We start from the raw sequence: 56,867 nt of genomic DNA on the forward strand, positions 1-56,867 counted from the left end.
ACAACGCGCGCGGGCGTACCCTGAGTACGATCCACGCGCCTTTGTCTTCAGGCAGGGGGGATCTTGGCGCGCCAGCGCCGGTTCCCCCCTGCGCGCCTCGATCCTGCCTACGCACGCGTTCTTCGCGGGAGCGGGCGAAGCCGCGATGCTCTTGGACGCGGCGCGCGACCAGCCCGGCGCTCGGGTGCAAGCGCATCGCGGCTTCGGCCGCTTCCACAGGGCGTGTGCTGCGCGCCCGGAGCGGGCGCGCGGACTCAGCCGGCCGGCAGGTATTCCTTGATGACGCGCGTGAGCTCGGCGTCGTCGATCGGCTTGGTCACGTAGGCCTTCGCGCCCTGGCGCATGCCCCAGACGCGGTCGGTGTCCTGGTCCTTGGTGGTGACGAGGATGATCGGGATGTGGCTCGTCTTCGGATCCTTGGAGATCGTGCGCGTGGCCTGGAAACCGTTGAGGTTCGGCATCACGACGTCCATCAGGATCAGGTCGGGCAGCTCGCGCTTGGCGACTTCGACGCCGGCGGCGCCATCTTCGGCGGTGATGACCTGATGACCGAGCTTCTCGACGGTACGCTTCATACCAACGAGCTGGGACGGCGAATCGTCGACGATCAGTACTCTGGACATGTTGCAGTTTCCCCTGTTGAAGGGTTCATTCTAGACGCCGGCGAGTCGCCGGCAAAGACCGCTCAGGCAATCCTCACGACCGTCCGGCCGAGGGACCCGCCGGCCAGCATCGTATCGAAAACCGGGGGCAGCTCCGAGAGGGCGACCTCGCGGTTGGCAATGACGTCAAGATGCGCCGGTTTCCAGTCGCTCGCAAGGTGCTCCCAGACCTGGTCGCGGATCGCGCGCGCGGTGCCGGCGGAGGCGACGCCGAGCAGGCTCAGGCCGCGGATGATGAACGGCATGACCGTGGTCGCGAGGTCGGCGGACGCGGCGAGCCCGCAGCTCGCGATGTTGCCGTAAGGGCGGATCACGCGGGTGAGGCCCGCCAGCATGTCGCCGCCGACGTTGTCGATCGCGCCGGCCCAACGCGCGGTCTCGAGCGGACGTTGGCCCCAGTAGAGACCTTCGCGGGCGATGCACTGCCTCGCGCCGAGGCCGATCAGCCAGTCGAACTGCTCGACCTTGCCGGTGATCGCATGTGCCTCGAAGCCGGCGCGGGTGAGGATGTCGATCGCGAGCGAACCGACGCCGCCGGTCGCGCCCGTGACGACAATCGGGCCCATCTCCGGCGTCTGGCCGTTGCGCACGAGCTGGAACAGCGACAACGCCGCGGTGAACCCTGCCGTGCCGAGCGCCATCGACTCACGCAGGGTCAGCCCCTGGGGCAACGGAATCGTCCATTTCGATTCGAGGCGCGCGTATTGGCCGTAACCACCATCGCGCGTCTCCGACAGCCCGCAGCCGGTGCAGAGCACCGCATCGCCTTCCTTGAATGCAGGATCCGTCGACGCGGCGACATAGCCCGCGACGTCGATGCCGCCATTGAGCGGGAAGCGCCGCAGGATCTTGCCCTTGCCGGTGCCGGCGAGCGCGTCCTTGTAGTTGACCGACGAGTACGCGACCTTGACCAGCAGCTCGCCGGGCGAAAGGTCGTTCGTGCGCATCGTCTCGATACCGGCGCGGTAGCCGCGCTCGTCGTCGCGGATGCGGAAGGCCTCGAAAGAAGAAATCGCGCTCATGGTCATCGCTCGCTGCTTTGCTCGTCATCCCGGCGAAGGCCGGGATCCAGCCTTCCACGCCGATCAGGCAAGGAGATCGGGATAGAAATCACGCCATCGCGGTTTGATGGTTTCGATCGTCCTGGTCTTCCGTGCGCCGCTTCCATTCCTTGAGGGCTTCTCGCGCAGGATCGCCGACTCGATCGTCTCGTGCTGCTCGAACCAGACGAGATCGTGCACACGATAACGCTCCGTGAAACCCTCGACGAAATCGCTCTTGCGTTCCCATACGCGCTTGATCAGATCGGTCGTCACTCCCACTTGGAGGGCGCCATTCCAAATGCTGGCCAGCATGTAGACACGCGGTTGCTTGATGACCTCTCGAAGGGCTGGATCCCGGCTTTCGCCGGGATGACGGCAAGGAGCGTCAGTTGCCCTTGTGGATCGCCCGCTTGTCGACCGACATCGCCGCCTCGTGCACCGCTTCGGACAAGGTCGGATGCGCGTGCACGATGCGCGCGAGGTCCTCGGCGGAGCCCTTGAACTCCATCGCGACGACGCATTCGGCGATGAGTTCCGACGCGTTCGCGCCGACGATGTGGCAGCCGAGGATGCGATCGGTTTCCGCGTGCGCGATGACCTTGACGAAGCCGGCCGGCTCGTTCATCGCGACCGCGCGCCCGACCGCGGCGAACGGGAAGCTGCCCGTCTTGTACGGGATGTTCTCGGCCTTGCACTGCGCTTCGGTCTTGCCCACCCAGGCGATTTCCGGCTCGGTGTAGATCACCCATGGGATCGTGTCGAGGTTGACGTGTCCGGCCTTGCCCGCAATGAGCTCGGCGACCGCGATGCCTTCCTCGAAGCCCTTGTGCGCGAGCATCGGGCCGCGCACGCAGTCGCCGACCGCCCACACGCCTTCGACGCCGGCCCAGCAGTGCTCGTCGACGACGACGCGACCGCGCTCGTCGAGCTTGACGCCGGTGCCGTCGCCGAGCAGGCCGTCGGTATAGGCGCGGCGCCCGACCGCGACGAGCAGCTTGTCGACGACGAGTTGCTTCTCGCCATCCTTGCCCGCGTACGAGAGATGGACTTCGTTGCCCTTGACCTCGGCCTTCGACAGCTTCGCGCCGAGTTCGATCTTGAGGCCCTGCTTGGCGAATTCGCGCGCGGCCGTCTTGGCGACGTCCGCATCGGCGGCCGCAAGGAAATCCGGCAGCGCTTCGATCACGGTGACGTCCGCGCCGAGGCGCTTCCACACGCTGCCGAGTTCGAGGCCGATCACGCCCGCGCCGATCACGCCGAGGCGCTTGGGCACCGCATCGAACGCGAGCGCGCCGGCGTTGTCGACGATCGCCTTGCCGTCGAACTTCGCGAACGGCAGTTCGATCGGAGTCGAGCCGGTCGCGATGATGACGTTGGTGCCCGCGATGACCTGCTTGCCACCGTCGGGCGCGGTGATCTCGACCTGGCGGTCCTTGAGCAGCTTGCCCTTGCCGAGGAACGAGGCGATCTTGTTCTGCTTGAACAGCATCGCGACGCCGCCGGTGAACTGCTTCACGATCTTGTCCTTGCGGCCGATCATCGTCTTGACGTCGATCGCCGCACCCTTGGTCGTGATGCCGTGCACATCGAAGTGCTGGGTCAGGTTCCAGAACTGCTTGGACGAATCGAGCAACGCCTTCGACGGAATGCAGCCGACGTTGAGGCAGGTGCCGCCGAGCGCGGCCTTGCCGTCGCCACCGGTCCAGGCATCGATGCAGGCGGTCTTGAGGCCGAGCTGCGCGGCGCGGATCGCGGCGTGATAGCCGGCGGGACCCCCGCCGATGACGATGACGTCGAAATTCTGGTCGCTCATGGGGTCGTTTCGCTCATTGAGATGGGTGATTGGTGATTCGTGATTCGAAGAAGCCGAAGGGGCTTGACCGGCGTCGCCTTGGCGAATCACCAATCACGAATCACCAATCACGTGCTGTCGGGCCTTACAGGCCCAACAGCATCTTGTGCGGATTCTCGAGCTGGTTCTTGATGTCGACGAGGAACAGCACCGCGTCCTTGCCGTCGATGATGCGGTGGTCGTAGCTGATCGCGACGTACATCATCGGCGCGGCGACGACCTGGCCGTTCTCGACGATCGCGCGTTCCTTGATCGTGTGCATGCCGAGGATCGCGCTCTGCGGCGGGTTGACGATCGGCGTGGAGAACAGCGAACCGAACGTGCCGCCGTTGGTGATCGTGAACGTGCCGCCCTGCAGGTCGTCGAGCGTGAGGCCGCCTTCGCGCGCCTTCTTCGCGTAGGTCGCGATCGCCTTCTCGATCTCGGCGAAGCCCATGTTCTGTGCGTCGCGCAGCACCGGCGTGACGAGGCCCTTGTCGGTCGACACCGCGACCGAGATGTCCTGGTAACCGTGGTAGATGATGTCGCTGCCGTCCACCGAACTGTTGATGATCGGATGGCGCTTGAGCGCTTCGCACGCGGCCTTGACGAAGAAGCTCATGAAGCCGAGCTTGATGCCGTTCGCCTTCTCGAACTGCTCGCCGAGTTCCTTGCGCATCGCGCTGACCTTGGCGAGGTTGATCTCGTTGAACGAGGTCAGCATCGCGATCGAATTCTTCGACTGCATCAGGCGCTCGGCGATCTTCGAGCGCATGCGCGTCATCGCCACGCGCTCTTCCGGACGCGCGCCGGGCATCGGCTTCAAGGCGGGCGCGGACGGGGCAGGCGTCGCCGCCGGCGAACCGGAACGCATGAAGTTGACGAGGTCTTCCTTCGTCACGCGGCCGTCGCGGCCGGTGCCGGCGACCTGCGACGGGTCGAGCTTGTTCTCGGTCGCGACGCGCTGGCCGGCCGGAGAGAGATCCGCCGACTTCGCCGGAGCGGACGCGGGAGCCGCGGCCGCCTTCGGCGCTTCCGCCTTCGCAGGTTCCGCGGCCTTCGCGGCCGGGGCCGCCGCAGCAGCGGCGGCGCCTTCCTCAAGGATCGCGAGCACCTGCTGGCTGGTCACCGTCGCGCCCGTGTCGAACTTGATCTCCTTCAGCACGCCGTCCGCCGGCGCCGGGACTTCGAGCACGACCTTGTCGGTCTCGAGGTCGACCAGGTTCTCGTCGCGCTTGACCGCGTCGCCGGGCTTCTTGTGCCAGGTCGCGATCGTCGCGTCGGAGACGGACTCGGGCAGGACGGGAACTTTGACTTCGGTGGCCATGATGGGGTTGTCCTTGGAAAATTTTCTCTCGAGCCCTTCCCGCCGGGAGAGGGGTTTACTCCGCGATGGTATCGGTGCCTGCGGGCGCGACGAGCGCCTGTTCCAGCAACGCAGCCTGCTCGGCGACGTGCGTGGACAAGTGCCCCGCGGCCGGTGCGGGCGAACGCGCGCGGCCTGCGTACAGCAGGTTCTGCTTGGGTCCGACGACCTTGTTGAGGTGATGCTGGATCTGGTACCACGCGCCCTGGTTCATCGGCTCCTCCTGGCACCAGACCACGTCCTGCGCGGCCGGGTATTTGGCGAGCTCCGCGGCGACTTCGGTGCGCGGGAACGGATAGAGCTGCTCGACGCGCACGATCGCGACGTCGTCGATCTTGCGCTTGGCCGCGTCCTCGACGAGGTCGTAGTAGACCTTGCCCGAGCACAGCACGACGCGGCGCACCTTCGCGCCCTTCTTCGCGGTCGTGTCGCCGATCGCGAGCTGGAAGCCGCCGTTGGCGAGTTCGTCGAGCGAGGACACCGCGAGCTTGTGGCGCAGCAGCGACTTCGGCGTCATCACGATCAGCGGCTTGCGGCAGTCGCGCAGCATTTGCCGGCGCAGCAGGTGGAACATCTGCGCGGGCGTGGTCGGCACGCACACCTGCATGTTGTCGAGTGCGCACAGCTGCAGGTAGCGCTCGAGGCGCGCGGACGAATGCTCAGGGCCCTGGCCCTCGTAGCCGTGCGGCAGCAGCAGCACGAGTGCGGACAGGCGGTCCCATTTCGCTTCGCCGGACGAGATGAACTGGTCGACGACGACCTGGGCGCCGTTGGCGAAGTCGCCGAACTGCGCTTCCCACAGCACGAGCGTGTTCGGCTGCGCGGTCGAGTAGCCGTACTCGTACGCCATCACCGCTTCCTCGCTGAGCAGCGAATCGATGATGGTGACGTCGGCGTCATCGCGCACGCGCGAGAGCGGCACGTACTCGCCACCGCTGCCCTGGTCGTGCAGTACCGCATGCCGATGGAAGAACGTGCCGCGCCCCGAATCCTGGCCGACCAGGCGCAGGTCGCAGCCGTCGGCGATCAGCGAGGCATAGGCGAGGTTCTCGGCGAAGCCCCAGTCCATCGGCTGCTCGCCCGCGGCCATCTTGAGGCGGTCGTCGTAGATCTTCGCGACGCGCGGCTGCAGGGTGAGTCCCTGCGGCAGGGTCAGGATCGTGCGGTTGAGCGCGGCGAGCGCGTCCTTGGCGACGCCGGTCTTGACCGCCTGCGAGAGCCTGGCGCCGACGTGCGGGCGCCAGTCGATCGCGAATTCGTCCTTGAACGCGGGATCGAGCTCGGCGATCGGCGTGCCGGCCTCGAGCTTGGCGCGGTACGCGTCGACGAGCTGCTGCGCATCACCCTCGGCGATCACGCCCTCGGCGATCAGTTTCTGCGCGTACAGCTCGCGAGCGGTCTTGCGCGCGCGGATGAGCTGGTACATGAGCGGCTGCGTCGCGGCAGGCTCGTCCGCCTCGTTGTGGCCATGGCGGCGATAGCAGACGAGGTCGATGACGACGTCGCGCTTGAACTTCTGGCGGTAGTCGAACGCGAGGCGCGCGACGAACAACACGGCTTCCGGGTCGTCGCCGTTGACGTGGAACACCGGCGCATTGACCATCTTCGCGACGTCGGTGCAGTACAGCGTCGAGCGTGCGTCGTGCGGGTTGGACGTCGTGAAGCCGACCTGGTTGTTGACCACGACGTGGATCGAGCCGCCGACCGCGAAGCCGCGCGCCTGCGACATGTTGAGCAGCTCCATGTTGACGCCCTGGCCCGCGAAGGCGGCGTCGCCGTGGATGAGCACCGGCACGACGTGCTCGCGCGCCGTGTCGCGGCGATGCGTCTGGCGCGCGCGGACCGAGCCGCACACGACCGGATTGACGATCTCGAGGTGCGAGGGATTGAACGCGAGCGCGAGATGCACGGTGCGGCCCGGCGTCTTCACGTCCGCGCTGAAGCCCATGTGGTACTTCACGTCGCCGGAATGGGCCGGGTCGTCCGGATGGTCGAACTTGCCGTCGAACTCGGCGAAGAGCTTCTGCGGCGACTTGCCGAGCACGTTGACGAGCACGTTGAGGCGGCCGCGATGGGCCATGCCGATGACCATGTCCTTCATGCCGTCGGCGCCGCCGCGGCGGATCAGCTCGTCGAGCAGCGGGATCAGGCTGTCGCCGCCTTCGAGCGAAAAGCGCTTCTGGCCGACGTACTTGGTGTGCAGGTAGCGCTCGAGGCCGTCGGCCTGGACGAGCTTTTCGAGCACGCGCTTCTTGTCGTCGGCACCGAGGCCGTAGTCGCCCGCCGCGCGTTCGAGCTGCTCGTGCACCCACTGGCGCTGCTCGACGTCGGAGATGTGCATGAACTCGGCGCCGATGCTGCCGGCGTAGGTCGCCTTGAGGCGCGCGACGAGGTCGCGCAGCGTGAGGCGCTGCGGGCCGGCGAGCGAGCCGGTACTGAATTCGCTGTCGAGATCGCCGGCGCCGAGGCCGTGGAAGCCCGGTTCCAGATCCGGGGCGGACGGGCGCGGCAGCAGGCCGATCGCCTCGAGGTCGGAGCCCGGGAACGCATGTTCCATGTCGAGCGGATCGCGCCGCGCGGCGCGATGGCCACGCGAACGATAGGCGGTGACGAGCTTGAGCACGCCCGCCTGCTTCTGCGACGGCGCGTCACCGGCGGCGACGGCGGCCAGCGGTGCGGCCGCGCGCGGGCCGAGCTTCTGCGCCGCTTCGATGCGAGCGATCGCGGCGGAGTGAGGCACGTCGCCGGCTTCGCGGCCCTTGAGCGACGCGAAATACGTCTGCCAGCCCGTGCCGACACTGGAAGGATCGGCCAGCCATGACTCGTAGAGGTCGTCGACGAATGCGGCATTGCCGCCGGAAATCGGCGAAGTCGCCTGGAATTGCTGGAGTAGGCTGGGCTGGGAAGGATTTGCGCTCACGCTGCCACCATGCAGACGAAAAAGCGCGCGGTTGCGCGCCTCGGGGTGTGCTCGCCGCGGCCGTTGCTCGGCCGGCCGGCACAACGTCGGAAGTATAGCCCGTTCAGGCGGGTTTGTTGCAGATGCACACGTGCCCAAGTGGGGCTTTGCGTTCAGATCGCAAGCACGCGCAAGTCCTCGCTCGGCACCGAGCGCTCCCAGATCTGGTCGAACAGCGCGACGAGCTGCGCGTGCCGTCCCGGTGCATAGGTCGAGCCTTCGCCTTCGAGCCGGTTGCCGAGCGGCCGGAACAGGTAACCGCGGCGGTCGTTCAGCAGGAAGGCGGCCGGATACTGCAGGTCCTGCTCCTCCACCGGCGTGCGGATTGCGATCGCGCTCGGCAGGCGCTGCGCCAGCGCGACCAGCCGATGGCCATCGGCGATCGCCTTGCGCGGATCCTGCACGAGGATGCGGATCTGCGCATGGCGTCCCGACAGCGCGACCCGCTTGATCGCATCGAGCGATGCGGCGACGTCGAACAGCGCGGCGTCGAGGTCGCGCGTGTAGATCGCGAGCTCGTACTTCGCGTCGGCGAGGAGTTCGCCGACCGCCGCGAGCGCCTGTTCGCGGTCCTCGACCACGAGCGTGCGTGCCGCCGGAACCGGCGGCAGCGGCGGTGGCTCGCGCGCCGCGTTCGGCGCGAGATCCAGTCGCATCGTCTGGTGCGGGATGCCGCACTCGACGAACGGCTCGCCCTCGCTGCGGAAGCCGAGCGCGGCGTAGAACGGGATCGCATGTGCCTGGCTGTGCAGTTCGACCGCGGGGTAGCCGAGCGCGCGCGCCTGTTCGAGCAGGACGCGCATGATCGCCTGGCCGACGCCGCGCCCGCGCCACCCGACGAGCACCGCGACGCGGCCGATCGCCTGCGTGGGCGCGAGGCGCCCGGTGCCGATCGCGCGACCATCCGCGTCGCGCGCGAGTACGTGGCGCGACTTCGGATCCAGCTCGTCGATCTCGTCCTCGCGCGGCACCGCCTGTTCGACTACGAACACCTGTTCGCGCACGCTGCGAAGGTCCTCGAAGTCGGCGTCCCAGGATGCGGGCTCCACGCGGAAGTCGTCGCGGATCGTCGGGGTGTTCATGGGCGGCCTCCACCGCGTCGCTCGCGCGCGAGTGCGAAATGGCCGGCGTCGACGAGGGTGCGCAGCAGCGCGCGGTCGCGCGCGTCGGTCACGTCGGCCAGTGACGGCGAGCGGTCGCCGCCGAGCGCGCGGGCGAGCGCGAGCGAACACGGGTAGGCCTCGCCGGCGACGAACAGGTGCGCGCGGCGGCCTTCGCGCATCCACGCGCAACGCGACCACGGGTTGCGCTGCACGCGCGCGCCCTCGGCGATCGCGCGCGCGAACGCCGCATCGCCGAGCCGCCGTGGCGGTGGCGCAGCGAGCTGCGCGGCACGATAGCGCGTGATGAACTTGCCGAACCACGTACGAAGCGACGACGCGCCAACGCTGCCCGAACAGCCGCCAGTCTCTCGATCGGGCCCTGGCGTCGCGTCCTTCGATGCGGAAATGCGCTTGCGCTCCGGCTCCGCCGCCGGGCCGGGAACGACGCCTTGGTCGATCCGCAACCATGGCATCGCCCGCGCCACGCGCGCGATCGCCGCATCGTCGATCTCGCCGTCGCCGTTCGCCGGCGCGAGATCGGCGTCGGCGTAGCGTGCTTCTTCGGGCAGGGTCTCGATCAGGTGGTCGACGAAGTCGCCGATGAGGTCGGCCTGCGAGGGCGCGCGCATGCCGATCGAGTAGGTCATGCAGGCGCCGAGCGCGACGCCGTGGTGCGGCATGCCGGGCGGCAGGTAGAGCATGTCGCCGGGTTCGAGCACCCACTCGTGGGTCGGCGCGAATTCGGCGAGCAGCTTGAGTTCGACGTCATCGCGGAACGCGCTCGGCGCGGCCGGGTCCGTGCTGATCTCCCAGCGGCGGCGGCCAAGCCCCTGCAGCAGGAACACGTCGTACTGGTCGACGTGCGCGCCTACCGAGCCGCCGTCCTCGGCGTAGCTGATCATCACGTCGTCGATGCGCCAGCGGGGCAGGAATGCGAAGGCGTCGAGCAGGGCCGCGACGTCGGCGTCCCACTTGTCGACGTCCTGCACGAGCAGGGTCCAGTGCGTCTTCGGCAGCATGGCGAAATCGGTTTCGGCGAACGGACCCGTGCGCAATTCCCAGCGGCTGCGGGCTGCCGCGTCGGCGCTGCCGGCCCGGGTCGCCCGTCTGTTTTCGGCCCTCGCCGGTGTCTCGACGACGATGCGCGAGAGCGCGAGCTCTTCGCAGGCGAGGCCCGCGAGATCATCAGGCGCGACCGGGCTGGTGAAACCGGGGAACGCGCCCCGCACGAGCAGCGGCCGCTTCTGCCAGTAGTCGCGCAGGAACGTCGCCGGCGACATGCCGAGCGGCTGGTTCGAGCGGGCCTGGACTTCGATCTTCATCGTGCCGCTCCGCCGTTGAGGGCGACCCGCGCGCGGCCGGCGCGCACACACCGGGGCATCGCGTCGGCGCGCGCGGACGAAGCGATGGAGCGCGCACCGAACATCGATCAGATCCCGCGTGCGAGCTCGGGCGCCAGCCCGACGTAGCCGGAGGGCACGAGCGCGAGCAGGCGCTGCTTCGCATCGGCAGGCAGGTCCAGTCGCGCGACGAAGTCGCGCAGCGCATCGCGCGTGATGCCCTGGCCGCGCGTGAGTGCCTTGAGCTGCTCGTACGGCTCGGGCAGGCCGTGGCGGCGCATCACGGTCTGCACCGCCTCGGCGAGGACTTCCCAGCTCGCGTCGAGGTCGGCGGCTAGCCGTTCCGGCGCCGCATTGAGCTTGCCGAGGCCGCGCTGCAGCGCGTCGAGGGCGATCAGCGTGTGACCGAACGCGGTGCCGAGCGCGCGCAACACGGTGGAGTCGGTGAGATCGCGCTGCCAGCGGCTGATTGGCAGCTTCGCGCTGAAATGCTCGAACAGCGCGTTCGCGAGGCCGAAGTTGCCTTCCGCGTTCTCGAAGTCGATCGGGTTGACTTTGTGCGGCATCGTCGACGAGCCGACTTCGCCGGCCTTGAGCTGCTGGCGGAAGTAGCCGAGCGAGATGTAGCCCCAGGCGTCCCGCGCGAAATCGATCAGTACCGTGTTCGCGCGGCGCACCGCGTCGCCGATCTCGGCCACGCAGTCGTGCGGTTCGATCTGCGTGGTGTGGGGATTGAACACGAGGCCGAGCGATTCGACGAAGCGGCGCGCGAACGCCGGCCAGTCGACTTCGGGGTAGGCGACCACGTGCGCGTTGTAGTTGCCGACCGCGCCGTTGATCTTGCCGGTCAGTTCCACCGCGGCGATCTGCCGGCGCTGACGCTCGAGGCGTGCGAGCACGTTGGCGATTTCCTTGCCGAGCGTGGTCGGCGACGCGGTCTGGCCGTGGGTGCGCGACAGCATCGGCAGCGCGGCGTGTTCGTGCGCGAGCGCGCGCAGCTTCGCGGCGGTCGCGTCGAACGCGGGCAGCAGCACGCCGTCGCGCGCATCGCGCAGCATCAGCGCATAGGCGAGGTTGTTGATGTCCTCGCTGGTGCAGGCGAAGTGGATGAACTCCTTCACCGCGGCGAGTTCGGCGTGGCCGGCGACCTTCTCCTTGATGAAGTATTCGACCGCCTTGACGTCGTGGTTGGTGGTGCGCTCGATCTCCTTGATGCGATCGCCGTCGGTTTCCGAGAACGCATCGCCGATCGCGAGCAGCGCCGCGCGCGCGGCGGTCGACAGCGCCGGCACTTCGCCGATCTTCGGCTCGTCGGCGAGCGCGAGCAGCCAGCGCAGCTCGACCAGCACGCGCCGGTGCATGAGGCCGAACTCGCTGAAGATCGGCCGCAGCGCGACGGTCTTGCCGGCATAGCGTCCGTCCAGCGGCGACAGGGCGGTCAGGGTCGGGCTCATTGCGTTTCCTTGCGGTCGTTCGTGTCGGCAAGCCGGGGCTTGACGAGGATGGTCTTGGCGCGGGCGCCCTGCATCGTGCGCACGGTGAGCTCGAAGCCGTCGAAGGCGAGCGTCTCGCCCTCGTGCGGCAGGCGTTCGAGGCGATGGATGATAAGGCCGCCGACCGAATTGACGTCGGCGGGGGCGTCGATGTCGCGTTCCAGCAGGCGCTCGAGCCGATAGATCGGCGTGCCGCCGGAAATCGTGAATTCGGTGCCTTTCGGCCGCGGCGCGAGGCTGCCGCCGCTGCGCGCGTGCTCGTCCTCGATGTCGCCGACGAGCACTTCGAGGATGTCCTCGAGGGTGAAGAAGCCGGCGACCCGGCCCGATTCCTCGACGCCGAGCGCGAGGTGCGTGTCGCCGGTGCGGAAGCGCTTGAGCACGTCGAGAACGGGCGCATGCAGCGGCAGCAGGATCGGTGGCCGCAGCAGGCCGACGAGGTCGGTGGCGTCGCCGTGCTCGGCCATCGCGCGCAAGAGGTCCTTCATGTGCAGCACGCCGCGCACGCGGTCGCCGTCGGCCTCGAACCAGGGATAGCGGCTGTAGCGGCTGCGGCGGAATTCGGCCAGTACCGCGTCGCGATCCATGCCGTCGCGGAAGGATGCGAGTTGGTCGCGCGTGCGCAGCACGTCGCCGACGACGAGCTCGGGCAGGTCCAGCGCGTTCTGCATCATCGAGTACTCCTCGCCGGCCCGGCTCGCATGCTTGGCGTGCACGATGAGGCGCAGTTCCTCGCGCGAGTAGTGGTGTTCGTCGTCGCCGTGGCCGGCGGCGCCGAGGCCGAACAGGGCGAGCATGCCGTTCGCGCTGGCGTTGAGCAGGCGGATCGCCGGGTACATGAGCCAGTAGAACGCGTACAGCGGCGCCGCGGTGAACAGCGAGTAGCGTTCCGGGCGACGGATCGCCATCGACTTCGGCGCGAGTTCGCCGAGCACGATGTGGAGGTAGGAGATCAGCGTGAACGCGATCACCAGGGCGACGACCTGAGTCGTCTCGGGGCCGATCCCGAGGCGCGCGAACAGCGGTTCGAGCAGGCGCGCGAACGCCGGCTCGCCGATCCAGCCGAGGCCGAGCGAGGCGAGCGTGATGCCGAGCTGGCAGGCGGACAGATAGGCGTCCAGATGGCCGTGCACGTCGGCGAGCAGGCGGCCGCGCCAGCCATGGCTGTCGGCGAGGGTCGCGGCCTGGGTCTGGCGCAGCTTGACGAGGGCGAACTCGGCGGCGACGAAGAAGCCGTTGAGCAGCACCAGCAGCAGCGCCGCGCCGACGTAGAGCAGGTTCTGCAGCATGTGCCGGTCGGGGGGAACGGCCCACGATTGTAGCATCCGGGCGCGCGGCGGCCGATCCGACCATCGTCGCCGTGACGGCCGTCCGGCGGGGGCGGCGGCGACCGGCTATAATCGGGAATTCCATTTCCGCAGCAGAATCCTCGATGAGCCAGTACCGGATCGAACGCGACAGCATGGGCGAATTGAAGGTGCCCGCCGATGCGCTGTATGGCGCGCAGACGCAGCGCGCCGTCGACAATTTCCCGATCTCGGGCCTGACCATGCCGCGCGAGTTCATCCGCGCGCTCGGCCTGATCAAGTCGGCCGCGGCGCAGGCTAATGCCGACCTCGGCCACCTCGGGAAGACCAGTGCGAAGGCGATCCGCAAGGCGGCCGCGCGCGTCGCGGCGGGCGAGTTCGACGCGCAGTTCCCGATCGACGTGTTCCAGACCGGCTCGGGCACCTCGTCGAACATGAATGCCAACGAGGTCATCGCGCACCTGTGCGCGGCCGCGGGTACCAAGGTCCACCCGAACGACGACGTCAACAACGGCCAGTCGTCCAACGACGTGATCCCGACCGCCATCCAGGTCAGCGCCGCGCTCACGGTCAGCGAGAAGCTGCTGCCCGCGCTCGCGCACCTCAAGAAGGCGATCGACCTGCGCGCGAAGGAACTGCGCAAGGTCGCCAAGACCGGCCGCACCCATCTCATGGATGCGATGCCGGTCACGTTCGGCCAGGAACTCGGTGGCTGGTCCGCGCAGATCCGCTCGGGCATCGAACGCCTGCAGGATGCGCTCAAACGCATCCGCAAGCTGCCGCAGGGCGGCACCGCCGTCGGTACCGGCATCAATGCCGACGCCGAGCTCGGTCCGCGCGTCGCGGCGGAACTGACCCGGCTCACCGGCGTGAAGTTCGAGTCGGCCGACAATTATTTCGAAGGCATCGGCTCGCAGGATGCCGCGGTCGAGCTGTCAGGGCAGATGAAGACGCTCGCCTGCACGCTCATGAAGATCTCCAACGACCTGCGCTGGATGAATTCCGGCCCGCTCGCCGGCCTCGGCGAAATCGAACTGCCGGCGTTGCAGCCGGGTTCGTCGATCATGCCGGGCAAGGTCAATCCGGTGATTCCGGAAGCGATGGCGATGGTCTGCGCGCAGGTGATCGGCAACGACACGACCATCACGATCGCCGGGCAGAGCGGCAACTTCCAGCTCAACGTGATGCTGCCGGTCGTCGCGCTCAACCTGCTGCAGTCGGTGGATCTGCTCGCCAACGCATCGCGCCTGCTCGCCGACAAGGCGATCGCGGGTTTCAAGGTGCGCGAGGACAAGATCAAGGAAGCGCTCGACAAGAACCCGATCCTGGTCACCGCCCTCAACGCGGTGATCGGTTACGACAAGGGCGCGGCGACGGCGAAGCAGGCCTACAAGGAGGGCCGGCCGATCCTGGACGTCGCGCTCGAAACCACCGGACTGCCGCGCAGGAAGCTCGAGGAGCTGCTCGACCCGGCCGCACTGGCCAAGGGCGGCATCCACGGCGGCTCCGCCGGCGGCTGAAAGGACAAGAAAGGTAAAGGTGGGGTGCGGCCGTGGCGAACGGCACATGCCGTTGCGACGAACCGCTCAGCAGACTGCGTCGTTTGACGGGAAGCACTGGCCGCGAAGGACTGCGTCGTGGCGATCGGCTGCAGGGGTGTACCGGCTTCGCCATGGCGTGGACGCGGACATCCGAGTCGAGCCAGGGCCCCTCCGGATTTCCCAAGACGAGTACCGATTGGAGTTTTTGACATGTTGAAAAGACTGATCCTCGCCTCGGCACTGGCGGCCGCCGGCAGCGCATATGCGCAGGAGAACACCGACATCAGCGGCGCGAACTTCCAGAGTGGCAAGGCGGACGGCACGCTCGCCGCGCTCGGCAAGCAGGCGGCCGCGTCCGGCAGCCGGCTGGTGATCACCGCGCCGGCCGAGTGGCATTCGAAGATCGCGGCCAAGGTCAAGGCCGGCGGCAATGCCGACGTCGTGATGCGCGAAGGCTTCTACGAGAACGTGCTCGTGCGCGTGGAGAGCAAGGCCGCTGCGGCCGCCGCCGCGGCGGCACCGAAGGTCGCCGACGCGAGCAAGGCCGACGCGGAGAAGGCCAAGGCCGAAGCGGCGAAGGCGAAGGCCGAAGCCGAGCGCGTGAAGGCCGAGGCCGAGAAGGCGAAGGCCGAAGCGGAGCTCGCCAAGAGCCGCGCCGAAGCCGAAAAGGCTCGCGCCGAGGCGGAAGCCGCGAAGGCGCGTGCCGATGCCGAGGCCGCCGCCGCCCGTGCGGCGACGCCGGCGCCGGCTGCTGCCGCTCCTGCGCCCGTCGCCGCCGCGGCGAAGCCCGCGTCGACGAACGACGCCGACGCGATCCGGGCGCGCTTCGAGAAGACGCTCAACGACGGTCGCACCGCGGACGGCAACCTCGGCGTTGCCGCCCTGCAGTCGGGCGACACGCTCTACGTCGACGGTCCGGTGCGGGCGGTCACGCGTCGCGAAGGCCGCCGCCTCGCGCTGTACTGGCTCGACGGTGACATCGACGTGCGCCGTTCCGAACTCAAGCCGCTCGCGGCCGATCGCTACCAGGTGCTCTCGTCGGTGCGCGGCGAAGGTGTGCTGCGCAAGGAATTCGCGACCGGCGCGACCTCGCTGACCGCGCGTGAACCGGCCGAAGGCGCGCCTGCGCGCACGTCGCTGGAGAAGAGCCTCAACGACGGCCATCCGATCAGCGAAACGATCGAGCCGGCCAAGCTCAAGAGCGGCGACGTGATCTACGTGAGTGGCGATGCCGCTGCCGTCGTGCGCCGCATGGGCCGAGACATCGTGCGATTCTGGCTGGTCGGCACGCTCGACCTGCAACAGGCGGGCCTGCAGGCCGACGGCACCAACAAGTACAAGGTGCTCAACGACACGCTGCGCTGATCGCATCGCGGATCGCCGGAAAAAAAGGGCCGCGAAAGCGGCCCTTCTTCGTTGCCGGCCGGGTCGGCGCGTCAGGCGTTCACCTCGATGCGCCGGCCGCGCACCCACACCGCTGCGGCGAGCAGGACGAGGCCGCCGGCGACGCCGATCCACAGGTTCGCCGAGGTGATCACGGCGAGCAAGCGTTCCGGTGCGAGCAGGCCGCCGCTGTCGACGCCGGGGTGGGGCATCCATTCGCGGATCCCTTCGGCGCCCTCGAGGCTCATCCAGCCGCCCGGTGCGACGCTGAGCAGGAGGCGTCCGAGGATCTTCGCGACGTCGAGCACGCCGCCGAAGTGCGGGCCGCCGAGCACGCCGATCCACCAGTTCGCGAACACGACGAGGATCGGCAGCATGACGGCCCACAGGAACGGCTTGCTGCGCGCCCAGGCGGACCAGAACATCAGCCAGCCGATCGCCGGCAGTGCCCACAACGCGTCGACGGGGATCGTGAGGAGCATGCGCCAGGCCGTGCGGATCGGATGCGACGCGGCGATCGCCGGCAGCACGTTGAGCCCGTGCAGCGACAGCCAGGTGCCGACGATGACGAGGAATGCGACGTAGGCGATCGTGGACACCGCCAGCGCGATCAGCGGCGCGACGAACATCGCCGTCAACGCCTTCGACGCGACCGTCGCGAGGTCGGACACCGGCAGCGACTTCCAGAACAGCACGCTGCGGTCGCGGCGATCGTCGTAGAGCGTGCCGAGCAGGTAGAAGAACAGCACGAAGAAGAGGGCAATGCACGGCAGCGCGCCGAACATGAACTGCACGACGTCGAGGCCGTAGCCCGCGTCCGTCCAGTCTTTCGCGTCGATGTTCTGGCGCAGCATGTCGAGCGAAAAACCGACCTGCACGTGCGCGCGGCTGCGGAAGATCTCCGCGGTGATGAGGCCGAGCACGGTGAGGAGCAGGGTGATGCCGGTGACCCACACCGGCGTCCACAGGAAGCCGCCGCGATGTTCCCAGTATTCGCGCTTGACCAGTAGGGGAAGGGTCTTCATGCGTAGGTTCCTTTCATCGTCGCGACGAACAGGTCGGCGACGCTTGGCTTGTGCAATTCACCGAGTCCGGCAAGGCGCGCGCGGTCGATGCCGTCGAACAGGAAGATCGACTTGCCGAATATCTGCCGTTCGTTGAGCGGCTTGAGCGCCCGCGCCGCATCGGCCTTGTCCGGGTTGACCATCACCTCGGCGTAGCGGTCGCCCACTTCGTCCATCGTCGCGGCGAGGACGACCTTGCCGTCGCGGATGAACATGAGGTCGGTCAGGATGTGCTCGATCTCCTCGACCTGGTGCGTCGTCACGATGATCGTCTTCTGCTCGTCGAAGTAATCCGACAGGAGACTCTCGTAGAACGCCTTGCGGTAGAGGATGTCGAGGCCGAGGGTCGGCTCGTCGAGCACGAGCAGTTTCGCGTCGATCGCCATCACGAGCGCGAGGTGCAGCTGCACGATCATGCCCTTGGACAGTTCGCGCACGCGCATGTCCTGGCCGATCTTCGTGCGCGATAGGAAGGCGAGGCACTTCTCGCGCGAGAAGCGCGGGTGCACGCCGCCGACGAACTCGATCGCCTCGCGCACGCGCAACCAGCGCGGCAGGACCGCGACGTCGGCGATGAAGCAGACCTGTTCCATCAGTTGCGTGCGCTGGGTGTGCGGGTCGAGGCCGAGCACCTTGAGCTCGCCCTCGTAGTCGGTCAGGCCGAGGATCGCCTTCAGCGCCGTGGTCTTGCCCGCGCCGTTCGGTCCGATCAGGCCGACGATGCGGCCTGCCTCGATCTCGAAGTCGACCGCATCGAGCGCCTTGGTCGCGCCGTAGCGCTTGCTCAACCGGCGGGCATGGATGATCGCGCTCATCGGCTCTCCTCCCTGCCCACCGCCGCCATCAGTTCCTTGAGGCTCAGGCCAAGACGGTCCAGGCGCGCCGACAAGGTGGGCCATTCCTCGCGCAGGAAGCGTTCGTGCTCGGATTTCAGCAGCGCGTCGCGCGCGCCGTCGGTCACGTACATGCCAAGTCCCCTCCGCTTTTCCACCAGATTCTCATCGACCAGTTCCTGGTAGGCCTTGGACACGGTGATCGGATTGATCTGGAAATCACCGGCGACCTGGCGTACCGAGGGCAACGGATCCCCCTGCTTGAGGACGCCGTCGAGGATCATCGCCACCACGCGGTCGCGCAGCTGGCGGTAGATCGGCGTCGAATCGTTCCACGCGATGCTCATCAGCGTCATTCCTCGGTGCCGTGGCGCAGGGGCTTGCCGAAGGAATAGTAGGGCATGCCGAATCCCGCCCCGGCCGAGCCGGCGGAGGCGAATGAAGTCACCGCGTGCACCGGCTGGAAGCCGGGACGCGCGGTGCGGTCGGGGCCGCCCGACGCGGCGTCGCCCGCGCGCACGGTGACCGTCGCGAGCGTGGGGATCTCCGGTTCCGCGCGCACGACGACGGTAGGCAGCATCACCGGCTCGTCGGCCGCTTGCGCGGCAGCCGTGGCGACCGGCTCGTCAGCCGCAAGACCCTTCGACAGGAAGGCCATCGACGCGCCCGTCAGGGACAGCGCGAAGGCCAGGGCCAGCAGATGGACGCCACGACGCGGCAACAGCGCGCGGGCCAGATCCATCGACAGGGGGGTGGGGTGGTTCCTCATGACAGCCTCCGTGAGGCGCTCGATGAACTAGTGTTGTAGTTAACTATAACACCAAAAAGCCCAAGGTCAAGCGCCCGGACCCATGACCGATGGGGGATAGGGTGCGTAGCAGGCTGTTGAAAAACAGCTTGCGGACGCGATCCAGGGATGGAATCGCTCGCGCGTCGACGACGCACGTCGTTGAATCGCGGAAGCGAGTCCGGACATGCGCCGGACGCGCTGAGTTGAAAAAAGCGCTGGATAGCGCCTTTTTCAACATCCTGGCAGGGGTCTTTCGTCGCTCGGAAGCGTTCGGGACTGGCTAGCCTGTTTCGGCGGCTTCAATCGCCGCATGGGCCTCGAGCCAGGCCTGCTCGAGCGCGTCGATCTCGAGCGCGAGCTGGCCCTGCCGGCGCACGCGCGTGGCGACCGCGGTGCCGTCCGCGGCGGCGTACAGCGCGGGGTCGGCGAGTTCGCGCTCCAGCCCGGATCGCTCGGCCTCGAGCGCGGCGAGTTCGCGCTCGATGCGCACGACTTCCTTCTTGAGCGGTGCGAGGCGTGCGCGCTGCCCGGCCCGGTCACGGCGCGCTTCGCGGCGGGAATCTCCTTCCGCGGCGACGGTCGGCGTGGCCGGCGTGCGCGAGGCGGCGAGTACCAGGCGCGCGTAGTCGTCGAGATCGCCGTCGAATGCCTGCATCCGGCCGCCCTGCACGAGCAGGTAGTCGTCGCAGACCGCGCGCAGCAGGGCGCGGTCGTGCGCGACCAGCACGACTGCGCCGGCGAACTCCTGCACCGCTTCGGCGAGCGCCTCGCGCGTGTCGATATCGAGGTGATTGGTCGGTTCGTCGAGCAGCAGCAGGTTCGGCCGCGCGAACACGATCAGCGCGAGCGCGAGGCGCGCCTTCTCGCCGCCGGAGAAGCCGCGCACGGTCGCCAGCGCGCGCTCGCCGGCGAAGCCGAACGTGCCGAGGAAGTCGCGCGCGGCCTGCTCGCCGAGCGCGGGATCCAGGCGCAGCAGATGCTGCACCGGCGTCGCATCGGCATCGAGCTGCTCGACCTGGTGCTGCGCGAAGTAGCCGATCGCGAGGCCCTTGTTCGCGCGCCGCTCGCCGGCGAGCGCAGGCAGGCTGCCCGCGATCGTCTTGATCAGCGTCGATTTGCCGGCGCCGTTGGCGCCGAGCAGCCCGATGCGGTCACCGGGGCGCAGCGAAAGGCGCACGCGCTCGACCACGCGGCGCTCGCCGTAGCCGACCGCGACTTCGTCGAGGCCGAGCAACGGGTCGGGCAACGCGTTGGGCGCGGCGAATTCGAACTCGATGCCCGACTCGACGCGCACCGCGGCGATCTCGGTCATGCGCTCGAGCGCCTTGACGCGGCTCTGCGCCTGTTTCGCCTTGGTCGCCTTCGCCTTGAAGCGGTCGACGAAGCGCTGCAGGCGCGCGCGTTCGCGCTGCTGCCGTTCGTGCGCGACCTGCTGCTGGGCGAGGCGCTCGGCGCGCTTGCGTTCGAATGCGCTGACGGTGCCGGCGAACAGTTCGGCGTTCGCGTCCGCGATGTGCAGCACATGGGTGACGACGCGATCGAGGAATTCGCGGTCGTGCGAAACCACGACGAGCGTGCCCTCGTAGCGGCGCAGCCAATCCTCGAGCCAGAGCACCGCATCGAGGTCGAGATGATTGGTCGGCTCGTCGAGCAGGAGCAGGTCCGAGCGACACATGAGCGCTTGCGCAAGGTTGAGGCGCATGCGCCAGCCGCCCGAGAACTCGGCCACCGCGCGCGATTCGTCGCCCGCTGCGAAGCCGAGGCCATGCAGCAGTTCTCCCGCGCGGGCGCGCGCCGCATAACCGCCGATCGCATGCAGCCGGTCGTGCAGCGCCGCCTGGCGAGCGGCGTCGTGCACAGCCTCCGCTTGCGCCAGTTCGCGTTCGAGCCGGCGGTATTCCGCGTCGCCGTCGAGTACGTGGTCGAGCGCCGAGTGGGCGTAGGCTTCGGCCTGCTGGCGCACATGGGCGAGCACCCAGTCGCGCGGGCGGGCGAAATCGCCCGCGTCCGCGGCCAGCTCGCCGGCGATCAGCGCGAGCAGGCTGCTCTTGCCGCTGCCGTTGCGGCCGGTGAGGCCGACGCGCCAGCCGGGATGAACGAGAAAGTTCGCGCCATTCAGCAAAAGCCGGGAACCCCGGCGCACGTGGACGTTGTCAAAGCGCAGCATCCGGAGAGTGTAGGGGCAGCCGTCGAGTCCCGCCCAGCGGGCCCGGCGGTGGTCCGGAGCGCGGACGGGGGCCGTTTGCCAACATCGGGTGCCGTGTTCACAATACGCGGCCCCGCATGATGGCCGGGTCCGGTCACGCCGTGACGCCCGTGGGCACTCACCGGCTAGACAATCGCAAACCTTCAGGAGCAGACATGACGCGTTTCGTGCAGAAGACCCTCGTTGCCGCCCTCGCGGCCAGTTTCGCGATCGGCGCGATCGCGCAGGACAAGGACGCGCCCAAGGCGGATGCGAAGCCCGCTCCGACCGTCAAGGTCGACAAGAACACCATCAGCACGATGGTCGGCATGGACGTCGGTCGCGGCCTCACGCAGATCAAGGACGACATCGACGTCAAGATCGTCGAGCAGGCGCTCGAAGCGACGCTCAAGGGCGAGAAGACCTCGCTGACGCAGGAAGAGGCGCTGCAGGTCCGCCAGGAGTTCATGAAGACCCTGCAGGCCAAGCGCGTCGCCGAACAGAAGGCCGCCGCGGACAAGAACAAGAAGGAAGGCGAGGCGTTCCTCGCGTCGAACAAGTCCAAGCCGGGCGTGAAGACGACCGCTTCGGGCCTGCAGTACATGGTCGAGAAGGAAGGCACCGGCGCCAAGCCGAAGGCGACCGACAAGGTCAAGGTGAACTACCTCGGCACGAAGATCGACGGCACGAAGTTCGACAGCTCCTACGACCGCGGCCAGCCGGCGACCTTCCCGCTCAACGGCGTGATCAAGGGCTGGAGCGAAGGCCTGCAGCTGATGCCGGTCGGTTCGAAGTACAAGCTGTTCGTGCCGGCCGAACTCGCCTACGGCGAGAACGGCCCGGGCCAGATCGGCCCGAACGCGACGCTGATCTTCGAAGTCGAACTGCTCGACATCGAAAAGGCCGGCGAGAAGGCCGAGAAGGCCGGCGACGCGAAGCCGGGTGCCGCGATGAAGGCGGCTCCGAAGGCCGACAAGGCCGCGACCAAGCCGGCCGACAAGAAGTAAGTCGCCGCAACCGGACGAAAGGCGCGCCGCGAACCGGCGCGCCTTTCGCGTTTGTTGCGCGGCGACCGCGTTGCCGGGCGAACGGCGCGCCCTGATAAAATCCCCCGCCCGGCGCCGCGGGAATCGGCTTCGAAGTGGGCTTGTCCGCTTGGCGAAGCCGGGTGGCCCGGCAGGTCCCTTCCGACTCCGCTCCCCGCGTGCCACCAAGATAGGAAGGCCGCATGCGCGTCACGATCTTCGGAACCGGCTACGTAGGCCTCGTCACCGGCACCTGCCTGGCGGAAGTCGGCAACGACGTCGTCTGCGTCGACGTCGACGCCAACAAGATCGCGCGCCTCCAGCGCGGCGAGGTACCGATCTACGAGCCCGGCCTCGAGCCGCTCGTGCGCGCCAACCATGCGAGCGGGCACCTGCGCTTCAGCACGGACGCGGCGAGCGCGATCGCGCATGCGCAGATCATCTTCATCGCGGTCGGCACGCCGCCGGACGAGGACGGCAGCGCCGATCTCAGCCACGTCATCACCGTCGCCCGCACGATCGGCGCGAACCTCTCGCGCCACGCGGTCGTCGTCAACAAGTCGACCGTGCCGGTCGGCACCGCCGACGCGGTGCGCGCGGCGATCGCCGCGGAACTCTCCGCGCGCGGCGTGGCGGTCGAATTCGACGTCGTTTCCAACCCGGAATTCCTCAAGGAAGGCGACGCGGTGCAGGACTGCCTGCGGCCCGACCGCATCGTCATCGGCGCCGACAGCGCGCGCGCGGTCGAACCCCTGAAGGCGCTGTATGCGCCGTTCAACCGCAACCACGAGCGCTTCGTCCTCATGGACGTGCGCTCGGCCGAGCTGACCAAGTACGCCGCCAACGCGATGCTCGCGACCAAGATCAGTTTCATGAACGAGATCGCGAACATCGCCGAGCAGGTCGGCGCCGACGTCGAGCAGGTGCGCAAGGGCATCGGCTCCGACCCGCGCATCGGCTACCACTTCATCTATCCGGGCGCCGGTTACGGCGGCTCGTGCTTCCCGAAGGACGTCAAGGCGCTCGAGCACACCGCGCGGGCGCATGCGTACGAGCCGCGCCTGCTCAGTGCGGTCGAAGCCGTGAATGCGGCGCAGAAGCGCAAGCTCTTCTCGCTCGTCGAGCGCCATTTCGGCGGCGCGCTGCGCGGCCGCACGATCGCGTTGTGGGGCCTCGCGTTCAAGCCGAACACCGACGACATGCGCGAGGCGCCGAGCCGCACGCTGCTCGAGCAGCTGTGGGCGGCCGGTGCGAGCGTGCGCGCATACGACCCGGAGGCGTCGGACGAAACCCGGCGCATCTACGGCGAGCGCGCCGACCTCGTGTTGTGCGACCAGCAGTACGCCGCACTCGAAGGCGCCGACGCGCTGGTGATCGTGACCGAATGGAAGGCGTTCCGCAGCCCGGATTTCGAGCGCATCCGCACTTCGCTCAAGGACGCGGTCGTGTTCGACGGCCGCAACATCTTCGAACCGAAGGCGGTCGAGGGCGCGGGTCTCGCCTACTACGGCATCGGCCGCGGCCGCAGCATCATCGCGCCCTGAGCACGGCCGCGGCGCTTGCGCCTCGGCTTTTGCGCTACCATCGCCCGCTTGTGGAATTCACATTCAAGGTCAATGGAAAAGAAACGAGCGCTGGTCACCGGCATCACGGGGCAGGACGGGGCGTACCTCGCCGAACTGCTGCTCGCCAAGGGTTACGAAGTGCACGGGCTCAAGCGCCGCGCTTCGTCGTTCAACAGCGAGCGCATCGACCACCTGCATCATGAACTGGACGACACGCGTCCCGGCGTGCACCTGCACTACGGCGACCTCACCGATTCGCTGAGCCTGCTGCGCGTGATCCAGCAGGTGAAGCCGGACGAGATCTACAACCTCGCCGCGCAGAGCCACGTCGCGGTGTCGTTCGAGGAGCCGGAGTACACAGCGAACGCGGACGGCATCGGCACGCTGCGCGTGCTCGAGGCGATGCGCAGCCTCGGCCTCGGCGACCGCTGCCGCTTCTACCAGGCGTCCACCTCGGAGCTCTACGGCCTCGTGCGGGAAACCCCGCAGCGCGAATCGACGCCGTTCCATCCGCGCTCGCCGTATGGCGTGGCGAAGCTGTACGCGTACTGGATCACCGTCAACTACCGCGAGGCGTACGGCATCTACGGTTGCAACGGCATCCTGTTCAACCACGAATCGCCGATCCGCGGCGAGACGTTCGTCACGCGCAAGATCACGCGCGGCCTCGCGCGCGTCGCCTGCGGCCTGCAGCACTGCCTCTACCTCGGCAACCTCGAAGCGAAGCGCGACTGGGGCCATGCGCGCGACTACGTCGAGGCGCAGTGGCTGATCCTGCAGCAGGACCAGCCGGCCGACTACGTGATCGCGACCGGCCTGCAGCATTCGGTACGCGAGTTCGTCGTGCTCGCCGCGCGCGAGATGGGGCTCGAGCTCGAGTTCCGCGGCAGCGGCGCGGACGAACACGCGATCGTCGCCAAGGTCTCGAATGCGAAGCTCAAGCTGAAGGCCGGCGACGTCGTCGTGCGCATCCACCCGCAGTACTACCGCCCGGCCGAGGTCGAGACGCTGCTCGGCGACCCGACGTTCGCGCGTGAGCGCCTCGGCTGGACGCCGAAGACGAGTTTCGCCGAGCTCGTGCGCGAGATGGCCGCGGCCGACCTCGCCCTCGCCGAGCGCGAGGCGAATGGCGCGAACGGCGCGCGCCACGGCCGCCACCTGATCGAGAAACTGCCCGGATAAGCCATGGCCGACTCGCTCGAGGAACGCCTGACGGAGCTCGAAGTGCGCCTGTCGTTCGTCGACGACACGATCGTCGCGCTGAGCGACACGGTTGCGGCACACGATCGCCAGCTGCACGCGCTGCGCAACGCGCTCGACGCGCTGCGCATCGACCTGCAGGCGGTGCGTGGCACGTTGGGACAGGCGGCGCAGGATGAGCCCCCACCGCCGCATTACTAGTGCGACCATCCATGATCGCTGCTTGTCGGTAGGACTCGCGTGCTTGGATGCGCTGGCGTGGATGGATTCCAGAAGCGGCCATCCATGGCCGCACTTTCAAGGAAGCTTGTGCGATCGATCCTTGATCGCTGCTTGTCGGTAGGACTCGGGTGCTTGGATGCGCTGGCGTGGATGGATTCCAGAAGCGACCATCCATGGCCGCACTTTCAAGGAAGCTTGTGCGATCGTCCTTGATCGCTGCTTGTCGGTAGACTCGGGTGCTTGGATGCGCTGGCGTGGATGGATTCCAGAAGCGGCCATCCATGGCTGCACTTTCAAGGAAGCTTGTGCGATCGTCCTTGATCGCTGCTTGTCGGTAGGACTCGGGTGCTTGGATGCGCTGGCTTGGATGGATTCCAGAAGCGGCTATCCATGGCCGCACTTTCAATGAAGATGCACGATGCGCCTGATGACCATGCTCCGTTCCTGTTTCGAGTGTCCGAGTCATGTCCGATTCTTTGCGTGACCAGTTGTTGAAGGCCGGCTTTGCCCCGCCGAAAGTGGAGATCCGTCCGAAGCCGCAGCAGCGGCCAGGGCAGGGCAGGCCGCAGGGGCAGCCGAACGTGCGGCCGCAGGGAAAGCCGTCCGGAAAACCGGGGCGTGGCCATGCGGGCAAGCCGTCGTCGCCGCCGCGCGAGCGGGGCGAGATCGACCTCGCCAAGGCCTACGCGCTGCGCGACCGCACCGAACGCGAACAGCGCGAGCGCGAGCAGCGCGAGGCGGAGCAGCGTGCGCGCGAGAAGCGCGAGCGCAAGCAGAAGCTCACTGCGTTGCTGCAGGGGCAGGGCGTCGCATTCAACGACGCGAATGCGGAAATCCCGCGCCATTTCCCGCACGCGAACAAGATCCGCCGCATCTACGTCACCGCCGAGCAGTTGCCGCGCCTCAACGGCGGCGAACTCGCGGTCGTGCAGCTGGCTGGCCGGTACCTCCTCGTGAGCCGCGAAACGGGTCTCGCCGCGCAAGCGATCGACCCCGACGCGCTGGTGCTGCTGTGCGATCCGCACGCGTCCGCGCAGGAAGACGACATTCCCGCCGACCTCGTCTGGTAGTCCTTCCGTTGCGACGCAGTGCGCGGAAATCCGCGCGCGTGCGCGCGAGGATGCGCCGTCGCCGAAGGGAGGGAGTCCGATGCGCCGATCGATCACGCTGGCCTGTTTGCTGACGGTGTTGCCGGCCCTGGCGCCGGCGGCGCCGCTACCGCGTTTCACGCAGCCGAACGCGATCTGGAACGTCGACGTCAGCCATGCGACGCTGCGCTCGAATTCGGCCCAGATGATGACGCACCTCGCGGCGTTCTCGCCGCACGGCTGGGGCGACGACCGCGACTTCGACTTCCACATCGATTTCTCGTTCTACGTGCTGCACGCGAACGCATTGACGCCGACGCGACCGATCGTCGCCTGGCCGTCGCAGGACGACTACTACAGCCCCGACTGCGACGCGCCCGGCCTGCCGTTCCCGGTGCCTGCGGGCGGCGGCATCGAAGGCACCGATCCGCCCGCGTACGCGTGCGACGCGGGCGGCGAGGACTGCCACCTGCTCGTCGTCAACGACGCGAGCAACATCCTCTACGAGGCCTACGCGACCGAGTCGGCCGACGCGACCGGCGTGCACGCGATCTGCGGCCTGCGCTGGGATCTCGCCAAGGTCTATCCGCGCCATGGCCGCGGCGAGCACTGCACGAGCGCCGACGGCGCAGGCTTCCCGATCGCGCCGCTGCTGTTCAACGCCGACGAGGTGTGGGCCGCGGCCCAGGCGCACGGCGACCTCGGTCATGCGATCCGCTTCATCCTCGGCAACAACCGCATGGCGAACGACAAGTACGTGCATCCGGCGTCGCACGGCACGTTCACCACGTCCGACAACGACCCGAACGCGGTGCCGTACGGCTCGCGCCTCAAGCTCAAGCAGTCGTTCAACATCGATGCGTTCAGCACCAACGAGTCGGTGCGCGTGCTGCTGCGCACGTTGCAGAAGTACGGCATGTTCCTCTCCGACGGCGGTGGCGTGCCGCTGACCGCGGAGTCGGACCGCTTCACGACGCACAAGTGGGACGATGCCGACGTCGCCATCGACTCGCACTCGCTGTACGGCCTGCGCCCGACCGACTTCGACGTGGTCGAAGCGGGGGACCCGATGACGGTCAGCTACGACTGCGAGCGCACGCCCGACGACTTCATCTACATCGACGGCTACGACTACTGAGGGTCTCGACAGCGGAGTGGGCTGCCGCATGCGTCGCGCGTTCCGGCGCGAGGCGCATGCGGAGCGGCGCGACCGAGAACTTCAGAAATCCATGAAGTAGCCGCCGTTCACCGGGATGTTCGCGCCGGTGATGAAGCCCGCGTCGTCCGCGGTGAGGAACTCGACCGTGCGCGCGATCTCGCGCGGTTCGCCGAGGCGGCCGACCGGGATGTTCGCGATGATCTGGTTGCGGATCTCTTCGGGCACCGCCTGCACCATCGCGGTGTTGCAGTAGCCGGGCGAAACGCTGTTGACGGTCACGCCCTTCTTCGCGACTTCGCGTGCGAGCGCCATCGTGAAGCCGTGCATGCCCGCTTTCGCGGCGGAGTAGTTGGTCTGGCCGAACTGGCCGGTCTGGCCATTCACCGACGAGATGTTGACGATGCGGCCGAAGCCCTGCGCGGTCATGCCGTCGACGACGGGGCGGCACATGTTGAACACGCCGTCGAGATTGACGCGCAGCACGTCGCCCCACTGCTCGGCGCTCATCTTGCGCAGCGACGTGTCGCGCGTGATGCCGGCCGCGTTGACGAGGATCGCGATCGGGCCGTACTGCGCGGCAATGCGCTCGGCGAATGCGGCACAGCCGGCATGGTCGGCGACGTTGAGCGGTTCGAAGGCGATCGCGCCGTCGAAGCCGGCCATTTCGGCGCGAAACGCCTCGACCCGTTCGCTGCGCGAGGAGAGATCGGCGGCGATGACCTGACGGCCCGCACGCGCGAGGTACTTGCAGATCTCGCTGCCGAGTCCACCAATGCCGCCCGTGACGACGGCAACGCGTTTGCTCATGGAAAAACCCCTGGATCGTGCAATGCGGCATCGGCTGCCGCGCGAAAATGCTGCGATGCGTCGCCCTGCCGCGTGCCGGCAAGGCGGTGTCAGGTCAGGACTTGCCTTCCTTCTTCTTGTTCGCGTCCTGAGCGCCGCGCACGCTGTTCGCTGCGGCGGTGAGGAAGCCCTGTTGCAGGGACTTCCACATGTCCATGTTGCGCTCGGTCAGGTCGTTGAGCATCGACCACGGTCCCTGGCCGAGCATGTTGTTGAGTTGGCTGCGGAACTGCTGCTGCTGGTCGAGGAACACCTGCAGGCTGCGTTCGAGGTAGCCGCCCATGAAACCCTGCAGCGAATCGCCGTAGAAGCGGATGATCTGCGACAGCAGCTTGGTCGTGAACATCGGCTGGCCGCGTTCCTCGTACTCCGCGATGATCTGCAGCAGCACCGAGCGGGTCAGGTTCTCGCCGGTCTTGGCGTCGCGGACCTCGAACTCCTCGTCGTCGAGCACGAGCTGGCGGATCTCCTCGAGCGTGATGTAGCTCGAGATCTCCGTGTCGTACAGGCGACGGTTCGGATATTTCTTGATGATGCGGGGCGTGGTCATCGGCCAACGCTAGCAGAATGTGATGCGGCGCACCAGTTGGGGATGTTGCGCAGCAAAGGCGCGGCCCTGCGTGTCCGGCCACGGCGCGCGGCGTGGGGCGGGACTTGGAACCGCGGGGCGCTGGTGGGCCTCGGCGCACCCCGCCGGCGCTGCGGCGGCGCCGAACCGTGGCTCGTTGCGCACGCGCAGTCGATGCATGCCGTCATCGTCGTCCCGGCGAACGCCGGGACGCAGCGCCTTCGGCTCCAATGTCGTCCCGGAAAGCGGGAATCCAGGTTGTCCGACGCCTCGACAGCAAGAGCACAATGGATTGCCGCTTTCGCGGGAATGACGGCGTATTTGCCGGGGTGCGCTTGCAGCGCCGACCTGGACACCGCACCCAGCGACGGGCCAAGTTGCCCTGGCCCGAGCGCGTGGCCGGGCGGACTACCAGCCCATGTACTGGCCGCCATTGATCGCGAGATTCGCTCCCGTGATCCAGCGTGCCTGGTCGTTGGCGAAGAAGCCGACCGCATAGGCGATCTCGTCGGGCTCGCCGAGGCGCCCGATCGGGATCTGCGCCACGATCTTCGCGCGCACGTCCTCGGGCACGGCCATCACCATGTCTGTGCCGACGTAGCCCGGCGATACGGTGTTCACGGTGATGCCGAACTTCGCGTTCTCCTGCGCGAGCGAGATCGTGAAGCCGTGCATGCCGGCCTTGGCGGCCGCGTAGTTGGCCTGGCCGTACTGGCCCTTCTGGCCGTTGATCGAACTGATCTGCACGATGCGGCCCCACTTGCGCTCGCGCATGCCGTCGATGACCGGCCGGGTCACGTTGAAGCACGAGCCGAGGTTGGTCGCGATGACCTCCTGCCACTGCAGCGCCGTCATCTTGTGGAACGTCGTGTCGCGCGTGATGCCGGCATTGTTGACGAGGATCTCGACCGGGCCGAGTTGCTTCTCGACCTCGCGCACCATCGCTTCGGCGGTCGCGGCGTCGGCGACGTCGCCCTTGGCGAGCGCGAACTCGAAGCCTTCCTTGCGCTGGGCGTCCTGCCACGCCTTCGCCTTCGCCTCGTCGCGGTAGTTCGTGGCGACCCTGTGGCCGAGCTGGGCAAGGTGTCTGCAGATGGCGGTACCGATACCGCCGGTGCCACCGGTGACGAGGGCGACGCGTGCCGTCATGACGTGTACTCCATTTCGAAGGGTCGAGCGGGAAGGCGCGCGCGGCGCCCGACACGATTGTGCCTGAGCCTCACGCGGTTGCATTGCGCGCCGCCGCAAACGCCGGCGGCACCGCCGCCGCGCGCGGGATGCGCGCGGCATCGAACTCGCACGCAGCCCGCGACAATAACATGTGCACATTGCGTTCCGTCGACGCGGACTGGCCGAGGAAGCGCAGCGCCGCGTGCAGCGCGGGCAGCGGCTCGCGTCCGTCGACGGCGAGCGCCGCCTCGTGCTTGCTGAGCTTGCGGCCGTCGGCGCCGAGCGCGAGCGGCAGGTGCGCGTACGCGGGCTGCGGCAGGCCGAGCAGGCGCTGCAGCAGGATCTGCCGCGGCGTCGAGTCGAGCAGGTCGGCGCCGCGCACGACCTCGCCGATGCCCTGCGCGGCATCGTCGACGACGACCGCGAGCTGGTAGGCGCACGCGCCGTCGGCACGCCAGATCACGAAGTCGCCGACATCCCGCGGAAGGTCCTGTTGCTGCGTGCCCTGCACGCGGTCGGTGAAGCCGATCCGCGCGGAACCCACGTGCAGCCGCCAGGCCGGTGGGCGGTCGCGCGCGGGTGCGACGCAGGCGGGCGGATGGATGCCGCCGAAGGGCTCGAGATCGCTGCGGCTGCACCAGCAGCGGTAGGCATGGCCCGCGCGCGCGAGTCGTGCGAGGGCGTCGGCGTACAGCGCGGTGCGCGCGCTCTGCCGCACGACCGCTTCGTCGCTGGCCAGACCGAACGCATCGAGCGTGGAGAGGATGTCCCCGGCGGCGCCCTCCATCTCGCGCTCGCGGTCGAGGTCCTCGACGCGGATGATCCACGACGCGCCCGCCGAACGCGCGAACAGCCAGCTGCCGAGCGCGGCGACGAGCGAGCCGAAATGCAGGCGCCCGGTCGGCGACGGCGCGAAGCGGCCGCGCGCGGAAGTCATGGCGAACCCGGCGCGCATTTCGTGGTCCAAGGCGCACTCCCCGCCGCGCCGCGAAACCGATAGGCTTCCAAACGCGGCGGGCGCCCCCATCTGGGAAGCTCGAGGGAGCTCGAGGTTCCCGCGGCGCCGGGGCGTGCCGCCCGCAAGGGCACCCGTGCGACGCGCGCCTCGCGGCGCCGGCGCGATATTCGTTCGTGGAAGACATCGAGGAAGGCCATGCTGCGCATCGTACTGTTTGTCCTGACCAACCTGGCGGTGATGGCGTTGCTGGCCATCGTCGTGAAGCTGACCGGGCTGGACGTCTACGCCTACCGCCGCGGCGGCCTCGACCTGCAGGGGCTGCTGATCATGGCCGCGGTGATGGGCATGGGCGGCTCCTTCATCTCGCTCGCGATGTCCAAGTGGATCGCGAAGATGTCGGTCGGCGCCAAGGTGATCGACCAGCCGCGCAACCCGACCGAGCAGTGGCTGGTCGACACGGTGCGCGCGCATGCGCAGAAGGCCGGCATCGGCATGCCCGAAGTCGCGATCTACGACGGCCCGGAGATGAATGCGTTCGCCACCGGCATGTCGAAGAACAGCTCGCTCGTCGCGGTGAGCACGGGGCTCCTGCAGAACATGGACCGCCAGCAGGTCGATGCCGTGCTCGGCCACGAGATCAGCCACGTCGCGAATGGCGACATGGTGACGATGGCGTTGCTGCAGGGCGTGCTCAACACCTTCGTGATCTTCCTCGCGCGCGTGATCGGCACGCTCGTCGATCGTGCGATCAGCGGCAACCGCGATGGCGGTGGCGGCGGTTTCGCCTACTTCGCGATCGTGATGGTGCTGCAGCTCGTGCTCGGCCTGCTCGCGTCGCTGATCGTGATGGCGTTTTCGCGCTGGCGCGAGTTCCGCGCCGACGCGGGCGGCGCGCGCCTCGCAGGGCGTGCGGCGATGATCTCCGCACTCGAGCGCCTCGACGCGAACCATGGCGAGAGCACGCTGCCGAAGGCGATCCAGGCGTTCGGCATCTCGGGTGAGGGCGGCATTGCGCGCCTGTTCATGAGCCATCCGCCGATCGCCGAGCGCGTCGCGGCGCTGCGCGCCGCTGCGTGATCGTCGCGACGCGTCGCGGCTGAAGCCGCTCCCCGTCGATTGCAATGACACGAAAAAGGCCCGGAGATCCGGGCCTTTTCATGTATTCCGGGTGGCGGTGAAAGCCGCGATGCGCGCCAGCCCTCCGCCTCACGCCGCGGCGTGGCTGAGGATCTTCTCCGGCTCCTGCAGGAAGTTGCCCTGCACGAAGTTGACGCCGCAGCTGAAGAGGATCGACATGCTCGCCGCGTCCTCGACGAACTCGGCCACCGTGAGCTTGCCTGCATGGTGCGCCTGGTCGCAGATCTCCTTGATCTTCTCCTGGTTTTCCTTGTGCTTGGGCAGCTCAGCCATGAAATTGCGGTCGATCTTCAGGTAATTGACCGGGATGTGCTTGAGCAACTGGAAGGAATTGAGCCCCGAGCCGAACTGCTCGAGCGCGAAGCCGCAGTGGATCTGCTCGAGCCCCTTGGCGAATGCGCGCGCGGGCTTGAGGCTCGTCACGACCTTGCTTTCGGGCATCTCGAACACGAGCGAGTCGCCGCGCTGTCGCGCCGTCTTGAGCTGCTGCGCGACCCACGGCAACAGGGTCTGGTCCTCGAGCGACTGCGGCGTGAGCTTCACGAAGAACGTGGTCTTGTGGCCGGAGCGTTCGCGCTCGGCGATCGCGCGGATCGCATTGGCGATGACCCAGCGGTCGATCGCCGGCATGCGGCCGTTGCGTTCGGCGATCGGCAGGAACTGCGCCGGCGGGATCTCGCCCTTCGGCCCGGCCATGCGCAGCAGGATTTCGTAGTAGTCGCCTTCGGCGCCGTGCAGGCTGATGATCGGCTGGTAGTACAGCACGAAGCCGTTGTGCGCGAGCGCGTGGTCGATCGCCTCGAGCCAGCGCCGCGTGCTCTCGACCGCGGCCTTATCCTGCTCGGACGGGTCGGTGACGTTGAGGCGGTTGCCGCCTTCGTTCTGCGACGAGCGCAACGCGGTCATCGCGCTGTTGAGCACGGTCGCCGCGTTCGCATTCTTCTCGCCGAGCAGGGCACCGCCGATGCTCACGGTCAGGCTGATCGACTGCTTGCCCACTTCGAAGATCTTCTCGCCGAAGGCGTTGCGCAGCTTCTCGCCGAGCTTGCGCGTCGCTTCGGCATCGTGCGCGGGAAGCAGCAGGCCGAAGGTGTGTTCGGACACGCGCCCGGCGACGAGGTCCTCACCGGCATGCCGGCGCAGCATCGTTGCCATGTCGCCCAGGAGCACGTCGGCATTGCCGAGGCCGACCGTGTCGAGGACCTGCTTGAAGTTGTCGGGCTCGAGCAGCAGCAGCGCCTGGTCGGCCTTGCCGTTCGCGGCTTTGGCGACCGCTTCCTCGAGCTGGGTCATGAGGTACTGGCGGTTGTACAGGTCGGTGACGAGGTCCTTCTGGCGCATCGCCTCCAGTTCCTGCGTCAGGTTCGGATCGACCGTCTGCAGGCGGAACGTGATCTGCTGGCAGGGCTCGCCTTCGTAACTGGCCTCGGTGAATTCCATCGTCGCGTCGAAGGTCGAACCGTCCGAGCGCTGCGCCTTGAGATTGAGGCGCTGCGGCGGCTTCTCGCCCTTGGACAGGCGCTTGAGCAGCGACTTGAAATCGTCGGCGTCCTGCGAGGCGATCATGTCGAGGATCGACATGCCTTCCACGTCCTCGAAATCGTCGAAGCCGAACATCTCGAGGTAGGCCTTGTTCGCGCGCACGTGCATGCCTTCGTGCACGAAGGCGATCGGATCGCGCGAGGAATCGAGCAGGGCCTCGCAGCGCCGCTCCGATTCGCGCAGCGACGCTTCGAGGCGGCGCACGTTGCGGCGCATCGTCAGCGCCTCGAACTCGCGCCGCACGATCATCTGTACGTGTTCGTGCGAGTCGCGCAGCATCATCGCGCGCGCGCCCTCGCGGAACGCCTTGACGATCGCCGCCTCGGTCACGCCGCGGCCACAGGCGATCAGCGTGATGTCGCGCCCGCCGCGCTCGGCCAGCTCGTGCACGCGCTGCAGCGGCAGGTCCTTGCAGCCGAGATCGGCAATGATGAGGTCCGGCGTCTGCTGTTCGAGCGCCGCCTCGAGTTCCGCCTCGCTGCTCGCCCGCGCCGGTCGCACGGCGATGCCGCCGTTGCGCAGGATGCTGATGGTCTGTTCGGCATCATCGACGGAATCGTCGACGAGCAGCAGCTTGATGATGTTGTCGGCTCGGGTCATCGGGGCGTGTATCGGGTGCGGCGGTGGTGGGGCCTGCCGGCTCCGCGCCAGGGGCACGCGTCGCGACGGAGTTCCGGAGGTGCGAGCCCACGGACGGCTGGGTGTTATTTACCGGATTCGGCTATTCATTTCCATGGGCCGTTCGCCTCCTTGCAACAGGCTTACAACGGGGTCTTGGACGGTTCTCCGGCGATTTCGCGCACGAGGCGCGGGACGAGGTAACCCGGCAGCCGCCGTCGCAGCGCGTCGACGAGCGCCAGCGCGTGCTCGTCGGCGACCTCGAAATGCGCAGCGCCGGCAACCCGGTCGAGCTGGTGCAGGTAGTAGGGCAGCACGCCGGCCGCGAATGCACGTTCGGACAGCCCGGCGAGGACGTCGGCGTCGTCGTTGACCCCGCGCAGCAGCACCGCCTGGTTGAGCAGGCTGGCACCGGCATCGCGCAGCCCGGCGCAGGCGGCGTCGACGGCCGCGTCGAATTCTGCCGGATGGTTGGCGTGCAACACGACGACCCGCTGCAGCGGCAGCGCCGCCAGCCAGTGCCGGAATTCGTCATCGACGCGCTCGGGCAGCACGATCGGCAGGCGCGTGTGGATGCGCAGCCGCCGCACGTGCGGGATCGACGCGAGCGCGTCGCCGAGTTCGGCCAGCTTCGCCGTCGACAGCGACAGCGGGTCGCCGCCCGACACGATCACCTCGCCGATCGAACGATCGCCCCGCAGGTGCCCGAGCGCCTCGCTCCAGCGGTTCGCCGCTGCGGTTTCTTGTGTATACGGAAAATGGCGACGGAAACAGTAGCGGCAGTGCACCGCGCACGAGCCGGTCGCGATCAGCAGCGCGCGCCCGCCGTATTTGTGCAGCACGCCGTTGCCGCTGCGTGCGGCCAGGTCGCCGACCGCGTCGCGCGTGAAACCCGGCACCTCGCCGAGTTCGGCGGCCAGCGGCAGCACCTGGCGCAGCAGCGGGTCGGCCGGGTCGCCATGGCGCATGCGCGCGACGAAACCGCGCGGCACGCGCAGCGCGAAGCCGGTATCGGCTGCGGGCAGCAGCTCGCCGGCCCGGTCGGCGAGGCCGAGCAGGGCGAGCAGTTCGCGCGGGTCGGTGACGGCCTCGCGCCAGAGCTGCTGCCAGCGCACGGGCTGCGCCGGCAGCCGGTTAGCAGGTATCATGGGCGGATACGTCCGATGCGTTCGCAGGAACCGGCCATTCTAACCGGTTTTGCCGAACGCCTTCCCCGACGATCGTGCCAGGTCCCGGCGGCCTCGCGTTCGGCGGTCCGGCGCCCCGACACCATCCAAGCAGGAGTTGACCCATGGCCAGCTATGGCATGAACGACGTCAAGAACGGCCAGAAGATCATCGTCGACGGCTATCCGTGCACGATCGTCGACACCGAATACGTGAAGCCGGGCAAGGGCCAGGCCTTCACGCGCGTCAAGTACCGCAACCTCAAGACCGGCCGCACGGTCGAAATGACGATGAAGTCGACCGACTCGGTCGAGGCCGCCGACGTGATGGACACGGACATGGAGTTCCTCTACGCCGACGGCGAGTTCTGGCACTTCATGCATCCGGATACGCACGAGCAGATCGCCGCCGACAAGAGCGCGGTTGCTGATGCGTCGAAGTGGCTCAAGGGCAACGAGGTCTGCATCGTCACGCTGTGGAATGGCGCGCCGCTGACGGTGACGCCGCCGGTGTTCGTCGAGCTCGAGATCACCGAAACCGACCCGGGCGTGCGCGGCGACACCTCGGGCGGTGGCGGCAAGCCGGCCACGCTCGAAACCGGCGCGGTCGTGCGCGTACCCCTGTTCGTCGGCCAGGGCGAGAAGATCAAGGTCGACACGCGCACCGGCGAGTACATGTCGCGCGTGAAGTGAAGCGAGGGCTGAGGGCCGGAAAGCAGGCTTGCTCATGCCCGATGTGCTTCTCAGCCCCAGGCCCTCAGCCGTCAGCCCCATGCAGTCCATCGACCTCCTCATCGAAGCCCGCTGGGTCGTGCCGGTCCAGCCCCACGGCGTCGTGCTCGAGCACCATGCGGTCGCAGTCGATGCGGGCCGGATCGTCGCACTGCTGCCGATCGCCGAGGCGCGCACGCGCCACGCGGCGCGCGAAGTCGTCGTGCTCGACGAACACGCGCTGATACCCGGCCTCGTCAACGCGCACACGCACAACCCGATGACGCTCATGCGCGGGCTCGCCGACGACCTGCCGCTGATGCGCTGGCTGCAAGAACACATCTGGCCGGCCGAAGCGAAGGCGATCGGCCCCGAATTCGTCCGCGACGGCATCGAGCTCGCGGTCGCCGAGATGCTGCGCGGCGGTACCACCTGCTGCAACGAGAACTACTTCTTCCCCGACGTGCAGGCGGCGACCTATCGCCGGCTCGGCTTCCGCGCGATGGTGGGCCTGCCGATCATCGAATTCCCGAGTGCATGGGCCGCGACGCGCGACGAGTACTTCGACCGCGGCCTCGCCGTGCACGACGAATTCCGCGGCGAGCCGCTGCTCGGCACGAGTTTCGCGCCGCACGCGCCGTACACCGTCTCGGACGAAAGCTTCGAGCGCATCCGGTTGCTGTCCGATCAGCTCGACGTGCCGGTGCACCTGCACCTTCACGAAACCGCGTACGAGGTCGACGAGGCCAAGCGCGAGCGTGGCGCGCGCCCGTTCGCGCGCATGCAGGCGCTCGGCATCGTCAACGACCACCTCATCGCCGTGCACATGACCCAGCTCACCGACGCCGAGATCGCCGAGTGCGCCGAATCCGGCGTCGCGGTCGTGCACTGCCCGGAATCGAACCTCAAGCTCGCCTCGGGCTTCTGCCCGGCCGAGAAGCTGCGCCGCGCCGGCGTGAAGCTCGCGATCGGTACCGACGGCTGCGCGAGCAACAACGACCTCGACATGTTCGGCGAGATGCGCTCCGCCGCGCTGCTCGCCAAGGCGGTCGCCGAAAACGCGAGCGCGCTCGATGCCGCCAGCGCGTTGCGCGCGGCGACGCTGGGCGGCGCGCTCGCGCTCGGCTGGGGCGAGCGCATCGGCAGCATCGAGGCCGGCAAGCAGGCCGACCTTGCCGCGGTGCGCCTCGACGACATCGAGACGCAGCCGCTCTACAACGTCGTCTCGCAGCTCGTCTATGCGACCGGGCGTCAGCAGGTCAGCGACGTCTGGATCGCCGGCGCGCGCAAGCTGCGCGAACGCGTGCTGCCCGACATCGACCTCGGCGAAGTGCGCGAGAAGGCGCGGCGCTGGCGCGAGCGGCTGGCGGGCTGAAATGGAGTTCGTCCGAGCATCGCGGCCTCGACCGGGCCAGTGCATGATGGCGCCCATGTTCGAATCGCGAATGCAACCATGACCTCGACCAACGTCGATCGCGGCGAAACCGCGAAATTCGATCGCCTCGCCTCGCGCTGGTGGGACCCCGACGGGGAATCGCGACCGCTGCACGACCTCAATCCCGTGCGCCTCGCCTATGTCGCCCAACGCGTCACGCTGCGCAACGCACGCGCGCTCGATGTCGGCTGCGGCGGCGGCCTGCTCAGCGAAGCGCTCGCACGCGCTGGCGCGGACGTGACCGCCATCGACCTCGCGCCCGCCGTGCTCGACGTCGCGCGCCTGCACCTGCACGAAAGCGGCGTCGAGGTCGACTACCGCGAGATCGCGGTCGAGGCGCTCGCGGCGGACATGCCGGGCGCGTTCCATGTCGTCACTTGCATGGAGATGCTCGAGCACGTGCCCGACCCGGCCAGCGTGATCCGCGCCTGCGCGACCCTGCTCGCGCCCGGCGGCAAGCTGTTCCTTTCCACGCTCAACCGCACCCCGCTCGCATTCGGCGCCGCGATCCTCGGCGCGGAATACCTGCTGCACCTGCTGCCGCGCGGAACCCACCAGTACGGGCAATTCCTCAAACCCAGCGAGATCGCCGCGGAGCTTCGCGCAAGCGGCCTCGTGCTCGAGGATCTTTCCGGGCTCGCCTACAACCCGATCACGCGGCGCGCGTGGCTCACCGCGAACGTCGCGGTGAACTATCTCGCCTGCGCGACCAAGACCGCGTGAGCGCCGTGGTACCCGGCGCGCTGTTCTTCGACCTCGACGGCACCCTCGTCGACTCCGCGCCCGACCTCGTCGCCGCGGTCGAAGCGTTGTGCGCCGAACTCGGCGCACCGCCGCCGGATGCGCAGGCGGTGCGCCGCGTCGTCTCCGCGGGCGGCCGCGCGATGCTGCGCCAGGGCCTGCCCGGCGCCGACGACGCGATGATCGACCAGTGGCTGCCGCGTTTCCTCGACATCTACTCGGTGGCGATGACCGTGCATACGCGCCTCTACGACGGCGTCGCCGACGTGCTCGACCGGCTCGAGGCGCGCGGCATCACCTGGGGCATCGTCACCAACAAGCCGGGCTGGCTCGCGCGGCCGATGCTCGAGCAGATGCAGTTCCATCGCGGTGCAGCCGCGCTCGTCACCGGCGACTGCCTGCCGGTGCGCAAACCCGACCCTGCGCCCGTGCTGTTCGCCTGCGAGCAGGCCGGCATCGATCCGGCCAGGGCGGTCATGATCGGCGACGACCTGCGCGACGTGCTCGCCGGACGCGCCGCGGGCGCGCGCACGGTCGCCGCCGCGTGGGGCTATCTCGACGGCGGCGACCCGCATGCCTGGGGTGCCGACCTCGTCGTCGATCGGCCCTCCGGCCTGCTGGACGCGCTCGGCATCGGCTGATGAACGACGCCCTCCACGAAGTACCGCTCGCGAGCTTCGAGGCGAAGTGGGCAGGCGCGCATCCGGAGTTCCGGCTCGCGCTCGGCTTCGTGCCGGCGCCGTTGCGAGCGGCGTATGCGGCGTTCGCCTGCATCGGCTACGAGATCGAGCACGCCGCGTTCGGCATTCGCGAGGCGCAACCGGCCGCGCTCAAGCTGCAATGGTGGGCCGAGGAATTCACGCGCATGCGCGAGGGCAGTGCACGCCATCCGCTCACGCACGCGCTCGCCACCCGGCCGGGCGGCATCGCGGTGCCGCTCGCGCAATGGCACGCGGTCGTCGTCGGCGCGTTCGCGCAGCGCGACCCCGAACCCGCGGCGGACGCGGCCGCGCTGCTCGACGGTTACGCGGCGCTGTACCACCCGCTCGCCGCGCTCGAGGCGGCCCTGTTCCCGCCACTCGATGCGGCGACGATCGCGCGCGTGCGCGCCAATTCGCGCGCGGTGCGCGAGGCGGCGACGCTCGCCGATGCGCTGCGCGACGGGCGCCTGCCACTGCCGCTCGACCTGCTCGCGCGGCACCGGCTCGCGCGCGGCGATCTCGCCCACCCATCGCCCGCCCAGGCCGCGGCGTTGCGCGACTGGCTCGAGGTCCTGCGCGGGCGATACGCGTCGCTCGATGCGACCAGCAGCGGGCCGCTCGCCGCGGCGGGCGCGAGTGCCGATCGCTGGCGCCTCCGGGCCGCGGCCAGGGCCGAGGATCCGCTCGCCGTGCTGCAGGCGGGCACGACGCGGCTGCCGCTGCGCGCGTCGTGGGCGGCTTGGCTGGCCGGGCGCCGCTTCGCGCGCGCGTAGGCCGCCCCCGGCCGGCGCGCCGCCGGCCTGCGGTAAACTGTTGAACCCGCGCTGCGCGGCCACCATGTGTGACCCGCACCGCCCGCAGGAAATCCCAGTGTCCTCACCGACGAGCCCGCAGCGCCTGTTGCCCGACATTGCCACCGAAGCGCAGGCCGGCCACGCCGGCGCGCTCGACGGCGTCGGCATGCAGCGCATCGAAATGCCGGTGCTGCTGCTCGGGGCGGACGGGCACGCGCAGCGCGTCAGCGCGCGCGTCGACGCGTTCGTGAACCTCGCGCGCGAGGACGCCCGCGGCATCCACATGTCGCGGCTGTACCTGCACCTCGATCGCCACCTTTCGGCGGAGCCGCTGACACCGGCGAGCCTGCGCCGCCTGTTGCGCGACTTCCTCGAATCGCATGCGGGCCTCGCCGATCGCGCCTGGGTGCGCGTGCGATACGACCATCTCGTGCGCCGCTCCGCGCTCGCGAGCGCGCACAGCGGCTGGCGCGCGTACCCGGTCGAACTCAGGGCGTCCCTGCACGCCGGCGAGTTCACGCTCGAGCTCGGCCTCGAGGTGCAGTATTCGAGCACGTGCCCGGCCTCGGCGGCACTCGCGCGCCAGCTCATCCAGGACCGCTTCGCCGCCGATTTCGACGGACACGGGCCATTGCAGCGCGATTCCGTGCTCGCCTGGCTCGGTCGCACGGAAGGCATCGTCGCGACGCCGCACAGCCAGCGCAGCGCCGCGACGTTGCGCCTGCGCCTCGCGCCCGGCTTCGAAACTCCAGTCGAGGATCTCATCGACAGCGTCGAGCACGCGCTGCAGACGCCGGTGCAGACCGCGGTGAAGCGCGAGGACGAACAGGCATTCGCACTCGCCAACGGCCAGAACCTCATGTTCTGCGAGGACGCCGCGCGGCGCATCCGTCGCGTGCTCGACGCCGACGAACGCATCGCCGACTTCTGGCTGCGCGCCGAACACTACGAAAGCCTCCACCCGCACGACGCCGTCGCGATCGCGACCAAGGGCGTCCCCGGCGGCTACGCCGCTTCGTAGACCGTCGGGTGGGAACGGCAGCAAAAGCCTGAAACACGAAGGACACGAAAGAAGAGAGCCGAAGGGCGATCGGGCCTTTCCCCGCAGCATGGCATTTGCGTCGGTCGGTGCGAAGGGTAACGGCGTGCGGGCCTTGACGAAGAAGCTGCTGCTTCTCTTCGTGTGCTTCGTGTTTCAGGTTTTGCTTGCTTCGCTTTCCACGCGTGCTCGCGACGCCCGTCAACCTGCGCTGCGCAGCGGCGGGGCGAGCGTGAGGTTGGGGAAGCGGCGGCGGATCGCGGCTTCGATGCCGGCGGCGTCGAGGCCGTCGCTGGCGAGCAGTTCTTCGCGGCTCGCGTGTTCGAGGAAACGATCGGAGAGGCCGAGGTGCAGCACGGGCAGGCTGATCGCGTGCGTCGAGAGCGCCTCGGCGACCGCGCTGCCGGCGCCGCCCATGATCGCGTTGTCCTCCACCGTGACGAACGCCGCATGCGACCCCGCGAGTTCGACCAGCATCGCCTCGTCGAGCGGCTTCACGAAACGCATGTTGACGAGCGTGGCGTCGAGCGCTTCGGCCACCCTCATGCACGGCGCGACCATCGCGCCGAATGCGAGCACGGCGATGCCGTGGCCGTGGCGGCGCAGGTCCGCCCTGCCGACCGGCAGCGGCAGCAGTTCCTTCGAGATCGCCGCGCCGGTGCCGCTGCCGCGCGGATAACGCACCGCAGCCGGACCCTGGTGCAGGAACCCGGTCGTGAGCATGCGCCGGCATTCGTCCTCGTCGGCGGGCGCCATCACGAGCATGTTCGGGATGCAGCGCAGGTACGAGAGGTCGAAGCTCCCCGCATGCGTCGCGCCGTCGGGGCCGACGAGGCCGGCGCGATCGATCGCGAACAGCACGTCCAGATCCTGCAGCGCGACGTCGTGGACGAGCTGGTCGTACGCGCGCTGCAGGAACGTCGAGTAGATCGCGACGACCGGCTTGGCGCCTTCGCAGGCCATGCCCGCGGCGAGCGTGACCGCATGCTGCTCGGCGATGCCGACGTCGAAGTAGCGCTGCGGGAATTCCTTCGAGAAGCGCACGAGGCCCGAACCTTCGCGCATCGCGGGCGTGATGCCGTACAGGCGCTCGTCGGCGGCGGCCATGTCGCACAACCAGTCGCCGAAGATCTCGGTATAGGTGGGTTTGGACGCGCCGCCCTTCTTGATGACGCCGGCCTCGGGATCGAACGGGCCGACCGCGTGGTACTCGATCTGCTCGCGCTCGGCCGGCGCGTAACCCTTGCCCTTGGTCGTGATCACGTGCAGCAGCTGCGGACCCTTGAGGTCCCTGAGCGTGCGCAGGGTCGATACGAGCTGCGGCAGGTCGTGGCCGTCGATCGGGCCGGTGTAGTGGAAGCCCAGTTCCTCGAACAGCGTCGAGGGAACGAACATGCCCTTGGCGTGTTCTTCCCAGCGCTTGGCGAAGCGCCACAGGAAGCCGCCGCGCCTCATCATCTGCTTGCCGCGCTCGCGGATGTTGTTGAGCGTGCGGCTCGCCATCAGGCGGGCGAGCATCTTGGTCAGCGCGCCGACGTTCTCGCTGATCGACATCTGGTTGTCGTTGAGGATCACCAGCAGGTCGGCCTCGACGTCACCACCGTGGTTCAGTGCCTCGAACGCCATGCCCGCGGTCATCGCGCCGTCGCCGATCACGGCGACGACCTTGCGCGGATCGCCCTTGCGTTGCGCGGCGATCGCCATGCCGAGAGCGGCCGAAATGGACGTCGACGAGTGGCCGACGCCGAACGTGTCGTATTCGCTCTCGTCGCGCTTGGGGAACGGCGCCACGCCGTCCTTCTTCTTCACCGTCGTGATGCGGTCGCGACGTCCGGTGAGGATCTTGTGCGGGTATCCCTGGTGGCCGACGTCCCAGACCAGCCGGTCGACCGGCGTGTCGTACAGCCAGTGCAGTGCCACGGTGAGCTCGATCACGCCGAGGTTCGCGCCGAAATGGCCGCCCGAGGCCGCCACCGACTCGATCAGGTAGGCACGCAGCTCGCGCGCGACGTCGCCGAGCTCGGATTCGGGGAAGGTGCGCAGGTCCGCCGGGGTTTCGATGCGGGCGAGGCGCGGATAGCGCTGCGGGTCGATCATGGGAACGCCAGTATGCAAGCGTGATATTGTCGGCCACCGGCGTTTTTCCGGCAACAACAGGGTCTGAATCGGCCTTGCGGCTGGCCGGCGCCGGCTGCCGGATTCGCCGTCAGGCCTTGCGTGCACGCATGCGCAGGTGGCGCGAGGCCTCGTTCGCCTCGCGCAGGCGCCGCGCATGCGCCGCCAGCAGGTCGCCGCGCGTGAGGATTCCGACCATCGCGTGCGGAGCCCCGGGCGCGACGACGATCAGCCGGCCGACGTTCTGGGCGACCATGTGGTCGGCGGCCTCGCGGAGCGAATGATCCTCGCGCACGAGGATCGGTTCGCGCCGCACCATGTCGCCGACGCGGTGCATGTCGGGCAGTTTCACGTCGAGCAGGTCGCGCCGGGTGAGCACGCCATGCACATGGCCTTCGCCGTCGAGGACCGGATAGCCCTGGTGCTGCGCCTCGGGCTTGCCGGAATTGAGCCAGCGGCGGATGTCGCCGAGACGGTCGCCGGTTTGCAGCGACACGACGTCGCGCGTGCACGCCTCGCCCGCCGTGACCTGTTCGAGGAAGTCCGCTGCGTACTCGCTCGGGACGCGCACGCCACGACGCGCGATCTTCTCGGTCATGATCGTATTGCGCATCAGCAATGCGGAAATCAGGTAGGCCGCGGTGCAGCCGCCGATCAGCGGCAGCAGGCCGACCGGCTGGCGCGTCGTCTCGAACGCGAACACGATCGAGGCGAGCAGCGCGCGCGACGCTCCGGCGAAGATCGCCGCCATGCCGACGAGGCCCGCGATGCGTGGATCGACGCCGAGCTGCGGCGCGAGTGCCGCGACGGCGATGCCGGCGAGCGCGCCGAGCGCACCGCCGATCGTGAACAGCGGCGCGAGCGTGCCGCCCGAGGTGCCGCTGCCGAGCGCGATCGACCACGACAGGAATTTCATCACGCACAGCGAGGCGAGGACCGCGATGCCGAGCCGGCCGGCGACGATGTCCTCGATGTTCGTGTAACCGACTCCGAGCGTGAGCGGTGCATGCCAGCCGATCAGCCCGACCGCGAGCCCGCCGATCGCCGGCCACCACATCCAGTGGATCGGCAGTCTCTCGAACAGGTCCTCGATGCCGTAGACGATGCGCGTGGTGCCGACGCTGACGAGGCCGATCAGCGCGCCGAGCGCGACGTAGAACGCGAGCGCGACGCCGCCGGGTTCGGGCAGCGGCGGCATCGGGAATACGGGCGCGGAGCCGACCAGCACGTGCCGCACGCCGGTCGCGACCACCGTCGCGAGCGCGACCGGGATCAGCGAGCGGGGCTTGAGTTCGAACAGCAGCAACTCGACCGCGAGGATGATCGCCGACAGCGGCGAACCGAACACCGCGGCCATGCCCGCCGCGGCGCCGGCCGCGAGCAGCGTCTTGCGCTCGATAGCGGTCACGCGCAGCAACTGGCCAAACAGTGAGCCGAGCGCGCCACCGGTGGCGATGATCGGCCCCTCGGCGCCGAACGGGCCGCCCGTGCCGATCGCCACCGCCGACGACAGCGGCTTGAGGAACGTGATGCGCGGCGGGATCTTCGATTCGTTGAGCAGCACCTGCTCCATCGCCTCGGGAATGCCGTGGCCTCGGATCGCGCGCGAACCCCAGCGCGCCATCACGCCGACGACGAGGCCGCCCACGGCCGGCACGACGATGACCCACGCGCCGAGATGGTGCGCGGCCGGCGAGCTGAAGGCGGTCGACCAGCGTCCGTAGAACGCGAGGTTGGTGACGACGCCGATCAGCGCGGTGAGGAGCTGCGCGATCAGTGCGGCGGCCGCGGCGATCACGCCAGCGACGAGGCTGACGACGACGACGCGGCGATCGACGAGGGTCGAGCGCCGCGGCATGCGCGCGGCGTCGAGGCTGTCGCCGAGCGACGGCGCGACCGGCAGCGCGTCGGTGCTCGCGAGCGCCTCGATGCGCGGCGGATGCGGGTTCGGTTCGGTCATGGCGGGCAGCGAGCGGGCGGGAAGCCCGCAATCATAGCGCCGCGTTCCGCTCAGCGTTCCGAGCGCGACAGCACCGTCAGCCCGATCAGCCGCGAAACGACGAGGGTGAGGTACATCACGCCGATGAAGATTTCCAGGCTCGCGAGTGCGCGCGCATGCGGCGTGAGCGGCACGACGTCGCCGATGCCGGTGCTCGACAGCAGCACGAAGCTGAGGAACAGGAGCTCGGTCCAGCTGCGCGGCGCCGCGGCATCGATCACTGCGCCGAAGCAGCCCGGCTGCAGCGCCTGGCAGGCCATGAATACATGTGCAAACGCCCACGCGAGCAGGGTGAAGGTGGCGCCGGCAGCGAACAGTTCGTCGCTGGTCGCGCGCCGGTCGGCGAGCATGTAGGCGACGAGGCAGGCGGCCGCATGGAAGTAGAACAGCGCTTCGAGCATGGCCGACCACGGCGCGAGCCAGGCCACGCCGCCGGCCGTCGCGACGAGGTTGGAGGCGACCGCCGGCACCGCGAGCGCGAGCGCGACGATGAAGCGCGCATGGCCCGCGGTGCGATGGACCATGCGCATCGCCAGCAGCAGCACGACCGCGCCGAACGCGCCGAACCATGCGGCGCCGGCCGGCGTGCCCTCGACGAACGGATAGGCGAGCAGCGCCAGGAGCTGCCCGAGCAGCAGGATCGCCGAAGGATGCTGGCCGATGCGCGCGAGCAGGCGCAGGCGCGCCCAGCGCGCGGCGGTGTCGGTCGGCACGGCTACTGTGGGCGGCGGTCGCGCGGCAGGTGGTTGACCAGGAATTCCATCTGGTCGGCGAGGATGTTGCGGTTCGACAGGATCAGGTGTTCGACCCAGCTCGGCCGGTACGGCACCGCGAGCAGTGGCATGCCGGCCTGCTGCGGCGTGCGGTTGCCTTTCTTCACGTTGCACGACCAACACGCGGTGACCACGTTGACCCAGGTGTCGCGGCCGCCCTTGGACACCGGCTGCACGTGGTCGCGCGTGAGTTCGCCGCGACTGAAGTGCTCGCCGCAGTAGAGGCAGAGCATGCGGTCGCGCGCGAACAGGGCGGCATTGGTCAGCGCGGGCGCGGGATCGATGGCGTGCGGGCGCACATGCCCGGTACTGGCGACGATCGGATGCAGGTCGAGCACGCTCTGCTCGCCGCTGCGCTGGTTGTAGCCGCCGTGGATCGTCAGGCACGGATCGCCGAGGGTCCAGGCGACCGCGCCGCGTACGTAGAGGCACACCGCATCCTGCCAGCTCATCCAGTCGAGGATGCGCCCGGTGGCGTCCAGGGACAGGACGCGGGTGCTGTGGATGTCGCCGGAAGTTCTGACTTCCGCAAGCATCGTGACCTCCGTTCTCGATACGAAACCGGTGGCGAGCCCCGCCGTGCCGGCCGGGACCGCCCGGAGCATAGAACAAAAGGGAGATGGCAGGAAATTGACGTCCGGTTTCAGCGGACCGGCTTGGCCATGCGCAGCACGTCGACGCCGAAGCCGTGGTGCTCGTACAGCGCGCGGGCGCGCGCATTGCCGGGGAACACGGCGAGAGTGAGGTGGCGGCAATGATGCGCGCGCGCCCAGGCTTCGGCGTGCGCGAGCAGGGTGGCGCCGATGCCTTGGCCATCGAAGCCCGGCGCGACGGCGAGATCGGAGATGTGGCAGTTCTGCGCCGCAGTGAAGTAGTCGGTCACCACCTGCAGGTGCAGGAATGCGACGCGCTCGCCGTCCTCGTTCTCGGCGACGAATACGTGCGAGCCGGGCGGCTGTTCGGCGAGATGGCGTTCGATGTCGCTGCGGATGCCTTGCGCGCATTCACCGCGCCGACGCCAGGGCGGCAGTTCGAATTCGACGAAACGGCCGACGAGGCCGAGGATGAACGCGTCGTCGTCCGCTGCCGCGAGGCGGATCGACAGATCGGTGCGGACGTCGCGGGTCGAGGCCATGGAGTGGTTCGGCGGACGATAGTCTGCGATCGATGGTACGACAACGCAGGTTGTGCGCTCCACGGGTCGGCAAGCCGTCTTCGCAGTCTTCGCATGCGCACACGGGAGCCGTTCGCGTCGGGCGCGATTCGCGCATCGAGGCGTCGAAACGCCCGCGTGCCCGTGAGCCTTCGACGCCGGCCCTGCGGGCCTGCGCCCCGGGGCGAACGGAAGGGAATTCGAACCCGGGACGAGCGAGCCCTCAGCCCTCACCCTTGACCCAAGCCCTCACCCGAACTGCCCGTCCTCCATTTCCAGCAGATTCGCAGCGCCGCTGCGCATCGCCGCCGCGTGCGCCTGCGTTCGCGGCAGGATGCGCGCGTAGAAGAAGCGTGCAGTCGCACGCTTGGCCGCCTTGAACTCGGCGGCATGCGTGGACGCATCGGCGGCGGCGACGCTGCGTGCCCACAGGTAGGCGAGCGCGATGTAGCCGGAATAGAAGAGATAGTCGTATGCAGCCGCGCCCATTTCCTCCGGATTCGCCGCCGCGCGCTTGCCGAGTTCGAGCGTGAGCTCGCCCCATTCCTTCGCCGCGGCGCCGAGGGGCGCGATGAACTCGGCGAGCGCGGCGTTGCCCGCATGCTTCGCGCAGAACGCGCCGATCTCGGCGAGGAAGTGCTTGAGCCCGGCGCCTTGCAACTGCATGACCTTGCGGCCGAGCAGGTCGATGGCCTGGATCTGCGTCGTGCCTTCGTACAGCGTCGTGATGCGCGCGTCGCGCGCGAACTGCTCCATGCCGTGCTCGACGATGAAGCCATGCCCGCCGAACACCTGCAGCGCATGGTAGGTGCACTCGATGCCGGTTTCGGTGAGCAGCCCCTTCACGATCGGCGTGAGGAACGACACCAGCGCCTGCGCGCGTTCGCGCTCGGCCGCATCGGTCGAGTGCCTGGCGATGTCTTCCTGCAGGTAGGCGTAAAGCGCGAGCGCGCGTTCGCCTTCGGCGAATGCTTTCTGGGTGAGCAGCATGCGTCGAACGTCGGGATGCACGATCAGTGGATCGGCCGGTTTGTCCGGGAACTTGGGCCCCGACAGCGAGCGCATCTGCAGGCGGTCGCGCGCATAAGCGAGTGCGTTCTGGTAGGCGCGTTCGGTGAGGCCGAGCCCTTGCAGGCCGACCGCGAGGCGCGCGGTGTTCATCATCGTGAACATCGCCGCGAGTCCCTTGTTCGGCTGGCCGACGAGCCAGCCTTCGGCGCCATCGAAATTCATGACGCACGTGACCGATCCGTGGATGCCCATCTTGTGTTCGATCGAGCCGCAGGCGAGCGCATTGCGTTCGCCGACCGTGCCGTCGCGCGCGACCTTGAACTTCGGCACGAGGAACAGCGAGATGCCTTTCACGCCCGCGGGCGCGTCCGGCAGGCGCGCGAGCACGAGATGCAGGATGTTGTCGACGAAATCGTGCTCGCCCGCGGTGATGAAGATCTTCGTGCCGCTGATGCGCCAGCTGCCGTCGGCGGCGGGCTCCGCGCGCGTCTTGAGCAGGCCGAGGTCGGTGCCGCAATGCGGCTCGGTCAGGCACATCGTGCCGGTCCAGGTCCCCGCGACGAGTGGCTTGAGGAACACCTCGCGCTGCCAGTCCTCGCCGTGGTGCTCGAGCGCCGACGACGCGCCGTGCGAGAGCATCGGATAGTTGCCCCACGAGAGGTTCGCCGAGTCGACCATTTCCTTGAGCGACGCGCCGAGCGTTTCGGGAAGACCTTGGCCGCCGAACTCCGGCGCCGCGGTGAGGCCGATCCAGCCGCCGTCGACGTACTTGGCGAATGCGTCCTTGAAGCCTTTGGGCGTGCGCACGCTCTGCGTCGCCTTGTCGTAGCTGCAGCCCTCGGCATCGCCACTCTGGTTCAGCGGCGCGAGCACCTGCTCGGCGAATTTCGCCGCCTCCTCCAACACGGCATCGATGACGTCGCGGGTCGCATCGGCGCAGCCGGGCAGGCGTGCGTAGGTGGTCGTCACGTCGAGCACGTCGTGCAGCGCGAAGCGCAGGTCGGCGAGCGGGGCGGTGTAGCGGCTCATGGCAGGTTCCTCGGAAGCGCTTCGCGCGGGCGGCCGAAGCGGGCGGACGGATTCGAACGATCGTTTGAATCAGCGGCTAGCCTAACCAATTGCGCGGATCGCGACTAGGTCCATCGGAGCAGGAAGGGCGCGCCGCCGGGGCTACGGCACCGTCATGGTTGTCCGCCGTCCGACGGCAGGGCAGGCTGTGGTAATGGCGCGCGTCGCGCCGAGGCGACGTGCGCCGCGCGTCCCTCAGCGGTAGGTGTTCGGCACGCCGGGCACCGGCGTCAACCGACTCGCCGTCTCGAACTTGAAGCTTTCCTTCGGCTCGCTGGTCTCGATCGTGCCCTTGAGCGCGTAAGCGATGTCGGTGCCGAACGCGACCTTCGCGTTCGGGCGGAACGTCGCCTCGACGACGTCGCCATTGTTGCCGAGGATGTCGATGTCGGGCGTGGCTTCGAGTCGGCCGACTTCCTTGCCGTCGATCGAGAGGCCGGCGTCGATGCGGCTGTATCGCATCGGGAACGTGCTGTAGTTCTGGATGCGCAACGCGAGCTTCCAGCTGCCATCCGGCTGCACGGCCAGTTGCTGGATCGACGCCGTCGAAGGATGCACCTTGCGCGGCGGCCCGCCGCTGCCGCAGGCGGCGAGCTGGCCGATCAGGAGCATCACGAGGAAAGCGCGGCGCAGCAACATGGCGACCTCGAACGATCGTTGCATCGGACGCGTAGCCTAGCGAATGCGCCCGCCTGCGGCCAGCCGGAACGGATGTTCAGCCCACGGAGGTCGCACGTGCGTGGCCTGAGGCGAACTCGGCGACCGGCTGCTGGCGCACGACGCGGCCTGCATCGATGCGCACGACCTCGTCGGCGAGCGCGGCGACTTCGTCGGCATGATGGCTCACGAGCACGGTGAATACGCGCAGCTCGTGCTTGAGCCGGCGCAGGTGATCGAGCACCTGCAGCCGCGCCTGCGCGTGCAGGCCGGTCAGCGGCTCGTCGAGCAGCAGCGCGCGCGGATCGGAAAGAAGGGCGCGCCCGATCGCGACGCGCTGGCGCTCGCCGCCCGAAAGGCTGTCCGGCCGCCTTCCGAGCAAGGCGCCGAGGCCGAGCAGCTCGACCATCATCGCGAACTGCGCGTGCGGTCCCACGACGCCGTAGAGCAGGTTGCGCCGCACGTCCAGATGCGGGAACAGCCGGCCGTCCTGGAACACGTAGCCGATGCGCCGCCGCGCCATGGGCACGGCGATGGCACGTTCGGTGTCGAGCAGCACCTCGCCGTCGATCGCGATGCGCCCGGACTGCGGGGCGAGCAGCCCGGCGATCGCGTTGAGCACGCTCGTCTTGCCGGCGCCGGAGTCGCCGTAGAGTGCGAGCGTGCGCGCGTCGGAGTGGAACGCGAGATTGAGTTCGAGGTCGGCGTAGGCGTGGCGCAACGCGAGTTCGATCAAGCCGGCGTCCTCCGCCACGGCGCGCCGCCCGCGATGAAGGTGGCGGCCGCGCTCGCGCCGAGCGCCACGACGAGCGAGACCAGCGCGAGGCGATGCACGCCGGGCATGCCGCCCGGCGTGTTGAGCAGTTCGTAGATCGCGATCGGCAGCGTGCGCGTCTCGCCCGGGATGTTCGACACGAAGCTGATCGTCGCACCGAACTCGCCGAATGCGCGCGCGAATGCGAGCACGCAACCGGCCGCGATGCCGCGCAGCGACAACGGCAGCGTGATCGTCGCGAAGCGCCGCCAGGCACCTGCACCGAGCGTCTCGGCGGCCGCCTCGAGGCGACGGTCGACGTTGTCGAACGCGACGCGGACGGTCAGCACGAGCAGCGGGAAACCCATCACCGCGGCCGCGATCACCGCACCGGTCCAGCGGAACGCGACGACGATGCCGGCCTGCTCGAGCAATGCGCCGAGGGGTCCGTGGCGCCCGAGCAGAGCGAGCAGCGCATACCCGGTGACGACCGGCGGCAGGATCAGCGGCAGGAACAGCAGCGATTCGAGCAGCAGTCGGCCGCGGAAACGCCGGCGAGACATCATCCAGGCGAGCGCGAGCGCGAACGGCAGCGAGGCAAGCACGCTGAGCAGGGCGACGCGCAGGCTGAGCGCGAGTGCCTGCCATTCGTCGGGCGCGAGCATGTTCACGGCCGCGTCGTCCGGCCCGCCGCGCGAGCGGCGCCGTGCTGGGCGGGCACCCGGACCGGTTGCCGGTTACTTCGGCGGTGCATCGAAGCCATGGTCGCGGAAGATCGCCTGTCCCGCCGGAGCGTGCAACAGCTCGAGCAGCTTGCGTGCGGCAGGCGTGTCGTGGCCGGCGAGGATCGCGGCGGGGTAGACGATCGGTGCGTGGGTCGCGTCCGGGAAGGTCGCGACGACGCGCACGGCGGGCTCGGACACCGCGTCGGAGCGGTAGACGATGCCGAGCGCGGCCTCGCCGCGCGCGACGAAGTTGAGCGCGGCGCGCACGTTGTCGGCCGACACGACGCGCGCGGCGACCGCGTCCCACGCGCCGAGTCGCGTCAGCGCGGCCTTGGCGTACTTGCCCGCGGGCACGCTGTTCGGCTCGGCCAGCGCGAGGTGGCCGTCCTCGCCGAGTGCGGCCGCGAGCGCGAAGCCGGGCGCGACGTCGAGTTTCACCGTGTGCTCCTTCGGCGCGACCAGCACGAGCGCGTTGCCGACGAGATTCGCGCGCGTGCCCTCGACGAGGAGCTTGCGCTGCTCGACATGGTCCATCCAGTCCTGGTCGGCGGAGACGAACAGCGCGGCCGGCGCGCCCGCCTCGATTTGCCTTGCGAGCTGCGAACTCGCCGCGTAACTCGCTTTCGCGCCGAGTGCCACGGCTTGCGGCGTCGAAAGGATCGCGTCGAGCGACGGCTTGAGGCTCGCCGCGGCGAACACCAGCAGCTCGTCCGCGCGCGCAGGGGATCCTGCGAGCAACGCGAATGCGAGCAGGCCGTGCAGGGCGAGGCGCAGCAGGCGGCCCGGGCGTGGTGCGTGACGCATCCGGCGTGCTCCTTTTCGATATTCCCGGTAGAACATAACGCCAGTCGGCTCGGCGCGCGAGTCGCCACCGTGCGCCGATGCGGCGACGAGCGGCCGGCATCCGCGCGGCGGCGTGGACGCGCTCGCGACGCGCGCGCATGATCGCCCTTCCGTGTCCGCACGAGCGCCGCGATGGCCCGCACGAAGCCGCCTGCATCGATCCACCTGCGCGTGATGCCGGCGCCCGGCGTCGCGCTCGGGCCCGGCAAATGCGACCTGCTCGCGGGTATCCGCGAGACCGGGTCGATCGCGGCCGCAGGCCGGCGCATGCGCATGAGCTATCGCCGTGCGTGGCAGCTCGTCGAGGAACTGAACCGGAGTTTCCGCGGCCCGCTGGTCGAGGCGAGCAAGGGCGGCAGCGGTGGCGGTGGCGCGCGCCTGACGCGCCTCGGCGACAGCGTGCTCGACCGCTACGAGCGCATGCGCGTGGCCGCCGACGCGGCCGTAGCGACCGACCTCGCCGCCCTGCGGCGACTCGTCGCACGCGACGACTGACCGCGCGACATTCGACCGCGGCAGAGGCGCGCATCGCCGTGCCTTGCGATATATCCGTGCGAACATATCGCAAGGTCGACCGGCATGTCGTTAGAACCAGCGGTCAGTTCCGCCATGGCGTGCCGCGGCACAGCATCTTTCGCACTTCCACGGGGACACGAGCGCCATGAACCAGGCAAGCCTGCGCGCGACGATCGCGCTACTCCTCGCCGCCGCGCCCGCGCCGGCGAGCGCCTACGACCGCGAAGACTGGCCGGTGCACTACACGTTCGGCGACGGCACGGACGTCGGCCTGACCGCCGTCTACCGCTACGACATCAACCAGTTCAGCGAGGATCGCCGGGCCGGCGGCAGCGCCGCGTTCGAGGATTCGCACACGAACCGGCGCAAGGAACTCGGCCTCACCCTGAGGAAGAAGGGCGTGTACGAGGCGATCGTCGACTACGAGTACCAGGGCAAGAGCTGGCTCGACACCAACGTGCGCGTGCAGTCCAGGCCGTTCCTCGGCACCGACATCGGCGCATTCCGTTTCGGCTACTCGAAGACGCCGGTGTCGTTCGAAGGCGTGACCGGCACCAAGGCGACCTCGTTCCTCGAACTCGCGTTGCCTGCGCAGGCGATCTTCGAAGGCCGTCGCACGGGCATCGACTGGCAGTTCGAGCGCCCCGCTTACATCGTCAACCTCGGCTACTACTGGGGCCAGGACCTGCTCGGCGACAACGACGGCACGACCGTCGGCGGTCGCGTCGCGTGGACGCCGCGCAAGGCCGAGGGCGACGTCGTCCACCTCGGCTTCTCGACATCGCGCGAGGATCGCGACGGCACCACCGATGGGCGCGGCGTGCACCACGATCCGAGCGTGCGCCTGTCGACGCCGCCGGAGACGGGACTGACGCCCGTGCGCCTGGTCGACACGGGCTCGCTGTCGAAAGCCGACCGAGTCGATCGCAGCGGCTTCGAGGCACTGTGGATAGCAGGCCCGTGGTCGGTGCAGGGCGAGCTGTTGCGCGCCGACGTGTCGCGCTTCGGCGGCAACCCGGACTTCGCGGCCAGCGGCGGCTACGTGTTCGGCAGCTGGGTGCTCACCGGGGAGTCACGACCGTACAGTGGCGGGAATGTCGGCAACATCAAGCCGAAAGGCCGCTGGGGCGCGTGGGAATTGCTGCTGCGCTACAGCGCGCTCGATCTGAACGATGGCCCCGTCCGCGGCGGCAAGGAACACGACTGGACGCTCGGTGCGAACTGGTACCTGACCCAGCACTTCAAGTTCCAGGCGAACTACATCCAGGCGACCAGCGACAAGGGCAACCTCTCGCTCGACCCTCGCATCTTCGAACTGCGCGCGCAGATCCAGTTCTGAACACGCGCGGGCAACCTGCACGAGGGGTGCGCAGGCACGCCTGCGCAGCCCCGGGGTTCAGCCTTGCGCGAACCATGCATGGAGCTGCTCGTACACGCGCGGGTCGGTCGTGAGCTCCATGTGGCCCATGCGGGTGAACACCGTGCGGCTCCCTTCCGGAAGCGCCGCTCGATGCCGTGCGGTGGTGCCTGCGAGCGCGCTCGATATGGGAACAAGGCCATCGCCGATCCATTCGGGGACGGCGCCGGCGCTCCGCGCGGCCAGCGTCGCGGCGACGAGATGCCAGCGCACGCGGTCGGCGAACGGCAACGGGCACGGGGCCTGCGTGCCGGCGCCGTCTTCGCGATCGAGGTCGCTCGCCCAGCCCGCGCGCAGGTCCTTGACGCCGGCGCTGCGCACGTCCGCGACCGCGGCGAGCGCGCGGGTGACGGGCGTTGCGGCGAGCAGCCTCGGGAATGAGCTTCCGACGCGCTCGAGTGGAGCGCCCCGATGCGGCGTCCCGAGGCAGGCGACGGCGTCGAGGTCGCCTGCCCAGTCGAGCCGGTGGCGCCGTGCGTGTTCGCACGCGCTGCGGCAGACGAGGCCCCCCATGCTGTGGCCGACCAGCAGCAGGCGTCGCGGCAGGCGCGTACGCGATTCGTGCAATGCCTGCAGCAGCAGCGACAGGTCGCGGCCGTTGGCGGAAATACGCCGCCCGCTGTTGTAGCGCAGTTGCAGCGCGTGGGCCGGGAGATCGCGTTCGAGACGTTCGCCGAACCCCGCGCCATCGGCGCCGCGCCAGTGCAGGTCGTTCATGCCGAGGCCGTGCACGAACAGCACGATGCTGCCGCCTGCCGCATCGATCGCCTGTTGCAGTCGTGCGGAACGGGCATCGAGGACATCGCCGTCGCGGCACAGGCTCATCGGCAATGCGAGTGGATTCGCGCTTGCTTCGAGGTGGTCGCCGATCGCGCCGTTGAGTGCGGCGAGCCACGCGAGGGGGCCCGCGCCGACCCGCCGGTCCGCGCCAGGTGCACGCGCATCCCCGAGCAGGGCGGCGAGCCCCTCGTTGCCGCGGCGGACGACGGCGGCGACGTCGCGGACGCGCGCATAGGTGAAGCGGGTCGCGCCCATCAGGAGAGTGCCGCCGGGCACTCGGTCGGCAATGCCGCCGGCGATCGCCAGATGCGTCTGTTCGACGGCCGCGATGGCCCCGATCAAGCCCTCACCGGCGAGCTGGGCCGCGCCACGCAGCCATGTCGCGTTCGAGTCCATCCGCACGGTATGCCACGGATGGGTGGAGCAAATGCACGATTCCGGCCGGGCCAGGCCTTCAGGCAGGGTGCCGTCCGTCACCCCGACCGAAGGCACGCGCGCGCGTTAAACCATCCGGCGATCCTCTGCATCGAAGGGCCGACACCCGAGAGGAGGATTGCGCATGTTCCGTTTTGCCTGCACGGCGGCGTTCGCGCTCGCCGGTATTTCCGTCGCGCATGCCGGGATCGACCTGCACGGCGCCGACTGCGGCCTGCACAGCGACTACTCGATGGCGATCAAGCCGGATGCGCTCGTGTTCACGCGCAATGGCGGGCCGGCGGCCGAAATCGTCATCGCGCACGGCACCCTGCGCGTCGACGGTCGCGAGATCGAACTCGGCACCGCCGACCGCGAGCGCGTGCTCGGCATCGAGCATGGCGTGCGCGACGTGCTGCCGCAGGTGCGCGAGATCGCGCACGACGCAATCCAGATCGCATTCGACGCCGTCACCGAAGTGTCGGGCGCATTCGCCAAGGACGCCGAGACCGCGCGCGCGAGCGCACAGCGACTCGCGCGCGTGTCGGCGGACGTCCATCGCCAGATCGACGCGAACGAAAACCTCTCGGCGTGGAAGTACGAGGATCTCGATCGGCTCATCGCCGAGGGCGTCGGCACGCTCGTCGCCGAAGTCGTCGGCAACGTCGCCGGCCAGGCCGTCAGCGTCGCCCTCAGCGGCGACGAAAAGGCCGCCGCCGAACTCCAGGCGCGCGCGGACGGCATCGACGACAAGGTCGAGCGCATCGTCGCCAAGCGCAGCAAGGAGCTCGAAACGCGGGCCAGCAGCGTGTGCGCGCGCCTGCGCACCCTCGCGCGGCTGGAGGCCGAACTCGAGGCGCGGCCGCTCGGGCGCCGCCTCGACCTCGTGCGCGTCGACTGAACCGCGCCACTGCGGCGACGGCAGCGGGTGCCGTCGTCGCGGCCCGGCGCGCGCTCTCGCGACGGCGGAACATTCCTGCGCGCGCGTGCGCGATTGCCTGATGCAACTTGCGGGGCGGCACACTAGCATTGCGCGATGGCATCGCGCGCAGAACAGGTTCTCCAGTCCGTCTTCGGTTATCCCGCGTTCCGCGGCGAGCAGCAGGCGATCATCGAACACGTGGCCGGTGGCGGCGACGCGCTGGTCCTGATGCCGACCGGCGGCGGCAAGTCGCTGTGCTACCAGATTCCCGCGCTGCTGCGCGACGGCTGCGCGATCGTCGTGTCGCCACTGATCGCTCTGATGCAGGACCAGGTCGACGCGCTGCGCCAGCTCGGCGTCGAAGCGGCGTTCCTCAATTCGAGCCTCGACGCCGCGGCCCAGCGCGAGGTCGAGCGGCGCTTCGCCGAGGGAGCGCTGAAACTGCTCTACGTCGCGCCCGAGCGCCTGCTCACCGAGCGTTGCCTCGACCTCGTCGCGCGTGCCGGGGTCGCGTTGTTCGCGATCGACGAGGCGCATTGCGTATCGCAGTGGGGGCACGACTTCCGCCCCGAATACCGCCAGCTGACCCTGCTGCACGAACGCTTCCCGTCGATTCCGCGCATCGCGCTCACCGCGACCGCCGACGCGCCGACGCGGCGCGAGATCGTCGAGCGCCTCGCGCTCGAGTCCGCGCGTGAATTCGTCGCCAGCTTCGACCGACCCAACATCCGCTATCGCGTGGTCGAGAAGGACGATGCGCGTCGACAGCTCAAAGATTTCCTCGGCGCGCATGCGGGCGAGTCGGGCATCGTCTATTGCCTGTCGCGCCGCAAGGTCGACGACATCGCCGAATGGCTCGCCGGCGAGGGCGTCACCGCGCTGCCGTACCACGCCGGCATGGATGCCGGCCTGCGTGCGCGCAACCAGCAGCGCTTCCTGCGCGAGGACGGCGTCGTGATGGTCGCGACGATCGCGTTCGGCATGGGCATCGACAAGCCCGACGTGCGATTCGTCGCGCATGTCGACCTGCCCAAGAGCATGGAAGGCTACTACCAGGAGACCGGGCGCGCCGGACGCGACGGCCTGCCCGCCGACGCGTGGCTTTGCTATGGCCTCGCCGACGTCGTCACACTGGC

50 protein-coding genes and 1 pseudogene (1 of these 51 running past the window's edge) are annotated in these 56,867 nt (G+C 68.9%); 19 read left to right on the top strand and 32 right to left on the bottom strand.

The annotated features are described in order from the left end of the window. Positions 1–254 precede the first annotated feature (254 nt). The 10 genes from pilH to ACTHK2_RS12570 form a co-directional block, all read right to left on the bottom strand. Positions 255–623: a twitching motility response regulator PilH gene (pilH, locus tag ACTHK2_RS12525; RefSeq protein WP_131994591.1), complete on the bottom strand. Its 369-nt coding sequence runs from the start codon at positions 621–623 to the stop codon at positions 255–257. Positions 624–685: 62 nt separating this feature from the next. Then, on the bottom strand, positions 686–1,684 hold the full coding sequence (locus ACTHK2_RS12530; RefSeq protein ID WP_440246056.1) for a YhdH/YhfP family quinone oxidoreductase: 999 nt from the start codon (positions 1,682–1,684) through the stop codon (positions 686–688). 63 nt (positions 1,685–1,747) lie between these two features. Beyond that, on the bottom strand, positions 1,748–2,017 hold the full coding sequence (locus ACTHK2_RS12535) for a GIY-YIG nuclease family protein (protein WP_440246057.1): 270 nt from the start codon (positions 2,015–2,017) through the stop codon (positions 1,748–1,750). A 73-nt stretch (positions 2,018–2,090) separates the two neighbouring features. Next, a complete protein-coding gene (gene lpdA, locus ACTHK2_RS12540) occupies positions 2,091–3,518 on the bottom strand; it encodes a dihydrolipoyl dehydrogenase (protein ID WP_440246058.1) in 1,428 nt (475 codons plus the stop codon). Positions 3,519–3,642: 124 nt separating this feature from the next. After that, entirely contained in the window at positions 3,643–4,863 is a 1,221-nt protein-coding gene (gene odhB / locus ACTHK2_RS12545; RefSeq protein WP_440246059.1) for a 2-oxoglutarate dehydrogenase complex dihydrolipoyllysine-residue succinyltransferase, read from the bottom strand. Positions 4,864–4,918: 55 nt separating this feature from the next. Then, a complete protein-coding gene (locus ACTHK2_RS12550) occupies positions 4,919–7,822 on the bottom strand; it encodes a 2-oxoglutarate dehydrogenase E1 component (protein ID WP_440246060.1) in 2,904 nt (967 codons plus the stop codon). Between the two features lie 152 nt (positions 7,823–7,974). Then, a complete protein-coding gene (locus ACTHK2_RS12555; RefSeq protein WP_440246061.1) occupies positions 7,975–8,943 on the bottom strand; it encodes a GNAT family N-acetyltransferase in 969 nt (322 codons plus the stop codon). Next, positions 8,940–10,286, bottom strand: coding sequence for a JmjC domain-containing protein (locus ACTHK2_RS12560; RefSeq protein WP_440246062.1), 1,347 nt, complete (start codon positions 10,284–10,286; stop codon positions 8,940–8,942). The genes ACTHK2_RS12555 and ACTHK2_RS12560 overlap by 4 nt, the downstream gene beginning before the upstream one ends. 107 nt (positions 10,287–10,393) lie before the next feature. Beyond that, the gene (gene purB / locus ACTHK2_RS12565; RefSeq protein ID WP_440246063.1) at positions 10,394–11,758 is read right to left on the bottom strand and encodes an adenylosuccinate lyase; all 1,365 of its coding nucleotides are present in this window, start codon (positions 11,756–11,758) and stop codon (positions 10,394–10,396) included. Beyond that, a complete protein-coding gene (locus tag ACTHK2_RS12570; RefSeq protein ID WP_440246064.1) occupies positions 11,755–13,086 on the bottom strand; it encodes a hemolysin family protein in 1,332 nt (443 codons plus the stop codon). Before ACTHK2_RS12570 ends, purB begins: the two co-directional genes overlap by 4 nt. A 143-nt stretch (positions 13,087–13,229) precedes the next feature. Between ACTHK2_RS12570 and ACTHK2_RS12575 the strand changes: the two genes are divergently transcribed. Then, positions 13,230–14,624: a class II fumarate hydratase gene (locus tag ACTHK2_RS12575; RefSeq protein WP_440246065.1), complete on the top strand. Its 1,395-nt coding sequence runs from the start codon at positions 13,230–13,232 to the stop codon at positions 14,622–14,624. 231 nt (positions 14,625–14,855) lie between these two features. Beyond that, positions 14,856–16,010, top strand: coding sequence for a hypothetical protein (locus tag ACTHK2_RS12580; protein ID WP_440246066.1), 1,155 nt, complete (start codon positions 14,856–14,858; stop codon positions 16,008–16,010). 71 nt (positions 16,011–16,081) lie between these two features. Here the strand turns inward: ACTHK2_RS12580 and ACTHK2_RS12585 are convergent, their stop codons facing one another. From ACTHK2_RS12585 to ACTHK2_RS12605, 5 genes are all read right to left on the bottom strand, one after another. Continuing rightward, entirely contained in the window at positions 16,082–17,053 is a 972-nt protein-coding gene (locus ACTHK2_RS12585) for a hypothetical protein (RefSeq protein WP_440246067.1), read from the bottom strand. Continuing rightward, positions 17,050–17,907 (bottom strand): ABC transporter ATP-binding protein, encoded by an 858-nt coding sequence (locus tag ACTHK2_RS12590; protein WP_440246068.1) that lies wholly within the window; start codon positions 17,905–17,907, stop codon positions 17,050–17,052. Before ACTHK2_RS12590 ends, ACTHK2_RS12585 begins: the two co-directional genes overlap by 4 nt. Continuing rightward, on the bottom strand, positions 17,904–18,272 hold the full coding sequence (locus tag ACTHK2_RS12595; RefSeq protein ID WP_440246069.1) for a GntR family transcriptional regulator: 369 nt from the start codon (positions 18,270–18,272) through the stop codon (positions 17,904–17,906). The genes ACTHK2_RS12590 and ACTHK2_RS12595 overlap by 4 nt, the downstream gene beginning before the upstream one ends. 5 nt (positions 18,273–18,277) lie before the next feature. Continuing rightward, a complete protein-coding gene (locus ACTHK2_RS12600) occupies positions 18,278–18,694 on the bottom strand; it encodes a hypothetical protein (protein WP_440246070.1) in 417 nt (138 codons plus the stop codon). A gap of 301 nt (positions 18,695–18,995) precedes the next feature. Then, positions 18,996–20,882, bottom strand: coding sequence for an ATP-binding cassette domain-containing protein (locus ACTHK2_RS12605; RefSeq protein WP_440246071.1), 1,887 nt, complete (start codon positions 20,880–20,882; stop codon positions 18,996–18,998). Between the two features lie 194 nt (positions 20,883–21,076). Here ACTHK2_RS12605 and ACTHK2_RS12610 point away from each other — a divergent pair, with 194 nt between their 5' ends. The 6 genes from ACTHK2_RS12610 to ACTHK2_RS12635 all read left to right on the top strand — a co-directional run bounded on the left by ACTHK2_RS12610 (position 21,077) and on the right by ACTHK2_RS12635 (position 27,138). Then, positions 21,077–21,907: an FKBP-type peptidyl-prolyl cis-trans isomerase gene (locus ACTHK2_RS12610; protein ID WP_440246072.1), complete on the top strand. Its 831-nt coding sequence runs from the start codon at positions 21,077–21,079 to the stop codon at positions 21,905–21,907. Positions 21,908–22,128: 221 nt separating this feature from the next. Then, positions 22,129–23,469: a UDP-glucose dehydrogenase family protein gene (locus tag ACTHK2_RS12615; protein ID WP_440246073.1), complete on the top strand. Its 1,341-nt coding sequence runs from the start codon at positions 22,129–22,131 to the stop codon at positions 23,467–23,469. A 72-nt stretch (positions 23,470–23,541) separates the two neighbouring features. Continuing rightward, complete coding sequence (gene gmd, locus ACTHK2_RS12620; protein WP_440246074.1) at positions 23,542–24,672, top strand: GDP-mannose 4,6-dehydratase; 1,131 nt, start codon at positions 23,542–23,544, stop codon at positions 24,670–24,672. 3 nt (positions 24,673–24,675) lie between these two features. Continuing rightward, positions 24,676–24,891 carry a SlyX family protein gene (locus tag ACTHK2_RS12625; RefSeq protein ID WP_440246075.1) on the top strand — a complete coding sequence of 72 codons (216 nt, stop codon included), beginning with the start codon at positions 24,676–24,678 and terminating at the stop codon, positions 24,889–24,891. Positions 24,892–25,376: 485 nt separating this feature from the next. Then, the gene (locus tag ACTHK2_RS12630; RefSeq protein WP_440246076.1) at positions 25,377–25,982 is read left to right on the top strand and encodes a DUF2058 family protein; all 606 of its coding nucleotides are present in this window, start codon (positions 25,377–25,379) and stop codon (positions 25,980–25,982) included. 79 nt (positions 25,983–26,061) lie between these two features. Further along, a complete protein-coding gene (locus ACTHK2_RS12635; protein WP_440246077.1) occupies positions 26,062–27,138 on the top strand; it encodes a hypothetical protein in 1,077 nt (358 codons plus the stop codon). Between the two features lie 81 nt (positions 27,139–27,219). Here ACTHK2_RS12635 and phbB (ACTHK2_RS12640) read toward each other — a convergent pair whose 3' ends face one another. The 4 genes from phbB (ACTHK2_RS12640) to gluQRS form a co-directional block, all read right to left on the bottom strand. Beyond that, complete coding sequence (gene phbB, locus ACTHK2_RS12640) at positions 27,220–27,966, bottom strand: acetoacetyl-CoA reductase (protein WP_440246078.1); 747 nt, start codon at positions 27,964–27,966, stop codon at positions 27,220–27,222. 94 nt (positions 27,967–28,060) lie between these two features. Beyond that, positions 28,061–28,555, bottom strand: coding sequence for a polyhydroxyalkanoate synthesis repressor PhaR (gene phaR / locus ACTHK2_RS12645; RefSeq protein WP_440246079.1), 495 nt, complete (start codon positions 28,553–28,555; stop codon positions 28,061–28,063). A 426-nt stretch (positions 28,556–28,981) separates the two neighbouring features. Further along, a complete protein-coding gene (gene phbB, locus ACTHK2_RS12650) occupies positions 28,982–29,722 on the bottom strand; it encodes an acetoacetyl-CoA reductase (protein ID WP_440246080.1) in 741 nt (246 codons plus the stop codon). A gap of 70 nt (positions 29,723–29,792) precedes the next feature. Then, entirely contained in the window at positions 29,793–30,680 is an 888-nt protein-coding gene (gluQRS, locus tag ACTHK2_RS12655) for a tRNA glutamyl-Q(34) synthetase GluQRS (RefSeq protein WP_440246081.1), read from the bottom strand. 216 nt (positions 30,681–30,896) lie between these two features. Between gluQRS and htpX the strand changes: the two genes are divergently transcribed. Continuing rightward, entirely contained in the window at positions 30,897–31,778 is an 882-nt protein-coding gene (gene htpX / locus ACTHK2_RS12660) for a protease HtpX (protein ID WP_440246082.1), read from the top strand. Between the two features lie 129 nt (positions 31,779–31,907). Here the strand turns inward: htpX and ACTHK2_RS12665 are convergent, their stop codons facing one another. Together ACTHK2_RS12665 and epmB are read right to left on the bottom strand one after the other, a co-directional pair. Continuing rightward, positions 31,908–33,980, bottom strand: a complete 2,073-nt coding sequence (locus ACTHK2_RS12665; RefSeq protein ID WP_440246083.1) for an EAL domain-containing protein — start codon at positions 33,978–33,980, stop codon at positions 31,908–31,910. Positions 33,981–34,141: 161 nt separating this feature from the next. Then, positions 34,142–35,146 (bottom strand): EF-P beta-lysylation protein EpmB, encoded by a 1,005-nt coding sequence (epmB, locus tag ACTHK2_RS12670; protein ID WP_440246084.1) that lies wholly within the window; start codon positions 35,144–35,146, stop codon positions 34,142–34,144. 143 nt (positions 35,147–35,289) lie between these two features. Here epmB and efp point away from each other — a divergent pair, with 143 nt between their 5' ends. The 6 genes from efp to folE2 all read left to right on the top strand — a co-directional run bounded on the left by efp (position 35,290) and on the right by folE2 (position 40,566). Next, entirely contained in the window at positions 35,290–35,856 is a 567-nt protein-coding gene (efp, locus tag ACTHK2_RS12675; protein WP_440246085.1) for an elongation factor P, read from the top strand. A gap of 79 nt (positions 35,857–35,935) precedes the next feature. Continuing rightward, positions 35,936–37,249 (top strand): TRZ/ATZ family hydrolase, encoded by a 1,314-nt coding sequence (locus ACTHK2_RS12680; protein ID WP_440246086.1) that lies wholly within the window; start codon positions 35,936–35,938, stop codon positions 37,247–37,249. Between the two features lie 78 nt (positions 37,250–37,327). Beyond that, positions 37,328–38,032, top strand: coding sequence for a bifunctional 2-polyprenyl-6-hydroxyphenol methylase/3-demethylubiquinol 3-O-methyltransferase UbiG (gene ubiG / locus ACTHK2_RS12685; RefSeq protein WP_440246087.1), 705 nt, complete (start codon positions 37,328–37,330; stop codon positions 38,030–38,032). Continuing rightward, entirely contained in the window at positions 38,029–38,691 is a 663-nt protein-coding gene (locus tag ACTHK2_RS12690; protein WP_440246088.1) for an HAD-IA family hydrolase, read from the top strand. Before ubiG ends, ACTHK2_RS12690 begins: the two co-directional genes overlap by 4 nt. After that, entirely contained in the window at positions 38,691–39,524 is an 834-nt protein-coding gene (locus tag ACTHK2_RS12695) for a hypothetical protein (RefSeq protein WP_440246089.1), read from the top strand. Before ACTHK2_RS12690 ends, ACTHK2_RS12695 begins: the two co-directional genes overlap by 1 nt. Positions 39,525–39,621: 97 nt before the next feature. Further along, the gene (folE2, locus tag ACTHK2_RS12700) at positions 39,622–40,566 is read left to right on the top strand and encodes a GTP cyclohydrolase FolE2 (protein ID WP_440246090.1); all 945 of its coding nucleotides are present in this window, start codon (positions 39,622–39,624) and stop codon (positions 40,564–40,566) included. A gap of 219 nt (positions 40,567–40,785) precedes the next feature. On the opposite strand, the gene dxs is transcribed toward folE2, so the two are convergent. From dxs to modA, 10 genes and pseudogenes are all read right to left on the bottom strand, one after another. Then, on the bottom strand, positions 40,786–42,681 hold the full coding sequence (dxs, locus tag ACTHK2_RS12705; protein WP_440246091.1) for a 1-deoxy-D-xylulose-5-phosphate synthase: 1,896 nt from the start codon (positions 42,679–42,681) through the stop codon (positions 40,786–40,788). A 109-nt stretch (positions 42,682–42,790) separates the two neighbouring features. Beyond that, positions 42,791–44,659 (bottom strand): chloride channel protein, encoded by a 1,869-nt coding sequence (locus tag ACTHK2_RS12710; protein ID WP_440246092.1) that lies wholly within the window; start codon positions 44,657–44,659, stop codon positions 42,791–42,793. A 50-nt stretch (positions 44,660–44,709) separates the two neighbouring features. Beyond that, positions 44,710–45,411 carry an ion channel gene (locus tag ACTHK2_RS12715; protein WP_440246093.1) on the bottom strand — a complete coding sequence of 234 codons (702 nt, stop codon included), beginning with the start codon at positions 45,409–45,411 and terminating at the stop codon, positions 44,710–44,712. Between the two features lie 2 nt (positions 45,412–45,413). Continuing rightward, positions 45,414–46,007 carry an HNH endonuclease gene (locus ACTHK2_RS12720; RefSeq protein ID WP_440246094.1) on the bottom strand — a complete coding sequence of 198 codons (594 nt, stop codon included), beginning with the start codon at positions 46,005–46,007 and terminating at the stop codon, positions 45,414–45,416. Between the two features lie 107 nt (positions 46,008–46,114). Then, positions 46,115–46,606 (bottom strand): N-acetyltransferase family protein, encoded by a 492-nt coding sequence (locus tag ACTHK2_RS12725; RefSeq protein ID WP_440246095.1) that lies wholly within the window; start codon positions 46,604–46,606, stop codon positions 46,115–46,117. A gap of 267 nt (positions 46,607–46,873) precedes the next feature. Next, positions 46,874–48,664 carry an acyl-CoA dehydrogenase C-terminal domain-containing protein gene (locus ACTHK2_RS12730; RefSeq protein ID WP_440246096.1) on the bottom strand — a complete coding sequence of 597 codons (1,791 nt, stop codon included), beginning with the start codon at positions 48,662–48,664 and terminating at the stop codon, positions 46,874–46,876. Between the two features lie 234 nt (positions 48,665–48,898). Continuing rightward, positions 48,899–49,342 (bottom strand): hypothetical protein, encoded by a 444-nt coding sequence (locus ACTHK2_RS12735; protein WP_440246097.1) that lies wholly within the window; start codon positions 49,340–49,342, stop codon positions 48,899–48,901. 151 nt (positions 49,343–49,493) lie between these two features. Beyond that, a pseudogene (locus ACTHK2_RS12740) lies at positions 49,494–50,096 on the bottom strand (ATP-binding cassette domain-containing protein); the annotation flags it as partial. Next, positions 50,093–50,779: a molybdate ABC transporter permease subunit gene (gene modB / locus ACTHK2_RS12745; protein WP_440246113.1), complete on the bottom strand. Its 687-nt coding sequence runs from the start codon at positions 50,777–50,779 to the stop codon at positions 50,093–50,095. The pseudogene ACTHK2_RS12740 and the gene modB, both read right to left, overlap by 4 nt. A gap of 72 nt (positions 50,780–50,851) precedes the next feature. Further along, positions 50,852–51,643, bottom strand: a complete 792-nt coding sequence (gene modA / locus ACTHK2_RS12750) for a molybdate ABC transporter substrate-binding protein (protein WP_440246098.1) — start codon at positions 51,641–51,643, stop codon at positions 50,852–50,854. 171 nt (positions 51,644–51,814) lie between these two features. Between modA and ACTHK2_RS12755 the strand changes: the two genes are divergently transcribed. Continuing rightward, positions 51,815–52,177, top strand: coding sequence for a winged helix-turn-helix domain-containing protein (locus ACTHK2_RS12755; protein WP_440246099.1), 363 nt, complete (start codon positions 51,815–51,817; stop codon positions 52,175–52,177). A gap of 166 nt (positions 52,178–52,343) precedes the next feature. After that, positions 52,344–53,537: an OprO/OprP family phosphate-selective porin gene (locus ACTHK2_RS12760; protein WP_440246100.1), complete on the top strand. Its 1,194-nt coding sequence runs from the start codon at positions 52,344–52,346 to the stop codon at positions 53,535–53,537. 57 nt (positions 53,538–53,594) lie between these two features. On the opposite strand, the gene ACTHK2_RS12765 is transcribed toward ACTHK2_RS12760, so the two are convergent. Beyond that, entirely contained in the window at positions 53,595–54,737 is a 1,143-nt protein-coding gene (locus ACTHK2_RS12765) for an alpha/beta fold hydrolase (protein ID WP_440246101.1), read from the bottom strand. 217 nt (positions 54,738–54,954) lie between these two features. On the opposite strand from ACTHK2_RS12765, the gene ACTHK2_RS12770 reads away from it, so the two are divergent. Further along, positions 54,955–55,710 (top strand): DUF2884 family protein, encoded by a 756-nt coding sequence (locus tag ACTHK2_RS12770; protein ID WP_440246102.1) that lies wholly within the window; start codon positions 54,955–54,957, stop codon positions 55,708–55,710. A gap of 135 nt (positions 55,711–55,845) precedes the next feature. Further along, positions 55,846–56,867 carry the 5' portion of a DNA helicase RecQ gene (gene recQ / locus ACTHK2_RS12775; protein WP_440246103.1) on the top strand. It continues 799 nt past the right edge of the window, so only the first 1,022 of its 1,821 coding nucleotides appear in the window; its start codon is at positions 55,846–55,848; the stop codon falls past the right edge of the window.

It is taken from the genome of Dokdonella sp., from assembly GCF_051958935.1.
Lineage (GTDB): Bacteria > Pseudomonadota > Gammaproteobacteria > Xanthomonadales > Rhodanobacteraceae > Dokdonella_A.

Bases quoted from the DNA above. Each gene is read 5' to 3' on its own strand.
- ACTHK2_RS12770 (WP_440246102.1), top strand. From the start codon at position 54,955: ATGTTCCGTTTTGCCTGCACGGCGGCGTTCGCGCTCGCCGGTATTTCC.
- ACTHK2_RS12560 (WP_440246062.1), bottom strand. From the start codon at position 10,286: ATGAAGATCGAAGTCCAGGCCCGCTCGAACCAGCCGCTCGGCATGTCG.
- odhB (WP_440246059.1), bottom strand. From the start codon at position 4,863: ATGGCCACCGAAGTCAAAGTTCCCGTCCTGCCCGAGTCCGTCTCCGAC.
- ACTHK2_RS12695 (WP_440246089.1), top strand. From the start codon at position 38,691: ATGAACGACGCCCTCCACGAAGTACCGCTCGCGAGCTTCGAGGCGAAG.
- ACTHK2_RS12610 (WP_440246072.1), top strand. From the start codon at position 21,077: ATGACGCGTTTCGTGCAGAAGACCCTCGTTGCCGCCCTCGCGGCCAGT.
- ACTHK2_RS12680 (WP_440246086.1), top strand. From the start codon at position 35,936: ATGCAGTCCATCGACCTCCTCATCGAAGCCCGCTGGGTCGTGCCGGTC.
- ACTHK2_RS12630 (WP_440246076.1), top strand. From the start codon at position 25,377: ATGTCCGATTCTTTGCGTGACCAGTTGTTGAAGGCCGGCTTTGCCCCG.
- ACTHK2_RS12600 (WP_440246070.1), bottom strand. From the start codon at position 18,694: ATGAGGAACCACCCCACCCCCCTGTCGATGGATCTGGCCCGCGCGCTG.
- ACTHK2_RS12570 (WP_440246064.1), bottom strand. From the start codon at position 13,086: ATGCTGCAGAACCTGCTCTACGTCGGCGCGGCGCTGCTGCTGGTGCTG.
- modA (WP_440246098.1), bottom strand. From the start codon at position 51,643: ATGCGTCACGCACCACGCCCGGGCCGCCTGCTGCGCCTCGCCCTGCAC.
- ACTHK2_RS12625 (WP_440246075.1), top strand. From the start codon at position 24,676: ATGGCCGACTCGCTCGAGGAACGCCTGACGGAGCTCGAAGTGCGCCTG.
- ACTHK2_RS12590 (WP_440246068.1), bottom strand. From the start codon at position 17,907: ATGAGCGCGATCATCCATGCCCGCCGGTTGAGCAAGCGCTACGGCGCG.
- ACTHK2_RS12665 (WP_440246083.1), bottom strand. From the start codon at position 33,980: ATGACCCGAGCCGACAACATCATCAAGCTGCTGCTCGTCGACGATTCC.
- ACTHK2_RS12755 (WP_440246099.1), top strand. From the start codon at position 51,815: ATGGCCCGCACGAAGCCGCCTGCATCGATCCACCTGCGCGTGATGCCG.
- modB (WP_440246113.1), bottom strand. From the start codon at position 50,779: ATGCTCGCGCCCGACGAATGGCAGGCACTCGCGCTCAGCCTGCGCGTC.
- htpX (WP_440246082.1), top strand. From the start codon at position 30,897: ATGCTGCGCATCGTACTGTTTGTCCTGACCAACCTGGCGGTGATGGCG.
- gluQRS (WP_440246081.1), bottom strand. From the start codon at position 30,680: ATGACTTCCGCGCGCGGCCGCTTCGCGCCGTCGCCGACCGGGCGCCTG.
- ACTHK2_RS12635 (WP_440246077.1), top strand. From the start codon at position 26,062: ATGCGCCGATCGATCACGCTGGCCTGTTTGCTGACGGTGTTGCCGGCC.
- purB (WP_440246063.1), bottom strand. From the start codon at position 11,758: ATGAGCCCGACCCTGACCGCCCTGTCGCCGCTGGACGGACGCTATGCC.
- epmB (WP_440246084.1), bottom strand. From the start codon at position 35,146: ATGATACCTGCTAACCGGCTGCCGGCGCAGCCCGTGCGCTGGCAGCAG.
- ACTHK2_RS12720 (WP_440246094.1), bottom strand. From the start codon at position 46,007: ATGCTTGCGGAAGTCAGAACTTCCGGCGACATCCACAGCACCCGCGTC.
- efp (WP_440246085.1), top strand. From the start codon at position 35,290: ATGGCCAGCTATGGCATGAACGACGTCAAGAACGGCCAGAAGATCATC.
- pilH (WP_131994591.1), bottom strand. From the start codon at position 623: ATGTCCAGAGTACTGATCGTCGACGATTCGCCGTCCCAGCTCGTTGGT.
- ACTHK2_RS12585 (WP_440246067.1), bottom strand. From the start codon at position 17,053: ATGAAGACCCTTCCCCTACTGGTCAAGCGCGAATACTGGGAACATCGC.
- ACTHK2_RS12595 (WP_440246069.1), bottom strand. From the start codon at position 18,272: ATGAGCATCGCGTGGAACGATTCGACGCCGATCTACCGCCAGCTGCGC.
- ACTHK2_RS12535 (WP_440246057.1), bottom strand. From the start codon at position 2,017: ATGCTGGCCAGCATTTGGAATGGCGCCCTCCAAGTGGGAGTGACGACC.
- ACTHK2_RS12725 (WP_440246095.1), bottom strand. From the start codon at position 46,606: ATGGCCTCGACCCGCGACGTCCGCACCGATCTGTCGATCCGCCTCGCG.
- gmd (WP_440246074.1), top strand. From the start codon at position 23,542: ATGGAAAAGAAACGAGCGCTGGTCACCGGCATCACGGGGCAGGACGGG.
- ACTHK2_RS12760 (WP_440246100.1), top strand. From the start codon at position 52,344: ATGAACCAGGCAAGCCTGCGCGCGACGATCGCGCTACTCCTCGCCGCC.
- dxs (WP_440246091.1), bottom strand. From the start codon at position 42,681: ATGATCGACCCGCAGCGCTATCCGCGCCTCGCCCGCATCGAAACCCCG.
- phbB (WP_440246080.1), bottom strand. From the start codon at position 29,722: ATGACGGCACGCGTCGCCCTCGTCACCGGTGGCACCGGCGGTATCGGT.
- phaR (WP_440246079.1), bottom strand. From the start codon at position 28,555: ATGACCACGCCCCGCATCATCAAGAAATATCCGAACCGTCGCCTGTAC.
- lpdA (WP_440246058.1), bottom strand. From the start codon at position 3,518: ATGAGCGACCAGAATTTCGACGTCATCGTCATCGGCGGGGGTCCCGCC.
- ACTHK2_RS12530 (WP_440246056.1), bottom strand. From the start codon at position 1,684: ATGAGCGCGATTTCTTCTTTCGAGGCCTTCCGCATCCGCGACGACGAG.
- ACTHK2_RS12575 (WP_440246065.1), top strand. From the start codon at position 13,230: ATGAGCCAGTACCGGATCGAACGCGACAGCATGGGCGAATTGAAGGTG.
- ACTHK2_RS12730 (WP_440246096.1), bottom strand. From the start codon at position 48,664: ATGAGCCGCTACACCGCCCCGCTCGCCGACCTGCGCTTCGCGCTGCAC.
- ACTHK2_RS12615 (WP_440246073.1), top strand. From the start codon at position 22,129: ATGCGCGTCACGATCTTCGGAACCGGCTACGTAGGCCTCGTCACCGGC.
- ubiG (WP_440246087.1), top strand. From the start codon at position 37,328: ATGACCTCGACCAACGTCGATCGCGGCGAAACCGCGAAATTCGATCGC.
- ACTHK2_RS12605 (WP_440246071.1), bottom strand. From the start codon at position 20,882: ATGCTGCGCTTTGACAACGTCCACGTGCGCCGGGGTTCCCGGCTTTTG.
- phbB (WP_440246078.1), bottom strand. From the start codon at position 27,966: ATGAGCAAACGCGTTGCCGTCGTCACGGGCGGCATTGGTGGACTCGGC.
- ACTHK2_RS12580 (WP_440246066.1), top strand. From the start codon at position 14,856: ATGTTGAAAAGACTGATCCTCGCCTCGGCACTGGCGGCCGCCGGCAGC.
- ACTHK2_RS12735 (WP_440246097.1), bottom strand. From the start codon at position 49,342: ATGTTGCTGCGCCGCGCTTTCCTCGTGATGCTCCTGATCGGCCAGCTC.
- ACTHK2_RS12710 (WP_440246092.1), bottom strand. From the start codon at position 44,659: ATGACCGAACCGAACCCGCATCCGCCGCGCATCGAGGCGCTCGCGAGC.
- ACTHK2_RS12555 (WP_440246061.1), bottom strand. From the start codon at position 8,943: ATGAACACCCCGACGATCCGCGACGACTTCCGCGTGGAGCCCGCATCC.